The 43,056-nt window shown below is 50.6% G+C and carries 31 protein-coding genes; 9 read left to right on the top strand and 22 right to left on the bottom strand.

Annotated elements, in window-relative coordinates:
• Positions 1 to 36 precede the first annotated feature (36 nt).
• The gene (gene pepN / locus EQY_RS0107050; RefSeq protein ID WP_000193879.1) at positions 37 to 2,649 is read right to left on the bottom strand and encodes an aminopeptidase N; all 2,613 of its coding nucleotides are present in this window, start codon (positions 2,647 to 2,649) and stop codon (positions 37 to 39) included.
• Positions 2,650 to 2,914: 265 nt separating this feature from the next.
• Between pepN and pncB the strand changes: the two genes are divergently transcribed.
• The 4 genes from pncB to aspC all read left to right on the top strand — a co-directional run bounded on the left by pncB (position 2,915) and on the right by aspC (position 8,734).
• Positions 2,915 to 4,117, top strand: a complete 1,203-nt coding sequence (gene pncB, locus EQY_RS0107045; RefSeq protein ID WP_024212450.1) for a nicotinate phosphoribosyltransferase — start codon at positions 2,915 to 2,917, stop codon at positions 4,115 to 4,117.
• Between the two features lie 168 nt (positions 4,118 to 4,285).
• Complete coding sequence (gene asnS, locus EQY_RS0107040; RefSeq protein WP_000117892.1) at positions 4,286 to 5,686, top strand: asparagine--tRNA ligase; 1,401 nt, start codon at positions 4,286 to 4,288, stop codon at positions 5,684 to 5,686.
• A 602-nt stretch (positions 5,687 to 6,288) separates the two neighbouring features.
• Entirely contained in the window at positions 6,289 to 7,359 is a 1,071-nt protein-coding gene (ompF, locus tag EQY_RS0107035; RefSeq protein ID WP_000977930.1) for a porin OmpF, read from the top strand.
• Between the two features lie 184 nt (positions 7,360 to 7,543).
• Entirely contained in the window at positions 7,544 to 8,734 is a 1,191-nt protein-coding gene (gene aspC / locus EQY_RS0107025) for an aspartate transaminase (protein ID WP_000462692.1), read from the top strand.
• Between the two features lie 221 nt (positions 8,735 to 8,955).
• Here the strand turns inward: aspC and gloC are convergent, their stop codons facing one another.
• The 7 genes from gloC to cmoM form a co-directional block, all read right to left on the bottom strand.
• On the bottom strand, positions 8,956 to 9,603 hold the full coding sequence (gene gloC / locus EQY_RS0107020; protein WP_001109462.1) for a hydroxyacylglutathione hydrolase GloC: 648 nt from the start codon (positions 9,601 to 9,603) through the stop codon (positions 8,956 to 8,958).
• Positions 9,604 to 9,629: 26 nt separating this feature from the next.
• Positions 9,630 to 10,178, bottom strand: coding sequence for a peptidoglycan L,D-endopeptidase MepK (gene mepK / locus EQY_RS0107015; protein ID WP_001516120.1), 549 nt, complete (start codon positions 10,176 to 10,178; stop codon positions 9,630 to 9,632).
• 180 nt (positions 10,179 to 10,358) lie between these two features.
• Positions 10,359 to 12,206: a L,D-transpeptidase gene (ldtD, locus tag EQY_RS0107010; protein WP_000926033.1), complete on the bottom strand. Its 1,848-nt coding sequence runs from the start codon at positions 12,204 to 12,206 to the stop codon at positions 10,359 to 10,361.
• Between the two features lie 255 nt (positions 12,207 to 12,461).
• Complete coding sequence (gene mukB, locus EQY_RS0107005) at positions 12,462 to 16,922, bottom strand: chromosome partition protein MukB (protein WP_000572684.1); 4,461 nt, start codon at positions 16,920 to 16,922, stop codon at positions 12,462 to 12,464.
• On the bottom strand, positions 16,922 to 17,626 hold the full coding sequence (gene mukE, locus EQY_RS0107000) for a chromosome partition protein MukE (protein WP_010344468.1): 705 nt from the start codon (positions 17,624 to 17,626) through the stop codon (positions 16,922 to 16,924). Before mukE ends, mukB begins: the two co-directional genes overlap by 1 nt.
• Positions 17,607 to 18,929 (bottom strand): chromosome partition protein MukF, encoded by a 1,323-nt coding sequence (mukF, locus tag EQY_RS0106995; protein ID WP_001288859.1) that lies wholly within the window; start codon positions 18,927 to 18,929, stop codon positions 17,607 to 17,609. The genes mukE and mukF overlap by 20 nt, the downstream gene beginning before the upstream one ends.
• Positions 18,926 to 19,711: a tRNA uridine 5-oxyacetic acid(34) methyltransferase CmoM gene (gene cmoM, locus EQY_RS0106990; RefSeq protein ID WP_010344470.1), complete on the bottom strand. Its 786-nt coding sequence runs from the start codon at positions 19,709 to 19,711 to the stop codon at positions 18,926 to 18,928. The genes mukF and cmoM overlap by 4 nt, the downstream gene beginning before the upstream one ends.
• A 135-nt stretch (positions 19,712 to 19,846) precedes the next feature.
• Between cmoM and elyC the strand changes: the two genes are divergently transcribed.
• Positions 19,847 to 20,626, top strand: a complete 780-nt coding sequence (elyC, locus tag EQY_RS0106985; RefSeq protein WP_000899560.1) for an envelope biogenesis factor ElyC — start codon at positions 19,847 to 19,849, stop codon at positions 20,624 to 20,626.
• On the opposite strand, the gene EQY_RS0106980 is transcribed toward elyC, so the two are convergent.
• The 14 genes from EQY_RS0106980 to EQY_RS0106915 all read right to left on the bottom strand — a co-directional run bounded on the left by EQY_RS0106980 (position 20,603) and on the right by EQY_RS0106915 (position 36,482).
• Complete coding sequence (locus EQY_RS0106980) at positions 20,603 to 21,496, bottom strand: YcbJ family phosphotransferase (RefSeq protein ID WP_000436898.1); 894 nt, start codon at positions 21,494 to 21,496, stop codon at positions 20,603 to 20,605. The genes elyC and EQY_RS0106980 overlap by 24 nt on opposite strands.
• A gap of 152 nt (positions 21,497 to 21,648) precedes the next feature.
• On the bottom strand, positions 21,649 to 22,395 hold the full coding sequence (gene kdsB, locus EQY_RS0106975) for a 3-deoxy-manno-octulosonate cytidylyltransferase (RefSeq protein WP_000011598.1): 747 nt from the start codon (positions 22,393 to 22,395) through the stop codon (positions 21,649 to 21,651).
• Complete coding sequence (ycaR, locus tag EQY_RS0106970) at positions 22,392 to 22,574, bottom strand: protein YcaR (RefSeq protein ID WP_000350069.1); 183 nt, start codon at positions 22,572 to 22,574, stop codon at positions 22,392 to 22,394. Before ycaR ends, kdsB begins: the two co-directional genes overlap by 4 nt.
• Positions 22,575 to 22,625: 51 nt before the next feature.
• Positions 22,626 to 23,858 (bottom strand): crosslink repair DNA glycosylase YcaQ, encoded by a 1,233-nt coding sequence (gene ycaQ / locus EQY_RS0106965; protein WP_000174809.1) that lies wholly within the window; start codon positions 23,856 to 23,858, stop codon positions 22,626 to 22,628.
• Positions 23,859 to 23,893: 35 nt separating this feature from the next.
• Positions 23,894 to 24,880 (bottom strand): tetraacyldisaccharide 4'-kinase, encoded by a 987-nt coding sequence (gene lpxK / locus EQY_RS0106960; protein WP_000570520.1) that lies wholly within the window; start codon positions 24,878 to 24,880, stop codon positions 23,894 to 23,896.
• Positions 24,877 to 26,625 (bottom strand): lipid A ABC transporter ATP-binding protein/permease MsbA, encoded by a 1,749-nt coding sequence (gene msbA, locus EQY_RS0106955; RefSeq protein ID WP_000551251.1) that lies wholly within the window; start codon positions 26,623 to 26,625, stop codon positions 24,877 to 24,879. Before msbA ends, lpxK begins: the two co-directional genes overlap by 4 nt.
• Positions 26,626 to 26,661: 36 nt before the next feature.
• Positions 26,662 to 28,926, bottom strand: coding sequence for a ComEC family protein (locus tag EQY_RS0106950; RefSeq protein WP_000705671.1), 2,265 nt, complete (start codon positions 28,924 to 28,926; stop codon positions 26,662 to 26,664).
• Between the two features lie 206 nt (positions 28,927 to 29,132).
• Complete coding sequence (gene ihfB, locus EQY_RS0106945; protein ID WP_000167328.1) at positions 29,133 to 29,417, bottom strand: integration host factor subunit beta; 285 nt, start codon at positions 29,415 to 29,417, stop codon at positions 29,133 to 29,135.
• 159 nt (positions 29,418 to 29,576) lie between these two features.
• Positions 29,577 to 31,250 (bottom strand): 30S ribosomal protein S1, encoded by a 1,674-nt coding sequence (gene rpsA, locus EQY_RS0106940; protein ID WP_000140327.1) that lies wholly within the window; start codon positions 31,248 to 31,250, stop codon positions 29,577 to 29,579.
• Between the two features lie 110 nt (positions 31,251 to 31,360).
• Positions 31,361 to 32,044: a (d)CMP kinase gene (cmk, locus tag EQY_RS0106935; protein ID WP_000125014.1), complete on the bottom strand. Its 684-nt coding sequence runs from the start codon at positions 32,042 to 32,044 to the stop codon at positions 31,361 to 31,363.
• Positions 32,045 to 32,216: 172 nt separating this feature from the next.
• Positions 32,217 to 32,981, bottom strand: coding sequence for a metallopeptidase YcaL (gene ycaL, locus EQY_RS0106930; protein WP_010344473.1), 765 nt, complete (start codon positions 32,979 to 32,981; stop codon positions 32,217 to 32,219).
• 168 nt (positions 32,982 to 33,149) lie between these two features.
• Positions 33,150 to 34,433, bottom strand: a complete 1,284-nt coding sequence (aroA, locus tag EQY_RS0106925) for a 3-phosphoshikimate 1-carboxyvinyltransferase (protein ID WP_000445177.1) — start codon at positions 34,431 to 34,433, stop codon at positions 33,150 to 33,152.
• A gap of 70 nt (positions 34,434 to 34,503) precedes the next feature.
• Positions 34,504 to 35,592, bottom strand: a complete 1,089-nt coding sequence (serC, locus tag EQY_RS0106920) for a 3-phosphoserine/phosphohydroxythreonine transaminase (RefSeq protein WP_000057144.1) — start codon at positions 35,590 to 35,592, stop codon at positions 34,504 to 34,506.
• 197 nt (positions 35,593 to 35,789) lie between these two features.
• Complete coding sequence (locus tag EQY_RS0106915; protein WP_000642857.1) at positions 35,790 to 36,482, bottom strand: DUF421 domain-containing protein; 693 nt, start codon at positions 36,480 to 36,482, stop codon at positions 35,790 to 35,792.
• A 129-nt stretch (positions 36,483 to 36,611) separates the two neighbouring features.
• Between EQY_RS0106915 and ycaO the strand changes: the two genes are divergently transcribed.
• The 4 genes from ycaO to pflA all read left to right on the top strand — a co-directional run bounded on the left by ycaO (position 36,612) and on the right by pflA (position 42,904).
• Positions 36,612 to 38,372: a 30S ribosomal protein S12 methylthiotransferase accessory factor YcaO gene (gene ycaO, locus EQY_RS0106910; protein WP_024212448.1), complete on the top strand. Its 1,761-nt coding sequence runs from the start codon at positions 36,612 to 36,614 to the stop codon at positions 38,370 to 38,372.
• 405 nt (positions 38,373 to 38,777) lie between these two features.
• Entirely contained in the window at positions 38,778 to 39,635 is an 858-nt protein-coding gene (gene focA / locus EQY_RS0106905; protein ID WP_000642547.1) for a formate transporter FocA, read from the top strand.
• A 54-nt stretch (positions 39,636 to 39,689) separates the two neighbouring features.
• Positions 39,690 to 41,972, top strand: coding sequence for a formate C-acetyltransferase (pflB, locus tag EQY_RS0106900; RefSeq protein ID WP_001292820.1), 2,283 nt, complete (start codon positions 39,690 to 39,692; stop codon positions 41,970 to 41,972).
• Between the two features lie 191 nt (positions 41,973 to 42,163).
• Positions 42,164 to 42,904, top strand: coding sequence for a pyruvate formate lyase 1-activating protein (gene pflA, locus EQY_RS0106895; protein WP_000111043.1), 741 nt, complete (start codon positions 42,164 to 42,166; stop codon positions 42,902 to 42,904).
• The last annotated feature ends 152 nt before the right edge of the window (positions 42,905 to 43,056 follow it).

Here is a 43,056-nt window from a genome sequence, read left to right as displayed (position 1 = left end):
TAAGACGCGGCAAGCGTCGCATCAGGCATGTTTGTATCAAGCCAGAGCTTTGGTGATCTTCTCGTACAGATCACCAGAAAGATTTTCCAGTCCTTTTAACTGCTCCAGCGCCGCACGCATTTTCGCCTGACGTTTAGCATCGTAACGTTTCAGGCGAATCAACGGCTCAATCAGGCGCGAAGCCACCTGCGGGTTACGGCTGTTCAGGTCGGTGAGCATTTCCACCAGGAACTGATAACCGCTGCCATCTTCGGCATGGAACGCAGCCGGGTTGCTGCCCGCAAACGCCCCAATCAACGAACGAATACGGTTCGGGTTGCTCATGGTGAACGAACGATGCTGCAACAGGCTGCGCACCGTCTCCAGTACATTCGCCGCCGGACTGGTGGCTTGCAGGATAAACCATTTATCCATCACCAGACCGTCCTGATGCCATTTGTCGTCGTACTCCTGCATCAGCGCATCACGACATGGTAACTGCGCAGCAACCGCCGCCGAGAGCGCCGCCAACGCATCGGTCATATTGTTGGCCTCGTGGAACTGCTTGCTCACCAGCACGTCAGCCAGATGCGTTTCACCAAAAGCGAGGAAACGCAGGCAGGCATTACGCAGAGTGCGTTTTGCAATATCTTCATGCTCAACGCGGTACTCGCTCTGGTAATTCGCGTTATAAATAGCAAGCAACTCATCCGCCAGTTCAGCCGCCAGAGTACGGGTGAGAGCTTCGCGCACTTCAGCAATGGCAATCGGGTCGATGATATCGAACAGTTCTGCCATTTCATTGACGGAAGGCAGCGTCAGGATTTCTGCCGCCAGCGCCGGATCAATCTTCTCATCGAGCAGTACCGCGCGGAAAGCATCGGCAACATGTGCTGGTAAAGACAATGGTTGACCTTGCTGATGACGGGCGACGTTCAGTTTGATGTAGGTTGCGAGCAGGCTTTGCGCCGCATCCCAGCGAGAGAAATCATTACGCGCATGGCGCATCAGGAAAGTCAGTTGCTGGTCGCTCCACTTATATTCCAGTTTCACCGGCGCAGAAAATTCGCAAAGCAGCGCAGGCACAGGCTGGAAGTAGACGTTATCGAAGACAAAGGTCTGTTCCGCCTGGGTGACATTCAATACCGGATTGACCGGATGGCCACCCTTCTGCAACGGAATCACTTTGCCTTCGTTGTCATACAGTTCGATAGCAAACGGAATATGTAGCGGCTGTTTTTCTGCCTGATCCGGCGTGGCTGGTGTGCGCTGGCTGATGGTCAGGGTGTACTGCTCGGTTTCCGGATTGTAGTCGTCTTTAACAGTCACAATCGGCGTACCGGACTGGCTGTACCAGCGACGGAAATGGGAAAGATCGACATTTGACGCATCTTCCATCGCCTGAACGAAATCGTCGCAGGTCGCAGCACTACCATCGTGACGCTCGAAATAGAGCTGCATCCCTTTCTGGAAGTTTTCTTCACCCAGCAGAGTGTGGATCATACGAATCACTTCCGCGCCCTTCTCGTAAACGGTCAGGGTGTAGAAGTTGTTCATTTCAATGACCATATCCGGACGGATTGGGTGCGCCATCGGACTGGCGTCTTCCGCAAACTGCAATCCGCGCATGGTGCGCACATTATTGATACGGTTTACCGCGCGGGAACCAAGGTCAGAACTGAACTCCTGATCGCGGAAAACAGTCAAGCCTTCCTTCAAACTGAGCTGGAACCAGTCACGGCAGGTAACGCGGTTGCCGGTCCAGTTATGGAAATATTCATGACCGATGACACGCTCAATGTCGAGATAATCTTTATCGGTTGCAGTGTCGGTACGCGCCAGCACATATTTGGAGTTAAAGATGTTGAGACCTTTATTCTCCATTGCGCCCATGTTGAAGAAATCCACTGCAACGATCATATAGATGTCGAGGTCATACTCCAGACCAAAGCGTTCTTCATCCCACTTCATGGAATTTTTCAGCGAGGTCATCGCCCACGGCGCGCGATCAAGATTACCGCGATCGACATACAACTCCAGCGCCACTTCGCGACCGGAGCGGGTAGTGAAAGTGTCGCGAAGTACATCGAAGTCACCAGCTACCAGCGCAAACAGATAGCTCGGTTTCGGGAATGGATCCTGCCACTGTACCCAGTGACGTCCATTTTCCAGTTCGCCTTGCGCAACACGGTTACCGTTGGAAAGCAGGAACGGGTATTTGGTTTTATCCGCAATAATTTTGGTGGTAAAACGCGCCAGCACATCCGGGCGATCGAGATAGTACGTAATATGGCGGAAACCTTCAGCCTCACACTGGGTGCAGAGCGCATCGCCTGACTGGTAAAGCCCTTCCAGCGCGGTGTTGGACGCCGGGCTAATTTCATTAACAATCTTGAGCGTAAAACGTTCCGGTAAATTACTGATGATCAGTGCGCCCTCTTCTTCTTTCCAGGCTGTCCACGGCTCATCATTAATATGAATAGAGACTAGTTTAAGGGCTTCGCCGTCCAGACGAAGCGGAGCATCTGATGCACCATGACGGACAGCCTGGCTGATCGCGGTAACCACCGTCTTTTGCGCGTTCAGGTCAAAGGTCAAGTCAATATCAGTAATCTGGTAATCCGGCGCACGATAGTCGTGACGGTATTTGGCTTGTGGCTGTTGAGTCATAAATAACCTTTAGCATCTTTTATAGAGTCAGGTGTTCAGTCTATTCCTGTTGCATAAATCTCGCTACGCAGAATCTTCATCTTTTCAGGTACAAACGCTTTTATTGCTACATTTTTATAACATAAGGTGCGCAATGCCATCGACCATAAAGGTGGCATATGGTGTGATCGGGGTTCAATAAATTGCGAAACAAGGTATACTCCAGCAGTTCCTGAAGATGTTTATTGTACTAAACGCTCCCGTACGAGGACGCTACTGCGCACCTATGACACAATTCGCTTCTCCTGTTCTGCACTCGTTGCTGGATACAGATGCTTATAAGTTGCATATGCAGCAAGCCGTGTTTCATCACTATTATGATGTGCATGTCGCGGCGGAGTTTCGTTGCCGAGGTGACGATCTGCTGGGTATTTATGCCGATGCTATTCGTGAACAGGTTCAGGCGATGCAGCACCTGCGCCTGCAGGATGATGAATATCAATGGCTCTCTGCCCTGCCTTTTTTTAAGGCCGACTATCTCAACTGGCTGCGCGAGTTCCGCTTTAACCCGGAACAGGTCACCGTCACCAACGATAACGGTAAGCTGGATATTCGTTTAACCGGCCCGTGGCGTGAAGTCATCCTCTGGGAAGTTCCTCTGCTGTCGGTCATCAGTGAAATGGTACATCGCTATCGCTCACCGCAGGCCGACGTTGCGCAAGCCCTCGATACCCTGGAAAGCAAATTAGTCGACTTTTCGGCATTAACCGCCGATCTCGAGATGTCGCGCTTCCATCTGATGGATTTCGGCACTCGTCGCCGTTTTTCCCGCGAAGTACAAGAAACCATCGTTAAACGTTTGCAACAGGAACCCTGGTTCGTTGGCACCAGTAACTACGATCTGGCACGTCGGCTTTCCCTCACCCCGATGGGAACACAGGCGCATGAATGGTTCCAGGCGCATCAACAAATCAGCCCGGATCTTGCCAATAGTCAGCGCGCTGCACTTGCTGCGTGGCTGGAAGAATATCCTGACCAACTTGGCATTGCGTTAACCGACTGCATTACTATGGATGCCTTTCTGCGTGATTTCGGCGTGGAATTTGCCAGTCGTTACCAGGGGCTTCGCCATGATTCCGGCGACCCGGTAGAATGGGGCGAAAAAGCCATTGCACATTATGAGAAGCTGGGAATTGATCCGCAGAGCAAAACGCTGGTTTTCTCTGACAATCTGGATTTACGCAAAGCGGTCGAGCTTTATCGCCACTTCTCTTCCCGTGTGCAATTAAGTTTTGGTATCGGTACACGCCTGACCTGCGATATCCCCCAGGTCAAACCACTGAATATTGTGATTAAGCTGGTGGAGTGTAACGGTAAACCGGTGGCGAAACTTTCTGACAGCCCTGGCAAAACTATCTGCCATGACAAAGCGTTTGTCCGTGCGCTGCGTAAAGCGTTCGACCTTCCGCATATTAAAAAAGCCAGTTAATATCATCAGGGAGCCATAACGGCTCCCTTTTTTGCCTTTTATTCCGAAATCTTTTGTCCCATCTGCGAATTCTGCTTGTCTGATTGCAGATGCCAGGTAACATAGGTATCCCCCCATTGACGGGTGGACAAGTGTTTATTTTTTCCGACTATTAACAGAGAGAATATTATGAGCGTTGTGCCTGTAGCCGACGTACTCCAGGGCCGCGTAGCCGTTGACAGCGAAGTCACCGTGCGCGGATGGGTGCGTACCCGCCGAGATTCAAAAGCTGGCATCTCCTTCCTCGCCGTTTATGACGGTTCCTGCTTTGATCCTGTACAGGCTGTCATCAATAATTCTCTGCCCAATTACAATGAAGACGTCCTGCGTCTGACCACCGGTTGCTCGGTCATTGTGACGGGTAAAGTCGTGGCGTCGCCGGGTCAGGGGCAACAATTTGAAATTCAGGCCAGCAACGTTGAAGTTGCCGGCTGGGTTGAAGATCCAGATACTTACCCGATGGCAGCAAAGCGCCACAGCATTGAGTATCTGCGTGAAGTCGCTCACCTGCGTCCACGTACCAACCTGATTGGCGCTGTTGCGCGCGTTCGCCACACGCTGGCACAGGCGCTGCATCGCTTCTTTAACGAGCAGGGATTCTTCTGGGTTTCAACGCCACTGATTACCGCATCTGATACCGAAGGCGCTGGCGAAATGTTCCGCGTTTCAACGCTGGATCTGGAAAACCTGCCGCGTAACGATCAGGGCAAAGTGGATTTCGACAAAGACTTCTTCGGTAAAGAGTCTTTCCTGACCGTATCTGGTCAGTTGAACGGTGAAACCTACGCTTGCGCATTGTCCAAAATTTATACCTTCGGCCCGACTTTCCGTGCAGAAAACTCCAACACCAGCCGTCACCTTGCGGAATTCTGGATGCTGGAGCCGGAAGTGGCGTTTGCTAACCTGAACGATATCGCCGGTCTGGCTGAAGCCATGCTGAAATATGTCTTCAAAGCAGTTCTCGAAGAACGTGCAGACGACATGAAATTCTTCGCTGAACGCGTAGATAAAGATGCTGTCAGCCGCCTGGAACGCTTCATTGAAGCCGACTTTGCGCAGGTTGATTACACCGATGCGGTAACCATCCTCGAAAATTGCGGTAAGAAATTTGAAAACCCGGTTTACTGGGGCGTGGATCTCTCTTCCGAGCATGAGCGTTACCTGGCAGAAGAACACTTTAAAGCGCCGGTCGTGGTGAAAAACTATCCGAAAGATATTAAGGCGTTCTATATGCGTCTTAACGAAGACGGTAAAACCGTCGCGGCAATGGACGTTCTGGCACCGGGCATCGGTGAGATCATTGGTGGTTCACAGCGCGAAGAGCGTCTGGACGTACTGGACGAGCGTATGCTGGAGATGGGCCTGAACAAAGAAGATTACTGGTGGTATCGCGATCTGCGTCGCTACGGTACTGTTCCGCATTCCGGTTTCGGTCTTGGTTTTGAACGTCTGATCGCCTACGTGACTGGTGTGCAAAACGTGCGTGACGTGATTCCGTTCCCGCGTACTCCGCGTAACGCCAGCTTCTAATTTAGTTTTTCCGAGAGCCAGCGTCCGCTGGCTCTTTTCTATTCCCTTCTGTCAAGTTATCTGTTTGTTAAGTCAATCAATCTATTTGCAACCCTGTCACAACAACCTTCCTGTTACGGAATATTTCCACGTAATATTTATGAACAAAAAATAATCCGCATTCTTATTGCGGATTAGTTATTTCTTAGCTGATAGCACAATTTTTATACTTCTTATTGGCTTTCTGGACGTCTGAACCTGTGTTTTAGCGAAGCCACTGAGAGGAATTATCAGAGCGAAAATTTTCGTTTAGCTAAATTTAATATAAGGAAATCATATATATAGATCAAACTCTCTGCAAATATCATTAAAGTCTAATGGAAATATGACGGCGTTCACAAAGTTCCTTAAAATTTACCTTTGGTTACATATTTTTTCTTTTTGTAACTATATCTTTATATTTGTAGCACTTTCACGGTAGCGAAACGTTAGTTTGAATGGAAAGATGCCTGCAGATACATAAAGACACCAAACTTTCATCAATAGCTCCGTAAATATTTATTGACGAAACTTATTGACGGCAGTGGCAGGTGTCATAAAAAAAACCATGAGGGTAATAAATAATGATGAAGCGCAACATTCTGGCAGTGATCGTCCCTGCTCTGTTAGTAGCAGGTACTGCAAACGCTGCAGAAATCTATAACAAAGATGGCAACAAAGTAGATCTGTACGGTAAAGCTGTCGGTCTGCACTATTTTTCCAAGGGTAACGGTGAAAACAGTTACGGTGGCAATGGCGATATGACCTATGCCCGTCTTGGTTTTAAAGGGGAAACTCAAATCAATTCCGACCTGACCGGTTACGGTCAGTGGGAATACAACTTCCAGGGTAACAACTCTGAGGGTTCCGATGCCCAAAATGGCAATAAAACCCGTCTGGCGTTCGCTGGTCTGAAATTTGCTGATGCTGGCTCAATCGATTACGGTCGTAACTATGGTGTTGTTTATGATGCACTGGGTTACACCGATATGCTGCCAGAGTTTGGTGGTGACACTGCATACAGCGATGACTTCTTCGTTGGCCGTGTTGGCGGCGTTGCAACTTACCGTAACTCCAACTTCTTTGGTCTGGTTGACGGCCTGAATTTCGCTGTTCAGTACCTGGGTAAAAACGAACGTGACACCGCACGTCGTTCTAACGGCGACGGTGTTGGCGGCTCCATCAGCTACGAATTCGAAGGCTTTGGTATCGTTGGTGCTTATGGTGCTGCTGACCGCACCAACTTGCAGGAAGCTCAGCCTCTTGGCCAGGGTAAAAAAGCTGAACAGTGGGCTACTGGCCTGAAGTATGATGCAAACAACATCTACCTGGCGGCAAACTACGGTGAAACCCGTAACGCTACGCCGATCACTGGCGGCTTTGCCAACAAAACACAAGACGTTCTGTTAGTTGCACAATACCAGTTCGATTTCGGTCTGCGTCCGTCCATCGCTTACACCAAATCTAAAGCGAAAGACGTAGAAGGTATCGGTGATGTTGATCTGGTGAACTACTTTGAAGTGGGCGCAACCTACTACTTCAACAAAAACATGTCCACCTACGTTGACTACATCATCAACCAGATCGATTCTGACAACAAACTGGGCGTAGGTTCAGACGACACCGTTGCTGTGGGTATCGTTTACCAGTTCTAATAGCAGACCTCTTTGTTAAATGCCGAAAAAACAGGACTTTGGTCCTGTTTTTTTTATGCCTTCCAGAGCAATCTCACGTCTTGCAAAAACAGTCGGCGTTTTCATCAGTAATAGTTGGAATTTTGTAAATCTCCCGTTACCCTGATAGCGGACTTCCCTTCTGTAACCATAATGGAACCTCGTCATGTTTGAGAACATTACCGCCGCTCCTGCCGACCCAATTCTGGGTCTGGCCGATCTGTTTCGTGCCGATGAACGTCCCGGCAAAATTAACCTTGGGATTGGTGTCTATAAAGATGAGACGGGCAAAACCCCGGTGCTGACCAGCGTTAAAAAGGCTGAACAGTATCTGCTCGAAAATGAAACCACCAAAAACTACCTCGGCATTGACGGCATCCCTGAATTTGGTCGCTGCACTCAGGAACTGCTGTTTGGTAAAGGTAGCGCCCTGATCAATGACAAACGTGCTCGCACAGCACAGACTCCGGGTGGCACTGGCGCACTACGCGTGGCTGCCGATTTCCTGGCAAAAAATACCAGCGTTAAGCGTGTGTGGGTAAGCAACCCAAGCTGGCCGAACCATAAGAGCGTCTTTAACTCTGCAGGTCTGGAAGTTCGTGAATACGCTTATTATGATGCGGAAAATCACACCCTTGACTTCGATGCACTGATTAACAGCCTGAACGAAGCTCAGGCTGGCGACGTAGTGCTGTTCCATGGCTGTTGCCATAACCCAACCGGTATCGATCCTACACTGGAGCAATGGCAAACGCTGGCGCAGCTTTCCGTTGAGAAAGGCTGGTTACCGCTGTTTGACTTCGCTTACCAGGGTTTTGCTCGCGGTCTGGAAGAAGATGCTGAAGGTCTGCGCGTTTTCGCTGGTCTGCATAAAGAACTGATCGTCGCCAGTTCCTACTCTAAAAACTTTGGCCTGTACAACGAGCGCGTTGGCGCTTGTACTCTGGTTGCTGCTGACAGTGAAACCGTTGATCGCGCATTCAGCCAAATGAAAGCGGTGATTCGCGCTAACTACTCTAACCCACCAGCACACGGCGCTTCGGTTGTTGCCACCATCCTGAGCAACGATGCGTTACGTGCGATTTGGGAACAAGAGCTGACCGATATGCGCCAGCGCATTCAGCGTATGCGTCAGTTGTTCGTTAATACGTTGCAGGAGAAAGGTGCAAACCGCGACTTCAGCTTTATCATCAAACAGAATGGCATGTTCTCCTTTAGCGGTCTGACTAAAGAACAGGTACTGCGTCTGCGTGAAGAGTTTGGCGTGTATGCGGTGGCTTCCGGTCGTGTTAACGTAGCCGGGATGACGCCAGACAACATGGCTCCGCTGTGCGAAGCGATTGTGGCAGTGCTGTAAGAGTTAAAACCAATGAAGCCCGCTGAAAGCGGGCTGAGGTTGCTGACAAACGCAGCATTGCCTGATGCGCTACGCTTATCAGGCCTACGCGTCCCCTGCAATATTTTGAATTTGCACGATTTTGTAGGCCGGATAAGGCGCTCGCGCCGCATCCGGCATAAACAAAGCGCACTTTGCCAGAAATCCAGGCCCGCATTGAAAGCGGGCTTTTTTATACGCCTTTACCAGACGGGCATTTCGTCTTGCAGGAAGGGATTATGCAGGCGCTCATAACCAAGAGTGGATAATGGTCCGTGACCCGGAATAAATGTCACGTCATCGCCCAGTGGCAGCAGTTTATCTTTAATCGAAGAGATCAGTTGATTATGGTCACCACGAGGGAAGTCGCTACGCCCTACTCCGCCTTTGAAAATAACGTCGCCAGAAATGAGCAGTTTTGACTGATTATCAAAGAAGACCACATGACCCGGCGTATGCCCAGGGCAATGTAACACCTGTAAAGTCACATTCCCTATGCTGATAGTGTCGCCTTCGTTCAGCCAACGATCCGGCGTTAGTGGCTGACACTCCTCCAGACCGAACATACGGCTTTGCGCAGGCAAGCCTTGCAGCCAGAACTCATCTTCTTTTTCCGGCCCAAGAACCGGCACGCCGTAATGTTGCGCCAGTTCCGCCGCCGCGCCAACATGATCCAGGTGACCATGCGTCAGCAGGATCTGCATTAGCGTCAGGCCGCTGGCATCAACTTCCTGTTTGATTTTTTCCGCATCGCCGCCAGGATCAACCAGTGCAGCCAGGCGAGTTTGTTCACACCAGATCAATGAGCAGTTCTGGGAGAATGCAGTGACCGGAATAATACGATAATTCATACTGCCCCTGTTTTGTTAAGCGATTGTTACCAGTGCCGTGCTGGCCCGGTATCAATATGCACAAAGTTACTACGTGGGTAATATCCTACACCACCTGCACGCATAGATAACGCTGCTTTGCGAATATTGCTTAACGCGACACCTTCAATATGGAAATCCATCGCCTGGCCTTTGGTGTGATAGCTTTTCTTCGCTACCCCACGGCTGTGCGCGCGTAGTTCATTGTTGGTATCAATGGAGCGATAACCGGAAATGAGTTGCACCGGTTTGCGGGTGCCTAACAGCCCTTGCAGGCGATACAACTGGTCGAATAATCCTGGGTCGATGGACTTTATTTTGTTCGCGCGGAAATCGCGGAAAAAATGGTTTAGTTTTGCCAATTCTTCCTGAATATAGCCTCTGCCATCGAAAAACTCCGCTTTAATGGACTCTCCGGTATGGAGATTGTTGAGTGTCAAAATACGCGGACGTGGGGTAGAGAGTGTCGCAAACGCAGGGGTCGGCAAGATGGCGGCACCAAGTGCAACGCCACCAAGCGCCAGCAGTTTACGGCGATTAGCGTCGAATTTGTCCATGATAATCAAGTCTACAGGTCAATGTTATCGTTTATATGCACTTCTGGCGCACAAGAGGCACCTTAACCGCGCATAAAGCTAACGTCAAGATGACTCAATCCCAGCAGTGATGGGGGCTAGCGAGAATAGCCCCCAATTTTGCCAATTATTACGACAACTGATTTACCCGAACTACTTCATTTATCTGATTAATTGTTCCGCTTTCGATACAATTTGCGAGCTGGATCGCGCAGGCAGATCATAATTGTAAATATCTGTACGATATTGAGTACGACCATCTGCACCGACAAAAGCGGTCAGGTAGTAGAGATTAACCGGGATCGACTGACGGATATTGACGTAACGGGTATCTCCCTGCTTCAGGGCGTCGGAAATACGCTTGTCATTCCAGCCTGCATCCTGCAACAGCATATTTGCCAGATCAGATGCCTTATTCACCCGCACACACCCTGAGCTTAACGCGCGTGTATCACGCTTGAACAGATTGTGATTAGGCGTGTCATGCAAGTAGATAGCGTCTGAACTCGGCATATTAAATTTATACCGTCCTAGCGAATTTCGTGGGCCAGGAGCTTGCTGGAAGCGGAACGGTAAATTCGAGGCTGTAATCGTTGACCAGTCAACCTGCCACGGATCAATCGCTTCTTTGCTGTTCCAGCCGCGCATCACCGTATAGCCATGACTTTCCAGATAACCCGGATCGTTACGCACTTTCGGCAGAATATCTTTGCGTGCCAGCGTCGGCGGTACGTTCCACGGCGGATTCACCACCACATTGTTTAAAGCACTGCTCATCATCGGTGTTTTGCGGTCAGGACGGCCGACAATCACCCGCGAGTCCAGCACCTGATTACCGTTCTGGTAATAGACCAAAGAATAGGCGGGTATATTGACCATGATGCCAGTAGAAAGCTCCGCAGGCAGCAAGCGTAAACGCTGGATGTTGAGTGCCAGCACACCTGCACGCTGGGCTGGCGTTACATTTAACCAGTCCCGAGTTGCCGGACCAATAGCGCCATCGGCTCCCAATCCTTGCCATGCCTGAAAACGTTTAACGGCTTCCACCAGCTCATTATCGTAGGCAGCGCGTACGGCTGGCGCAGGTTTACTGCGAGCCGTAGTTTGCCTGTCCATCGGCTTAGTTTCTGCTGTTTCGACGGCAACGGCGGACGGACTCACGACTGCATCTGCGGGTGTTTCATCGCCAGGGAGCGCAATTTTCGGCCCGCCTTCGAGCATTCCCGTTCGCTGCAAAATCTCGCGCAGTGCTGGTACGTCATTACTCCACTGGCCAGGACGCAGCGTTGCTTTACCGGTCAGTTGTGGCCACGGTTTCGTATCGCTGAGTAAGGTCAATAAAGATTCATGCATCGCGGCATATTGCGGATGCTGCGGAGCCAGTCCTGCAACAAACGTTGGCAACTGACCATTATTTAGCGCCACCTGCCATTGGTTAATGACCGAGAGCGGTGGTGTAGATAGCGCATAAGGTTTACTGCTGTACAACCAGTGCGTACCTTTGACCGGAATGTTGGCAACGAAATGGAGATAGCCCAGCATTGCATCCGACAGCACTACGTCGCGTGCCAGACCGTTAACGCCAGGATCAGTCAGTAACTCTACCCATTTATTAAACTGCGGCTGAAAACCGGCAATCGCCACTTCCGCCAGTTGCTGCTGGAAGGCTTTTACCGCATCACGGTTTTCCCACATAGGCTGCATGTCACGTGCGGCATACAGCAGTTGAAGCTGGTTAAGATAAACCGGCTTATAACCTGCGGGTAATTGAGATTCGATTTGTGTGCGAGCGTTTTCCGCCGCACCCTCTGGTAGCGGCTGAAGTCCCGCCATAATTGCCGTAGCTTGCACTTGCGGCAGTGCATCTCCCTGTTCGCTAACAGCCACCGGGCTGTCGCCAGGGATTACTTCAGGCTCATCAGCCTGCACACTGAACAGTGGAGCGAATGTTACGGCCAGACACAAACTTATTGCCGAAAGCCGACGACCACACATCATGTTAAGCAACATCCCTTGCCCCCTGTTTTTATCATACTTTGAATAGCCAGGCTGCTTTTCTCTACTTGCCTGTACAACGCCAATACTCACGAAAGTATGACGAGCAAGCCTGTTACTTATCAGGCTTACCTTCAGTATATAAACACCGATACGTTTTTACACAACCTAATGTAAAGAAGTTTAAAGAAAAGCGCGCCGTAATGCGGCATTTTTTTAGTGCAGAAACGGAGTTTTCTGAAAAAAGGCGACATCGCTGCCGCCTTAATCTTAACTTGCCTGGGAAGACGCTTCGTCAGCCCCTGGAAGCGTTTCTGGAAGCTGCGGCGCAAAGCCACGTAAACCAACCACATGAACGTGCTCGGTATTCTGGAATACCTTACGCACCAGTTTGTAGGTGGTGCCTTTCTCCGGGCTAATATTTTCTGGCGCCGCGATGATGAGCTGCATTTGCAAACGCTCACACAATTCAAACAGCGTGGCGATAGAACGAGCATCCAGTCGCGCTGCTTCATCGAGGAACAGCAGGCGGCAAGGAGAAATGTCTTTACCGCGCAGTCGGCGTGATTCATCTTCCCAGCTCTGTACCACCATCACCAGGATCGACATACCTGTACCAATTGCTTCACCGGTAGATAGTGCGCCCGATTCCGCACGCAACCAGCCATCGGAACCACGGTTAACCTCAACTTCCATCTCCAGGTAGTTGCGGTAATCCAGCAGTTCTTCACCAATGGTCTGCGGTGTGCGCTGGCCCATATCAATCTGCGGGTTAAGACGCTGATACAGTTTCGCCAGGGCTTCCGAGAAGGTCAGACGGTTGCTGTTAAATAGATCCTGATGTTGTTCATGCTGTTCAGAAAGGACATCCAGCAGCATGGCGTGAGTTTCACGCACGTTCACGTTCAGACGCACGCTGTTCACCTGACCGAACGAAACGTTCTGCAATCCCTGGTTGAGCATACGGATGCGGTTCTGCTCGCGCTGAATGGTTTTACGAATGATGTTTGCCACGCTGCGGGAACTGATCGCCAGTTTCTGTTCGCGGGAAGTTAACTCTTCGGTCAGACGGCTAAGTTCGATTTCCATCTGCTCGATAGCTTCAACCGGATCATCGGTACGAATAATATCCTGACGAATACGTTCACGCAGATGCTGGTAAACCGCCACGAAGAACTGAATTTTACGTTCCGGACGTTTTGGATCTTCCGACATACGCAGCACGTCGCGTAGATGTTCGTTATCCGCTACCGCCAGACGCAGCGCACCTAACGCCTTATCCGACATGGAACGCAAATCATCAGCGGAGAGATAAGCCAGCTCGCGACGGTGCAAGCGACGCTCAACACCGTTATCTTTCACCATGCGCATGACTGCACACCAGCCCGCTTTGGCGGTCACCACCTGCTCGCGCATCTCAAAGTAATCACGTTCCAGCTTGCGCAGTTTGCGGGTCAGGTTGTCCATCTCCGCTTCGCAGAAGGTAAGTGCTTTTTCCAGTTGGTTGCGACGAGAACGGTTATTGCTCAGTTGCGCATGTAGTTCGTCACGGCGAATGCGCGCCCGTTCTTCTGCCCCGCTATCGGCACGCACACCGATATCCTGCAATTCGCGTTGCAGATCGTTAAGCAGCTCTTTTTTGGTGTCGTAAGAACTTTTCAGCGAGGCCAGTACCTGGTTGTACTGGCTCAACTGCGCTGCATGACCACGCAACGCTTCACGAGCGCGGGTACGTTCCGCCTCTGCCTGCTCCAGACGTTCACGCAGTTTTTCGTTGAGATCGCTGTTACCGCTGAGCATTTCTGCCGAGTCGGAGTAGCTAAAGTGCGCACGACGCTGCACAACTTCAGTCAGGGCAAATGCCTGCTGACGGGCATCGCGCTGCATCTGCTGGGAGTACGCGTAATCTTCTTTTAACTGTTCGAATTGTTCAGGGTCGCTCTGCAATACTGAAACCATCGGCTCCAGTTTCGCCAGTTGATTACCGAACTGCTGAACAAAACGCGCGGCTTCCTGGGCTTCATCCAGACGTTCGCGGATTTCATCGACGCGATCTGCCAGGCTGTCATCAGCCAGCAGGTTGAGACGCGGCAGAATGCGGTTCAGCGCGGTAACGCCCTCTTTCGCCTGCTCAAACTGAATACGCTGCTGCTGGTTATCATTTTCATGATTACTCAACGCACGCTCCAGCTCGACGCGACGGCTGTTGAGTTGGCGGATTTCGGCTTCCGGATCGGACTCAAACGCCACCGCCAGATGGCTGCCGATAAAGCGGCTAAATGCCTGATGCAAACGCTGGGTTTTCTGTACATCAAAGGAGAGCGTAGCAAAACGTTCAGAGAGCACTTCACGCTCAGCATGAAGGCTTTCAATGCGGCTTTCGCGCGCCGCACGACCAAATAGCGGAACTTCCGGGAAGCGTGAGTAACGCCACTGACGGTCGGCAATTTTCACCACCACCGCTTTTTCCAGCTCATCAACACTGAACACGCTGTCATCGAACGACTGCGGATCACCTTCGATCAGATAGAGATCTTCCGGGCAATCGGTTAAACCTTCCAGTTGTTCGGCAATCTGCGACAGATCCGGCACGACGATCGCGTGACGAGACGGGCCATATAGCGCAGAGAAGTACGGCGCGTCTTCAAGGCTAACGTCGTCATAAATTTCTGACAGCAGCACGCCGCCAAAACGTTCTGCCAGCGCATTCAGGCGCTGATCTTCAGAGCCGCCCGGCTGGCTTAAACGCTCAATCTCTTCGTCAACGGCGTTTTTGCGTGCCCCCACTTCGTCACGTTCAACAATCGCTTCGCGCTCACGCTCCAGCAACTGTTGCATGTATTCAGTGACGTCCTGGCTGGAAGTGAACTCTTCACCGCACTGCTCACTCAACTGATTGAGGCTGTTTTGCGCCGCCAGCCAAACCGGCGCACGCTGCATCAGACTCTGAATGCGTGATTGTAGTTGTTCCTGTTCCTGACGCAGCGCCATGCGCTCTTCACGGGCGTTAGACACGCTGTCAGACAGAGAAGCAATGCGCGCTTCCAGCTCCTGATGCAGGGCTTCCAGTTCGTCGATATCGAAATTCTTGCCCTGACGTTTGCAGAATTCTGCCAGCAGGCGTTCGGCTTCTTGCTGCTCGCGCAGACGCTGTTCCAGTTCGCTTAAGCGCATCCGCAGCGGCTGAACCTGTTCTGCCAGGTGGCGTTGATCGACCCCTTCGCGCAGCAGTTCGCGGGCGACCTCCCACGCTTCGTTACGCGCCAGCGGACCGTTGATTGCTACTACCAATTGATAAGCCTGCTCAAACTGGCTGTGCGCGGTTTGCGCCATGCTCATTTTCTGCTCAAGAGAGAGCATTTTTTCGGTCGCTTCCAGCTCTTTCGCCTGGAAGGTTTCCAGCCATTCGGCGGCGCTGTCGGCGGTTAAGTCCGGCAGATGACACAATTCTTTGGCACGATTAAGCGCAGCAATCGCCTGGTTGTACTGGATCGCGCGCGTTTGCTGGACGTCCAGCGCCTGCTGGTAGTCAGCAAGCTGGCTTTTCAGCTCATCCACTTCCAGTTCGGCGGCTTCCGCACGCGCTTCGTTCTCTTCCTGGCGCTCGATGGCTTCTGCCACCACTTCGTTTTGCTCTTCCAGACGGATCTGCAGCTCATCGAGATCCGCTTCGTAACGTTCGATCTTTTCCTGCTGACGCAGTGCAGTCTGCACCAGGTTCAGGTGATCGCTGGCCGCCTGATAATCCGCTTCCAGATCGCCTTCGGCACCGTTGTGCTCTGCCAGCTCACGCGCCATATCGACGTGTTTGTACTGCTCCGCCGCCAGTTGCTGACGCGAAGTGTGTAGCTCACGACGAAACTCCAGAGCTTTGTCGAGATGGACACGGCGCTCGTTAGCGTGACGCATGTAGTCCGCCGCCACGTAGTTGGTGGCTTCGCTAATCAGATGCTTGAACAAGTCACGGTCAGACTGGGTGACACGAATCGCTTCCAGCGTCATGCGGTTTTCACGCAGCGCCGCTTCCATGTCCTGGAACGCTTTACGCACACCGCTGTTTTCTGGCAGCAGGTAGTCGCGCAGAGAACGGGTAATGGCGCTGGAAATACCGCCGTACAGCGAGGCTTCGATCAGACGATAGAATTTACTACGATCAGAAGCAGAACGCAGACGACGCGCGATGATGCCCAGATCGAACATCAGCGAATGGTAATCAGTGATGGAGTTGAACTGCTTAAACTGCACGCCTTCCATCGCTTCGAGTTTGTCTTTCAGCTCGTTAAGCGGCAGCACGCGCGCCTGACGTTCGTTCAGGGTTTCGGTCACCAGTTGCGTCGGCTGCACCGACATCGGCAGCCCCTGAATGGCAAACGGTTTGATATCAACTTTACGATCGCGCCCGGCAACCTGTTGTAGACGCACACCAACCACCACGCGCTGGTGGCGCGAGTTGATGGTGTCGAGCATTGAATAACAGACACCCGCTTTTAACTTACCGTGCAGGCCTTTATCGCGCGAACCGCTGGTGGCTCCGGCTTCCGTGGTGTTACGAAAGTGCAACAAGGTCAGGTCGGGGATAAGCGCCGTAACGAACGCCGCCATGGTGGTTGATTTACCCGCACCATTACCGCCGGAAAGCGTCGTGACCAGCTCATCAAGGTCAAAGGTACGGGCAAAAAAGCCATTCCAGTTAATCAGCGTCAGTGAGCGAAATTTACCGCGTTCAATCATTATTCTTCCTCTCCGCTATCTGGCTGATTCTCTTCAGTTTCGTCGTTGAGTTGCAGGTGGTTTTCCAGCGACATAGCTTCACCATCGCGAATCAGGCGACGCTGGGCTTCGCGCGGATCGTCGCCCGCACGGACATCCGCACCGAAACGGAACACCGATTCAGTAATGCGGAACTTGCTGCTGTCGTGCCCCATAAACCACACCATGCCTAAGCGGCGCAGACGGTTGAGCGAAGAGCGTACTTTTTCCTGCAACTTCTGGCGATCCACGTCCGAACCGGTAGAACGGTTGTTTACCAGTTTCAGCAGTTTCGCTTCATCAGCCAGGGTGAGCAGTTCATCATACAGTTCCTGCTGAGTAAAAATCCCCTCGTTCGCCAGCCGTTCCGGGCTGAGATAGAGATAACAGAGGATTTTCCCGACCATCATATCCAGTTCCGACAATACGGAGCGCGGGATAATAGTAGTAGAACGTGGGCGCAAATAGAAAAAACCTTCCGGCGCGCGAATAAGCTCCACGTTATAACGTGCGTAAAACTCTTCCAGATATTCCTGAAAATCCATCAGGAATGCATGATTATCCAGTTCGTCGAGGCCAATATGACGGCCTGAACGTAAGGCGCTATCCAGCGCCGGAAATAACGGATTCGCCAGCGCCTGCGCCAGCTTAACCGGCATCACTTGTTCAATATTTGTCGATGACATGCGCCTGTACCTTGGCTCCGTAATCATTAATCGGCTGCCATTTCGCAGGCAGTCCGGTGAAATCTGCTTGCGCTACGCCGAGGCGTACCGCCTGATCAATAACAATACGCGCAACGTCAAAGTGACGCGCACGTGGATACTGCGCCAGATATTCGCGTACCACCAGACCAAGATCCAGCGGTACTTGTCTGGTTTTGTACACGGCGAGCTGTTCTTCGATGATCGCCGCCAGTTGTTCGCGGATCTCGTTGAACTCTTCGTACTCTAAATCTGGCGGAAGCTCCCCGGTCACTTCTTCGTCGCGCAGCGCCATCTCTTCGTCACGCATATCCAACAGACGATCGGCATTAGCGTAAGTCAGCGCCCACGGTTCATCAAAATAGGTTTGTACCGACTGACGTAACCGCTGAGCAAAGACGCGGTTTTTATCCATATCGATAGCAGTACGGATAAATTTGTGTACGTGGCGATCGTAGCCAATCCACAAGTCGATAGATTGCTGTCCCCAGCTGATAATACGATCGAGCTTACTTTGCAGATCGAACACCAGACTATCGACAAAATGCAGATCGTCATGCGTCATGGTCGCATCCTGGATGCGCAACAGGTTAGCCTGCAATTTGTCACCTGCCGCTTCCAGCGTATCCTGCAATTCACGCAGCGTACCGGAGGTTTCTGAAAGCAACAATTCGCAGCTGGAGATCGCCGCGCGCCAGTCTTTATTCAGCAACTGAGCGATGTCATCTTTCACCTGCTGCTGCTGCTCATCCATCAGACGTTGCGTTAGATCGATGCTGTCGAAAATTTCTGCTACCGAATATTTCAGCGGAGCATAGACATTGCGGTGCCAGTGAAACTCATCGCCGCCCTCTTCTGCCGCGTCCGCCGCACGCTTCAGTTCGCCTGCAACGATCGACAACTGCATAGAAAGACGTAGCGTAGAAAACTCACGCTGACGGATGTAGTAGTCAGTAATGCCGATGCCGAGCGGCGTCAGACGATATATAGCATTCCCTTCCGCCTGCTCACTGGTAAAGCGGTTCAGCAGACGTTGACGCACCATATCGTTGATCGCGTTGTTGGCGCGCACGCCGATGGTTTCGCTGGTTTGCTCAAACGCATCACTCACATGGCGGAATGCATCCACCAGCTCGCCTTCACTCATCTCACCATCCAGACGCTCGCCATTCAGCGTGGCAACCGCCAGCAGAAAAGAGAGTCGGTCTACCGGCAGCGAGATGGAGAAGTCATTTTTTCTGGCCCAGGCAACCAGTTCGGGGACTGTCTGGGAAAATTCACTCATACTTTATCCTTGCTCTGCGGTTTGCGCGCGGTGACATGAATATAACGCCCCAGGCTGATATACGGTTCCTGACGGCAATAACGCGTTTCTAATTCAAGTAATGCTTCGTAGCAGTCGCGCTGCTGGTGCTTTTCACGCAGATAATCATGAAACACGCGAACGCCGGTTTTACCCATAATTTGCCAGCCAGCTTCTTCCAGCCACTGATATACCTGCGCCGGGTCGCGTGGATAGTCTGGCGAAAGCGTCCGTTTTTTCTTTTTCGGCATTCCCGCCTGCACGTAATCAAAATTCCCTGCGACCATGTTATGCATCAGCAAGCCATGCGCATTGTAGAACATTAATGACAACACGCCGCCTGGGCGCAACACTGACCACAACGTTTGCAATACGCTGCGGGGATCAGCCACCCATTCCAGCACCGCATGGAACAATATCAGATCAACGGGCGTTTCCAAATGCGAAGCAACGTCCTGAGCGGCGCAATGTATAAATTGCATGTTGTCGCTCACACCTTTAGCGTCTGCCGCCTGCTTTGCGCGGTCGATCATCTGGGCGGAGAGATCGCATAAAATGACCTGATGCCCTCGTTCGGCCATTTTGATCGCGGTCTGTCCTTCTCCACCACCGGCATCCAGCACACGCAGTTTTTGCGGTTCCATATCCACCAGCACACGATCGAGATCCTGCCACAGAATAGCCTGTCGAAGCTGTCCTTTGGTGGTGCCGTAAATGTTACGGGAAAACTTTTCCGCAATGTCATCAAAATTGCGATCCTGCATTGCTTTCTCCACCGGTTGGCTAAGACGTTTTCTGATAAAGGCGCTATTTTGTCACAGCCACGGCGAGAATGAACCCGTCTGGTGTAATATCACTGTCGATCCCTCGCTATATGGTTAAAAAAGGAACCAGAAAGGATGCTTTTTACACTGAAAAAAGTGATTGGCGGTATGCTGCTGCCGCTTCCGCTAATGTTGTTGATTATCGGTGTGGGTCTGGTGCTACTGTGGTTTAGCCGTTTTCAAAAAACTGGAAAGATATTTATTAGCGCAGGATGGTTGGCGCTTTTGTTATTAAGTTTGCAACCGGTAGCCGACCGCCTGCTGCGTCCCATCGAAAGCACTTATCCGACATGGAATAATGCACAAAAAGTGGACTATATCGTGGTGCTCGGAGGTGGTTATACCTGGAACCCGCAGTGGGCACCAAGTTCAAATTTAATCAATAATAGTTTGCCGCGCCTGAATGAAGGTATTCGTTTATGGCGCGAGAATCCGGGATCAAAACTGATCTTCACGGGAGGCGTAGCAAAAACCAATACGGTGAGTACAGCGGAAGTAGGTGCCAGAGTGGCGCAATCGCTGGGCGTGCCGCGTGAACAAATTATTACGCTGGATTTGCCAAAAGATACCGAAGAAGAAGCAGCCGCAGTGAAACAGGCCATTGGTGACGCCCCTTTCCTGCTGGTGACATCTGCGTCTCATTTGCCGCGCGCGATGATCTTTTTCCGGCAGGAAGGCCTGAATCCGCTGCCAGCCCCGGCGAATCAGCTGGCAATCGACTCGCCGCTTAATCCGTGGGAACGGGCGATTCCCTCTCCGGTCTGGTTGATGCATAGCGACCGTGTAGGCTATGAAACGCTTGGTCGCATCTGGCAGTGGCTGAAAGGTTCGTCAGGCGAGCCAGGGAAGGAGTGATTTTGATGCCAGATCGAAGTTGCGCCGACTAAACCGTCCGGTATTGACCAGTTGCGCAACTTCATCCCATAACACATACAGCCAACGCCGCCAGATGAAAGACTCCGCCACTGGCGCGCGTTGCAGGTAACTCCAGAGTAAATCTTCTGCCAGAGTGTTATCCATCAACCGGAACAGCTCATACTCACGTGGCGCCCAAAGCATGAGGCCCGGCCCTACCATCGCCAGTAATTGATCGCTACGAGAATCTTTCAACATGCTGCGCAAACAGAAATTGCCATGAATCAGCACACAATTGTCGTTAAAGCCTTCAAATAAGGCCGGAAGACATTCGCGAGTGCGGAACAGGATACGCTTATCCTGCATCGTTAGTCCGGTGTTATGGAACTGATTGAGCGTGGTCCATAGCACTTCAACATGTTGCCGATACCAAGAGGGCCAGAAATTTTCCTGAGTGTTGTCGACTGCGCCGACGCAACCTCGACTGTCCTGTCGATGCCAGGCCAGCAGAGCTTCAACAATTTGCTCTTTCAGATGCTCCCAGCGTTCCGGTGTACGCGCGGGAGCTTCTACAGAAACACCACGCATCCGCTCCAGTAACAGGACATCGGGGCCAGGATGTTCTTCATGTGTCATCACGCCATAGATGGTTGGCATACGAACAGTCCCGCTGCGCGCCAGCATGGTGGTCTTCCATGCCAACTGGCGGGCTTGGCCTGGCGTACTAAAGCTTCTCGCCATTAACGGCATTGGGTTTCCGTGGCTGTCATACAAAGCCCACAACGCCGTATCCGCTTTTTCATTGACGCACTCAATACGACTGAGTTTTTCGCCCAGTAAATGGCTTAATTCGGCACGCAGCTGTTCCATTCAGATTACCCTCATAAAAGCTACTGCCTTCATAATGAGCGCCAATGTAAAAGATGTCACCTGAATGAGATCAATTGTTGAAAAGAAAAATGAGGAAAATCGTAACGGTACGACACTCCCCCCAAAATCAGGTGGAGTGTCGTGAAATCAGCTTAGAGCATTTCAGCGCGAACGCGCTCGAGATCTTCAGGGGTATCCACTCCTGTACCAGGAACTTCCTGGGCAACAGCAACGTGGATTTTTTCGCCGTACCACAGTACGCGAAGCTGCTCTAACATTTCGATGTGTTCTAACGGACTTGGCTGCCAGGTGACGTAACGACGGATAAAGCCTGCACGGTAGCCATAAATACCAAGATGACGCAGGAAGTTATCACCAACGGTTTCCAGACCTTTTGCAAAACGGTCACGATCCCACGGAATGGTGGCTCGTGAGAAGTAAAGCGCATAACCTTCAGCGTCAAGCACTACTTTAACCGCATTCGGATTAAAGGCTTCTTCCGCACTGTGGATAGGTACAGCCAGAGTAGCCATGCCTACTTCACGCTGGGCGAGATTATCAGCAACCTGACGAATGATTGTCGCAGGGATCATTGGCTCATCGCCCTGCACATTAACAATCACCGTGTCGTCGCTGAACGCGCATTTTTCGACAACTTCCGCCAGGCGTTCGGTGCCTGACTGATGATCGGCGCGCGTCATGCACACTTCCCCTCCTGCCGCTTCAACAGCGCGGGCAACATCTTGATGATCGGTTGCGACAATGATGCGATCGGCTCCTGATTCACGGGCGCGTTCAAGAACATGAACGATCATCGGCTTACCGTTAATATCGACCAACGGTTTACCAGGCAGACGCGTAGAAGCGTAGCGTGCAGGAATAATCACCACAAAACTCATGATTTACTCTCATCAGCAGTCAGCACGCGGGCTTCCGTTTCCAACAGCACAGGGATGCCATCGCGCAGCGGGAAAGCCAGGTTATCCAGTTTGCAAATCAGTTCTTGTTTTTCTTGGTTATACCAAAGTTTGCCGTTGCAAACCGGGCAGGCAACGATTTCAAGCAGACGATGATCCATAGTTCCTCCAGATGGATCGGGTTATGAATGCATAAATCTTATCATAATCATTTATGCCCAGGGGGCTATTTCCCAGCCTGTGCGGCAATCACTAAAGAGACCGTGTGGGCAGCGCCCTAATGTCACTCGCGTTGCCTGCTGCCAGCCAGCAAAATCGGTAATCGCCTGGCGTAATCCTTTTTGAAGAGAAGCAGTCAGTTTGATGCCATCCTGTAACCAAAGGGCGATAACTTCAAGGACGCCCGTCTGGCGATGCATTTTAGCATCCATTCGCCCGACTAATTGTCCACGATGCAGTAACGGCAGAACGAAATAGCCATACTGGCGTTTCGGTGCCGGCGTGTAGCATTCCAGCCGGTAGCTAAAATCAAAAAGCTGCTCTGCGCGTTTGCGATCCCAGACGACAGGGTCAAAGGGTGACAGTACAGTGCTATGCGTCGCGGTGAGTTTCCCCGCGAGAGCTGTTTCGAGAAGAGGCAACAAATCAATATGCAGCCAGAGTTGTCCTAACCTCTCCACATTTACGGGGATAATTTTCTGCTGTTCAGCACGCACATCACGCCAGGCAGCCAGCGCCGGGCGTTTAAGGCGATAGTAATCCGCCAGCCACTGTTCGCGGAATATTCCCAGGCTACGCGCACTGTTATCCAGCATAGTGATTTCTGCTTCTGTTTGCGAAACGAGGTCACACTTATCATCCCAGTGCGGCATGACGCGATGGGTTAAATCATAAATGCGCTGGAAATTACGCCTTTCAATCACCATAACCTTTCCAGCAGTAAACAGCCCTTCCAGATGGCGTTTATGCGGCTTCCACTCCCACCAACCGCTTACCCCTTTGCGGGGATGAGCAAAATCGGCTGAACGTACGGGTCCGTTATCCTGAATGTACTGAAGTAACTGTTCAATTTCTTCCGCATGTTCCCGCATCCAGGCGTCTTGATATTTCCAGCCCATTTTTTCTGGCGCCAGCATCCGGTGGCGAATGAGATGAAAATCACTACGCGGCATAAAGCAGGCTTCATGCGCCCAGTATTCCATTAATTCGCCATGCGCCAGCGACTCGTCCAGCCACTGCGGAGGATAATTACCCAGACGACTAAAAAGCACCAAATAAGGGCTGCGAGCAACGATATTGATAGTGTCGATTTGCAGCAAGGACATGCGGGAGATAGCTGCCAGAATATCTTGCGGCAACGCGCGACGACGAGATTTTTTTAACAGACCTTGCGCAGCGAGATGAAGATTACGTGCATCAGCAAGAGAGATATACGGCAGCGTCATTCATGGCTCCATCAATTGAACGCTGCTGCTGCGAATTAGTTGCCAGAAGCCAGCGAGGAAAGTTGCGCGAGCAGTTTCTCTGGCTCAGCGCCCGAAAACTGTGCGTCAACGGGCAAATACCACCAATTTTCTTCTGCAAAGCCCCGGCATTTCACCGCATCTTTTTCAGTCATAACCAGTGTTTGCCCGGCACTTAACAATGCGCTGACATCTGCATGATTCAAAGACTGATGATCGGACAACGGCACACATTTTTCCGGTTGCACACCACACATCTTCAGCGTGGCAAAAAAGCGCGGCGGATGACCAATCCCCGCCATTGCCACCACATGTTCAAGCTGAGCAACGTCACAACGCGTACCGGTACGTAAATTCACCGCCTGACCCGGCAGCAGATGCATGGGGATTTCACCGCTGCGGGGGACACCGCCGTTGACGATTACCGCATCAACCGACTTTAAGCGCCCCGCTCGCTCACGCATTGGCCCCGCCGGCAACCACCAGCCATTGCCAAAGCGACGCACACCATCAATAACGACGATTTCCACATCACGCGCCAGACGATAATGCTGTAAACCGTCGTCGGTTACGATGAGCTGCACATCAGGATGTTGCGCCAGAATGGCTTTTACCGCATCAGAACGCACGGGAGAAACTGCAACAGGCGCGCCAGTACGTTGATAAATCAGCACCGGTTCATCACCCGCCTGTGCTGTGGTGGTCTCTGCCGACAATAACATCGGATACGACTCGGCCTTACCGCCATAGCCCCGGGATACAACACCAACACGAATACCACGTTTTTGCAGTTGTTCTACCAGCCAGACAACGACCGGGGTTTTCCCGTTGCCACCTGCGGTGAGATTACCGACCACCACAACTGGCACCGGGGCACGCCATGCGCGCTTCAGTTTTAGTTTATAGCAAAGACGGATAGCGCCACTCACCAGGCCATACAACCAGGAGAGTGGCAGCAACAGCCGCCACAAAGGAGATTCACCAGACCAGATTTTTTCGATCATTGACCAAATTGCATTTTGTGAAGTTGCGCGTAGACACCACGGTGCTCAAGCAAATCGTTATGCGTGCCGCGTTCCACAATGACACCATCCTCAACGACCACAATTTCGTCTGCCTTTTCAATGGTAGACAAACGGTGAGCAATCACCAGTGAGGTACGGTTTTTCTGTAGCTCGTCAAGCGCCGCCTGAATCGCACGTTCGGATTCTGTATCCAGCGCCGAGGTGGCTTCATCAAGGATCAGAATCGGGCTGTCACGCAACAAAGCTCGAGCGATAGCGATACGCTGGCGCTGACCGCCAGAGAGCAACACGCCGTTTTCACCAATCACCGTATCAAGACCGTTATCCATCTTATTGATAAAGTCCATGGCATAAGCCATACGCGCCGCTTCTTCAATTTGCTCACGGCTGTACTGGTCTGTACGTGCGTAAGCAATGTTGTTGGCAACCGTATCGTTAAACAAATGGACATTCTGCGATACCAGTGCAACCTGGTTACGCAATGACGCCAGGGTATACTCGCGCAGATCGTGACCATCCATCAGGATTTCGCCTTCATCAATATCGTAGAAACGCGTGATCAAGCTGGCGATTGTTGATTTACCTGAACCAGAACGTCCGACCAGAGCGACCGTTTTCCCTGCCGGAATTTTTAGGTTGATGTTACGCAGAGCGGGAACTTCACGCCCCGGATAGGTAAAAGTGACATTGCGAAATTCGACGTCGCCGATTGCTCGTTCAATCTCGCGTTTACCTTCGTCTTTCTCCTGTTCACTATCCAGAATGGTAAACAGCGTCTGACAGGCCGCCATACCACGCTGGAATTGGGCGTTAACGTTGGTCAGCGATTTCAGCGGACGCATCAGTGCAATCATCGAAGAGAAGACAACGGTAATCGTACCTGCTGTCAGGCTATCCATTACACTTGGGAAGCTCGCTGCATACAGAACAAACGCCAGCGCCAAAGAGGCAATCAGCTGAATGATTGGGTCAGAGATAGAAGAGGCTGATACCATCTTCATTCCCTGCAAACGCATCTTGTTGCTGACCTTATCAAAACGCTTCGTTTCCACTTCCTGGCCGCCAAAAATCAGCACCTCTTTGTGGCCTTTCAGCATCTGTTCTGCACTGGTGGTCACCTGCCCCATGGTGTTCTGCATGTTTTTACTGATGCTGCGAAAACGCTTCGATACGATACGAATCGCAATCGAGACGATCGGCGCCAGCACAATCAAAATGATCGACAACTGCCAGCTGTAATAGAACATCATGGCGAACAGACCGATAATGGAAGCACCTTCACGCACCACCGTAATCAGCGCGCCGGAAGACGACGAAGCAACCTGTTCAGAATCGTAAGTAATACGTGAAAGCAGTGTCCCAGTTGACTGTTTGTCAAAAAATGACACCGGCATTCCCATCATGTGACCAAACAGGCGGCGACGCATAGTCATTACCACTTTTCCTGATACCCAGGAGATGCAGTAACTGGAAATATAACTGGTGATACCACGTAAAATCATCAGCCCAATAACCACCAGCGGCATCCACATCAGCACGGAGCGATCGGTTTTACCAAAGCCATCATCGAGAAGTGGCTTAAGGAGCGATAACATGAAGGTATCGCTGGCTGCGTTGAGAATTAACGCTATGCCCGCCACGATCAGACCCGCTTTAAAAGGCGCAATGGTTGGCCACAGTCGGCGGAATGTCTGCCACGTAGAGAGATCTTTGTCGTTATGCATTCAAAAAACCAGCATTTGTTGAAATAGCCGCATATTCTACCCGTTATCCACTGGCACGCCAAACCACTGATGATACCAACGAGGTAAAATTTGCTCTCTTAGGCTGCGTACCTGCCAGCCTTGCGCTGAAAAATCGACGGTTATTTGCCCCTGATGCGGGGTGTCAACCCATTGATATCCCTGAAGTTGATAGCGTCTTTTAACTTTACTGGAGGGTAGTCGCCATGCGTTATAGCGCGATGCCGATGCCAGTGCCACTTTTCCATTCACACGCTGAATTAATGGCAATGATGATGAGGTATTACTGCCATGATGGGGCACCTGAAGTAATGTTGCCTGCACGTGTTGCCAGTAACGACTTAGCATTTTTTGTTCAGCGAATGCTTCAATATCACCGGTTAAAAGAATGCTATACGTTCCGTCATCAATCTTAACCACACAGGAATGGTTATTTCCTTTATCGTTGCTACCTTGTAAAGGCCAGTGTGCGCTAAAACGTAATCCTTGCCACTGCCACGCTTCACCACGCATACAGGGCTGATGATGTTCCCAGTTTAAAGGACTTCTGACCCATAACGTCGGCCAGACACGTAATATCGAGTCCAGCCCTCCCCGATGATCCAGATGCTCATGACTCAGAATGACGCCTTCCGGTTCAAGGTTATGCCAGCGTAGCCAGGGGACAATCAGTTGTTGCCCGCTGTCACCTTCTGGCCAGGCGAGCCCCGTATCATAGAGAATCGCTTTGCCGTTTCGCGCAATTACCATTGCCAGCCCTTGCCCGACATCAAGCATATACACCTGCCACTCGTCAGACCGTGGTTTTTGCCACAATGGACAACACATCATTATGCCTCCAGCCACGCACAGCGCAGGCAACGTTCGCCATGCGTTTAGTCGCCATCCTACCAGTAATAACCAGGGAAAAAATGATATCCATTGCCAACGTTCAGCAATGTTGACCCATCCTTCCGGCAAGCTCTTTAACAACCAGAAAAGTAAAGCCAAAGATCTGTCGACCAGAAACCATAATCCTTGTTCCACGATTAATGGTCCGCTTAAATGCACTATCATCGCGGCGAGAATCAACGGAACCGTGATAAATGTCACTAAGGGAATAGCGAACAGATTTGCTATAAACGAGGTCAGGCTAATGCCATGAAATATGACTATTTGCACTGGCATGAGCAGGAGCGTTATTCCCAGTTGCAGATGGATGAAGGAAACAATAGCACGCAATACTGGCGGCAGCGACCAGACCGGACAGGGAAACCACTGATACCAAAAAATCAGCGCCGCCACCGCTGCAGCAGAGAGCCACAAACTTTGTGAAAGGATGGCAACAGGATCCATTAGCAATATTGCCGCAAGGCAGCATAACCAGACATCCCAGCCACGCCATTGTCGCCCACTTAACTTAAGCATTCCCCACGTTGCAAGCGCCACGATAGTACGCAGTGCCGGAGGTTGCATACCAGTCAACCAGGCATAAAAAGCGGCACAGCAAATTCCGCCAATTAATGGCATCTGCCAGTGGATCCAATGACCAGGGAGGAAAATTTGCCCAACGCGAATGAGCCCGGCTGCCAGCAACGCCGCAAAAGCGATGTGCAATCCCGATATAGCCATTAAATGCGCTGTACCAGTATTGCGCATAATATCTTTGATTTCTTTAGGCACAGATAACCGTTCACCCATACCTAAGCCAAGAATCACCGCTTTCCACAGATAAGGTTGCAGGGTCGTTTGCAAAGAGGCCAGATATTGCGCCCGCAGACTACACCCCGGTTCAATGATTCTTGCCTGAAGAAAACGCCCGGTTAGAGTCTGGTGCTGGGCAATAGCATAACGCTGGCTGTCAAAGCCGCCATCATTAAGCTGACCGTGAACCGCACGAACTCTGAGTTTCATTGACCATTGTTGTCCGGCACAAACCGCTTGTGGCAGATACTCGCCATACAGCACGATGCCTGGCGCAGGGAAAAGACGTCGACCTTGTAGATGGGTAATTTGAGCGTAATGAGTGGTCATGCCGTCAGTAGCAGTAATTTCGACAATTGCATCCTGCGTCGCGCCAGTTAAGGTTTCTCCTGCCCACAAAATTTGCTTTGCCGCCAATACGCCCCAAAGGAAAAACAGCAATGTTAGCGTGAAATAACGAACGGCTTTTACAGGAATAAATGCCAGTACGCAGGCAAAGACAGTCAGACACGCAAGGGGTAATGTTCCAGGCAATTGCGGCAAAATCAGCAGCGGAAAAATTCCGCAAATAATGCATACACCGACTGTCGTTATTTTCATGCACCCCTCCCTGTTTTTGGAAAGTGTGCAACTTTGTTGAACGGTTGTCTGGCGGGAGTTTTGCGTTCCCCGAGACGGGTTCAGAAGAATTTAACGGAAAGGTGAAAACTACACAAAACTCTGCGAGGCAGCTTCCAGTTCCAGATTACAGAAATGAAAAAAGCACCCGACAGGTGCTTTTCTCGCGTTCAAGTTTGAGTGAAAACTTAACCGTAAATATTGGCGCGATCGCGCAGTTCTTTTCCTGGTTTAAAGTGAGGAACGTATTTTCCTTCCAGTTCTACTTTATCGCCAGTCTTCGGATTACGTCCGGTACGTGGTGCGCGGTAGTGCAAAGAGAAACTGCCGAAACCGCGGATTTCAATACGCTCGCCCTGCGCAAGAGTCGAGGCCATATGCTCCAGCATCTCTTTTACTGCATCTTCAACCGTCTTAGCGGGAATGTGCGATTGCTGGTTGGCAAGTCTTTCTATCAATTCTGACTTGGTCATGATTCCTCCGGTTCCTTAAAGGCAAATTAAGCGGCTGCTGTTGCTGCATTGATTAAGGGCGGCCGTAGCCGCCCTTAGTGCTTGATTACAGGACGAAACCTGCAATCTGTCAAGTAAACTCAACAAACTTCGGAATAAAAATCCCGAAGAGTCAGAGAATTACTCGCCTTTAGCTGCTTTGAAAGCTTCAGCCATTGCGTTGTTGGAGAAGTTTGCATCTTCCTGTTTGTTAACAGTTGCGATTGCATCTTTCTCGTCAGCTTCGTCTTTCGCACGAACAGACAGGCTGATTGCGCGGTTTTTACGATCAACGCCGGTGAATTTAGCTTCAACTTCGTCGCCAACGCTCAGAACCAGGGTAGCGTCTTCAACGCGGTCACGGGATGCTTCAGAAGCACGCAGGTAACCTTCAACGCCGTCAGCCAGTTCTACGGTTGCGCCTTTAGCGTCAACTGCAGTTACTTTACCAGTTACGATAGCGCCTTTCTTGTTCAGAGCAACCCAGTTGTTGAACGGATCTTCTGCGAGCTGTTTAACGCCCAGGGAGATACGTTCACGTTCTGCGTCAACTTGCAGAACAACTGCAGCGATTTCGTCGCCTTTTTTGTATTCACGAACTGCTTCTTCGCCTGCAACGTTCCAGGAGATGTCAGACAGGTGAACCAGGCCGTCGATGCCGCCGTCCAGGCCGATGAAGATACCGAAGTCAGTGATAGACTTGATTTTACCTTCAACACGGTCGCCCTTGTTGTGGGTTTCCGCGAACTGCTGCCACGGGTTAGCTTTGCACTGTTTCAGACCCAGGGAGATACGACGACGTTCTTCGTCGATATCCAGAACCATAACTTCCACTACATCGCCAACGTTAACAACTTTGGACGGGTGGATGTTTTTGTTGGTCCAATCCATTTCGGAAACGTGTACCAGGCCTTCAACGCCTTCTTCGATTTCAACGAAGCAGCCGTAGTCGGTCAGGTTGGTCACGCGACCAGTCAGTTTAGTACCTTCCGGATAACGTTTAGCGATAGCTACCCACGGATCTTCGCCCAGCTGTTTCAGGCCCAGGGATACACGGGTACGTTCGCGGTCGAACTTCAGCACTTTAACAGTGATTTCGTCGCCCACGTTGACGATTTCGCTCGGATGCTTAACGCGTTTCCAGGCCATGTCAGTGATGTGCAGCAGGCCGTCAACGCCGCCCAGATCAACGAATGCACCGTAGTCAGTGAGGTTCTTAACGATACCTTTAACTTCCATGCCTTCCTGCAGGTTTTCCAGCAGCTGATCGCGCTCTGCGCTGTTTTCGGATTCGATAACGGCACGACGAGAAACAACAACGTTGTTGCGCTTCTGATCCAGCTTGATTACTTTGAATTCAAGCTCTTTGCCTTCCAGGTGCAGAGTGTCACGCACCGGACGAACGTCTACCAGAGAACCAGGCAGGAACGCACGAATACCGTTCAGCTCAACAGTGAAGCCGCCCTTAACTTTGCCGTTGATAACACCGGTAACAGTTTCAGCATCTTCGTAAGCTTTTTCCAGCGTGATCCAGGCTTCGTGACGTTTAGCTTTCTCACGGGACAGCAGAGTTTCACCGAAGCCGTCTTCTACTGCGTCCAGAGCAACGTCAACTTCGTCACCTACCTGGATTTCCAGCTCGCCCTGGGCGTTTTTGAACTGCTCAGCCGGGATGGCAGACTCAGATTTCAGACCAGCGTCAACCAGTACTACGTCTTTGTCGATAGCAACAACAACGCCACGAACGATAGAACCCGGGCGGGTTTCGATTTCTTTTAAGGACTCTTCAAAGAGTTGAGCAAAAGATTCAGTCATGTTTAATCTTCAGGTTTATATTTAACGTCCACCTGGCTCCGTGCCGGATGGGGTTGTTTAACATACCCGCTGTCATTCCATTGCAACGGGGGTACTGCAAATTCGGTCGCTTATGCGAGAGCCAATTTTTGGCGCGCGTAGTGTAACGCTTTTTCAATTACTTGCTCAATGCTTAAGGTGGTGGAATCCAACACTAAAGCATCGGCTGCCGGAACCAGTGGCGCTACCGCTCGGTTACGATCGCGGTCATCGCGTTCTTTGATCTCGGCCAAAAGGCGTTCAAAGTTAACACTAAAGCCCTTCTCCTGCAACTGTAGCATTCGGCGATGCGCACGTTCTTCCGAAGAGGCGTCAAGGAATATTTTCACTGGCGCATCAGGGAATACCACTGTTCCCATGTCGCGGCCATCGGCAATCAGGCCCGGCAATTCGCGAAACGCACGTTGGCGACGCAATAATGCTTCACGAACACGAGGAAATGCGGCGACTTGTGAAGCGGCATTCGCCACTTCCTGAGTACGAATTTCACCGCTGACATCTTCCCCTTCGAGGATCACTTCCAGATTGCCATTGGTTGACACAAAACGTACATCCAGGTGGGATGCCAGCGGCACCAGAGCGTCTTCTGACGCCACATCAACATGGTGATGTAATGCCGCCAGCGCCAGTACGCGATAAATTGCACCCGAGTCCAGCAGATGCCATTGCAACGCTTCCGCCATAGCCTTACACAAGGTGCCTTTCCCTGCACCGCTTGGGCCATCAATGGTAATAACCGGGGCAATTGCCGTCATCTTTATCTCCTTAAAACAGGCGTACCGTTAACATAACCGCGTGCATTATACGCGTCGGCGCCACAAATCGTTAACGTTGTGTGCAAAAACCAGTTTTGTCTGTATTCAGATGGGGATTTATTGCGCAATTATAGCGGGCTGGCGAAGGACCAGCCCGAAAGATGACAATGATTTACTTACCAGAGGCGATACGATCACGGATGTGTTGCGCACGCTCTGTTGATGGTGGGTGAGAGTCAAACATGGACTGGGTACGACCGCCATCCAGGCTGGCCAGTTTTTCAAAGCTACCGACCAGTCCCTGGGTGCTGATGCCACGTTTCTTCAGCAGATCAAAGGAGAAATCATCTGCTTCAGACTCTTTATCGCGGGAGTATTTAGCATTGATAGCGCCTTCTGCGATATCACCTAATTGTGAACGGGAAAGCTGGGAAGCAACACCGCTGGTGGCGGAAATAGCATCACGTGCGGCAACGATCGCATAAGAAGCTTTCATTTCAGCCAACGAGTGACCCAACGCGACGTGACCCAGTTCATGGCCCAGAACGCCTTCAATTTCGTTGTCGTTCATCATGTCCATCAGGCCACTGTAGACACGAACACAGCCGTTCGCCATCGCCCATGCGTTGACGTCGCTGGTCATATAAACCTTATAGTTGACCGGCGTGCCATTAATATTGTTACCCAATGCTTTGGCGATTTTTGCCAGACGTTTACCGTACTTGCTGGATTTACTTGCGACTTGATTGCCGCTGTCCATTTCGGCACAGCCCTGATTGGCAATCGCTTTTGCATCGGCATCGCTTAACGTTACAGCTTTATAGGCATTTAAACCGGAGCTGATGGCCAGATCGGTATTAATACCATGCGTATTCTGACACCCCGTCAACAATGCTGCAGAGGTCGCAATCGCCAGCAGTAATTTAGTATTCTTCATGTGAATCATCCGTTGATTAATCATATATAAATATTATGTATCAACAACTTACATTGACAGTTAACGCTACCATCAATAAAAATGGTTCACAATGTCCGAAAAAAAACGCCGACAATGTGTCGACGTTTTGATAAAGAAAGATTTGGCTATTTATTGCCCATCGTTTATTCAGGCAGCCTGGCTAATCCGCGCCAGTTGCTCGAAATAATCCGGAAATGTTTTGGCCGTACATTTTGGGTCAAGAATCGTCACCGGCGTATCTGACAAGGCCACCAGCGAAAAACACATCGCCATCCGGTGATCGTTATAAGTGGCTATCTCGGCAAAATTCAGTTTTTCCGGCGGCGTAATGCGAATAAAATCATGCCCCTCTTCTACTTCCGCACCAACTTTACGCAACTCTGTTGCCATCGCAAACAGGCGATCCGTCTCTTTTACGCGCCAGTTATAAATATTGCGCAGCGTGGTGGTGCCTTTCGCAAAAAGCGCCGTTGTAGCAATGGTCATCGCCGCATCGGGAATATGGTTCATATCCATATCGATGGCGTTCAGTTCACCATGCGTGCAGGAAATATAATCATCGCCCCAGCAAATGGTCGCGCCCATTTTTCCCAGCACATCAGCAAAGCGAATATCACCCTGCATACTGTTGCGTCCAATGCCGGTCACTTTTACGGTGCCACCTTTGATCGCTGCTGCTGCCAGGAAGTAAGACGCAGAAGAGGCATCGCCTTCTACCAAATAAGTCCCCGGTGACTGATAAGACTGCCCGCCTTTTACGACAAATTGTTGATAGTGCTGATTTTCAATTTCAACACCAAACGTCTTCATCAGGTTGAGCGTGATGTCGATATAAGGTTTAGAAACCAGATCACCTTTAATACGAATAACCGTATCTTCCGACGCAAGCGGCACGGTCATTAACAGTGCGGTGAGGAACTGGCTGGAAACGGAGCCATCAACTTCTACGTTGCCCCCCACAAAACCCCCCTGTAAACGCAGCGGTGGGTAATTCTCTTGTTCCAGGTAAGTAATTTTCGCCCCGCCCTGGAGCAGCGCATCCACCAGATGGCCAATCGGGCGCTCTTTCATGCGAGGCTCACCCGTCAGAACAATATCATTACTTCCCAGACAAAGTGCCGCCGCCAGCGGGCGCATCGCAGTCCCTGCATTACCCAGGAACAACTCCAGCGCATTTTCCGCGTGTAATGGGCCGCCGTTACCGATGATTTCGCAGCGCGTACGCTCGGCAGAAAGCGTATAGCTCACTCCCAATGCCTGCAACGCATTCAGCATATGACGAACATCATCGCTATCCAGCAGATTGGTTAATACTGTTTTGCCGTGTGCTAATGCCGCCAGCAATAAAGCGCGGTTAGAAACGCTCTTGGAACCAGGCAGATTAATAGTGCCATCGACACGGGCGATGGGGTGTAACGTCAGGGATTCCATGAACTCAACTCTCTACAACCGAAATAAAAACCCCACAGTCTGGCTGTGGGGATTAAGCAAATTTTAGGCATTAGCCGTGACGACGTTCGAACTCAACCATGAAATCTGTCAAAGCTTTAACGCCTTCCAGCGGCATCGCGTTATAAATAGAAGCGCGCATTCCGCCGACTACACGGTGACCTTTCAGAGCATGAAGACCAGCGGCAAAAGACTCTTCGAGGAACAGCTTGTCAAGCGCACTATCTGCTAACTGGAACGGCACATTCATCCGCGAACGGTTAGCTTTCGCCACATCATTACGGTAGAAATCGCTGTTATCAATCACGCCATACAGCAGTTCTGCTTTTTGCTGATTGATATTATCCATTGCAGCCACACCACCGTTCGCTTTTAGCCATTTGAAGACCAGGCCAGATAAATACCAGGCAAATGTTGGCGGCGTATTAAACATGGAGTCGTTATCGTTGAGGATGGAATAATCCAGAATCGACGGGCAGGCGATATTTGCTTTACCCAGCAAATCTTCGCGAACAATAACGATCGTCAGGCCAGCCGGGCCGATATTTTTCTGCGCGCCAGCGTAAATCACGCCATAACGGCTGACATCAATCGGGCGGGAAAGAATCGTTGAAGAAAAGTCGGCAGCGACCACCACATCTTTGCCGAAGTCTGGCGTTTCGTCGATGGCGATACCGTCGATGGTTTCATTCGGGCAGTAATGCATATAAGCAGCATTATCTGAGAGTTGCCATTCACGCATTGGCTTAACCGCGCGCAGGCCATCAACAGTCACTTTGGCGTCAAACACATTTGGCGTGCAGTATTTTTTCGCTTCTTTGATGGCGCTTGCCGCCCAGTAGCCGGCATCAACATAATCTGCGGTGGTTTTATCACCAAGAATATTCAGAGGTACAGCAGCAAACTGACCGCGACCGCCGCCGTGACAGAATAATACTTTGTAATTGGAGGGGACGTTAAGAAGATCGCGAAAATCCTTCTCGGCTTCCTCTGCAACCTGAATGAATTCTTTGCCACGGTGGCTCACTTCCATCACCGACGTGCCAAGACCGTTCCAGTCGCGCAGTTCCTGTTGAGCCTGTTTAAGCACCTCTGCCGGTAGCATTGCCGGACCAGAACTAAAATTGAAGATTTGAGCCATTTCCCCTCACCACGTTGCGTTGCTATTAACCCCGGTCAATCGATTGCGACCGCAGGTAATATGTTATTCCTGTGGCTATCGGTTTTATCATTCAGTGACACGCATCGCAATGGGTAAAACCGTTGAGAGCAAAAATGCGGTACGCGTCACACAATAGAAAATCTCGGATTATTGGAAAAAAACCGATATTTTTGCTGTCAGGTCACTCGTTTTGCCCGACTTGCCTTCGTCCATTCTGGATTTGCACAGCGCGGACATAATTGTTTTTCACCCGCCTTCATGTGAATGATTTCACTGCAACGGATGCAGGCATAGTCCGCCGACTCCGGCACCACTTTATAACGCTGGGTACAATCACTGGGTAAAATAAGTAACCCCGGCTTCACCTTGTCATCTTCAAAGAAATAGACGCTGATTTCACCGTTGGTTTCAAGAATAGCCAGGCGTACCTGTCCCAGTTGTTCTACACCACGCAGTCGCAGCTCCATAAAAAACTCAAATTCCGTCATGTTGGAGTTATTGAGTTTCGACCAGGCCAGTTCGCCATCTTCAATAATGACAACCGGCTTGCCCTCCAGCAGATCTTCCAGTTTCTCACTGTGCGCCATCAGCCACATCACAAGGCGGTATAACAACGCCAGGGTAATGAAGACGATAAGCACCGGGATCATCGGCACATCGTCGTAAAACGCCACATCCCCTGCTGCCGACCCCAGTGTCAGAATGATTAACACTTCAAACAGCGACATTTGCCGCACTCCACGCCTACCTGTCATTTTAAGAAACAGAAAGACCAGTACAAAGGTATAGAGACTGCGTAGAGCGACTTCGCCAAGAAAATCCAGCGGCACTTTATCGAATGCCATACGGTGGAGATCGAACGCCTTCATTTTTATGCTCTTATCGTAATTTATCCGCTAAAAGCATAGTCAACAGTTCACCGGCGTGGCGGCGGTGATAGCGCCTTTGAGATAAAACCCGTATTATTGCGCGCTTTCCGTACGACTAAAGTGATTTTCATGACACAAACATTTATCCCCGGCAAAGATGCCGCCCTGGAAGATTCCATCGCTCGCTTCCAGCAAAAACTCTCCGACCTCGGTTTTCAGATTGAAGAAGCTTCCTGGCTGAATCCGGTGCCTAACGTCTGGTCTGTACATATTCGCGACAAAGAGTGCGCGCTGTGTTTTACCAACGGTAAAGGCGCAACCAAAAAAGCGGCGCTGGCTTCTGCTCTGGGTGAATATTTCGAGCGTCTCTCAACCAACTACTTTTTTGCTGATTTCTGGCTGGGCGAAACTATCGCCAACGGTCCGTTCGTCCATTATCCCAACGAAAAATGGTTTCCACTAACCGAAAACGACGATGTGCCGGAAGGCCTGCTTGATGACCGTCTGCGCGCATTTTACGACCCGGAAAATGAATTGACCGGCAGTATGCTGATTGATCTGCAATCAGGTAATGAAGATCGCGGTATATGTGGCCTGCCGTTTACGCGCCAGTCTGACAATCAGACCGTTTATATTCCGATGAATATTATCGGTAACCTGTACGTTTCCAATGGTATGTCCGCTGGCAATACCCGCAACGAGGCGCGCGTTCAGGGGTTGTCCGAAGTTTTCGAACGCTACGTGAAAAACCGCATTATTGCTGAAAGCATCAGCTTGCCGGAGATCCCGGCAGAGGTGCTTGCGCGTTATCCGGCTGTAGTTGAAGCGATCGAAACACTGGAAGCGGAAGGTTTCCCAATCTTTGCTTATGACGGCTCGCTTGGCGGTCAGTATCCAGTGATCTGCGTTGTACTGTTCAACCCGACCAATGGCACTTGTTTTGCCTCCTTCGGCGCGCATCCTGATTTTGGCGTTGCACTGGAACGTACCGTGACCGAGCTGCTGCAGGGTCGTGGCCTGAAAGATCTGGATGTGTTTACTCCGCCGACCTTCGATGATGAAGAAGTCGCCGAACATACTAACCTCGAAACGCACTTTATCGATTCCAGCGGTTTGATCTCCTGGGATCTTTTCAAACAAGATGCCGATTATCCGTTTGTGGACTGGAATTTCTCTGGCACCACTGAAGAAGAGTTTGCCACGCTGATGGCTATCTTCAACAAAGAGGATAAAGAAGTTTATATTGCCGATTACGAGCATCTGGGCGTTTATGCTTGCCGCATTATCGTGCCGGGTATGTCCGATATTTATCCGGCAGAAGATCTGTGGCTGGCAAATAACAGTATGGGCAGCCATTTACGTGAAACAATTCTTTCGTTGCCAGGCAGTGAGTGGGAAAAAGAAGATTACCTGAACCTCATCGAACAACTGGATGAAGAAGGTTTTGATGACTTTACCCGCGTGCGTGAGCTGCTGGGTCTGGCGACCGGCTCAGATAACGGTTGGTATACCCTGCGTATCGGTGAATTAAAAGCAATGCTGGCACTGGCTGGCGGCGATCTGGAACAAGCTCTGGTCTGGACTGAATGGACGATGGAATTTAACTCATCGGTGTTCAGTCCGGAACGCGCCAACTATTATCGCTGCCTGCAAACATTGTTATTGCTGGCGCAGGAAGAAGATCGCCAGCCGCTGCAATATCTGAATGCCTTCGTTCGTATGTACGGCGCAGACGCGGTAGAAGCAGCCAGTGCGGCAATGAGTGGCGAAGCGGCGTTTTATGGCCTGCAACCGGTAGATAGCGATCTGCACGCGTTTGCGGCGCATCAGTCGCTGTTAAAAGCCTACGAAAAGCTGCAGCGCGCCAAAGCAGCATTCTGGGCAAAATAAAATCAAATAGCCTACGCAATGTAGGCTTAATGATTCGTCTGAGTTATATTACGGGGCGTTTTTTTAATGCCCCGCTTTACATATATTTGCATTAATAAAATAATTGTAATTATAAAGTTAAATATCGGTAATTTGTATTTAATAAATACGATCGATATTGTTGCTTTATTTGTCTGATGCTCCCTTTTAATTAACTGTTTTAGCGGAGGATGCGGAAAAAATTCAACTCATTTGTTAATTTTTAAAATTTATTTTTATTTGGATAATCAAATATTTACTCCGTATTTGCATAAAAACCATGCGAGTTACGGGCCTATAAGCCAGGCGAGATATGATCTATATCAATTTCTCATCTATAATGCTTTGTTAGTATCTCGTCGCCGACTTAATAAAGAGAGAGTTAGTGTGAAAGCTGACAACCCTTTTGATCTTTTACTTCCTGCAGCAATGGCCAAAGTGGCCGAAGAGGCAGGTGTCTATAAAGCAACGAAACATCCGCTTAAGACTTTCTATCTGGCGATTACCGCCGGTGTTTTCATCTCAATCGCATTCGTCTTCTATATCACAGCAACTACTGGCACAGGCACAATGCCCTTTGGCATGGCTAAACTGGTTGGCGGCATTTGCTTCTCTCTGGGGCTGATTCTTTGTGTTGTCTGCGGAGCCGATCTCTTTACTTCTACAGTGTTGATTGTTGTTGCCAAGGCGAGTGGGCGCATCACCTGGGGTCAGTTAGCGAAAAACTGGCTGAACGTCTATTTTGGCAATCTGGTCGGCGCGTTGTTATTTGTGCTTTTAATGTGGCTTTCCGGCGAGTATATGACCGCCAATGGTCAATGGGGACTTAACGTCCTACAAACCGCCGACCACAAAGTACACCATACTTTTATTGAGGCTGTCTGCCTCGGTATCCTGGCTAACCTGATGGTATGCCTGGCGGTATGGATGAGCTATTCTGGCCGCAGCCTGATGGACAAAGCGTTTATCATGGTGCTGCCGGTCGCGATGTTTGTTGCCAGCGGTTTTGAGCACAGTATCGCAAACATGTTTATGATCCCGATGGGTATTGTAATCCGCGACTTCGCATCTCCGGAATTCTGGACCGCTGTCGGTTCTGCACCGGAAAATTTTTCTCACCTGACCGTGATGAACTTCATCACTGATAACCTGATTCCGGTTACGATCGGTAATATTATCGGCGGTGGTTTGTTGGTTGGGTTGACATACTGGGTCATTTACCTGCGTGAAAACGACAACCATTAATGGTTGTCGAAGTACGCAGTAAATAAAAAATCCACTTAAGAAGGTAGGTGTTACATGTCCGAGCTTAATGAAAAGTTAGCCACAGCCTGGGAAGGTTTTACCAAAGGTGACTGGCAGAATGAAGTAAACGTCCGTGACTTCATTCAGAAAAACTACACTCCGTACGAGGGTGACGAGTCCTTCCTGGCTGGCGCTACTGAAGCGACCACCACCCTGTGGGACAAAGTAATGGAAGGCGTTAAACTGGAAAACCGCACTCACGCGCCAGTTGACTTTGACACCGCTGTTGCTTCCACCATCACTTCTCACGACGCTGGCTACATCAACAAGCAGCTTGAGAAAATCGTTGGTCTGCAGACTGAAGCTCCGCTGAAACGTGCTCTTATCCCGTTCGGTGGTATCAAAATGATCGAAGGTTCCTGCAAAGCGTACAACCGCGAACTGGATCCGATGATCAAAAAAATCTTCACTGAATACCGTAAAACTCACAACCAGGGCGTGTTCGACGTTTACACTCCGGACATCCTGCGTTGCCGTAAATCCGGTGTTCTGACCGGCCTGCCAGATGCTTATGGCCGTGGTCGTATCATCGGTGACTACCGTCGCGTTGCGCTGTACGGTATCGACTACCTGATGAAAGACAAACTGGCACAGTTCACCTCTCTGCAGGCTGATCTGGAAAACGGCGTAAACCTGGAACAGACCATCCGTCTGCGCGAAGAAATCGCTGAACAGCACCGCGCTCTGGGTCAGATGAAAGAAATGGCTGCTAAATACGGCTACGACATCTCTGGTCCGGCTACCAACGCTCAGGAAGCTATCCAGTGGACTTACTTCGGCTACCTGGCTGCTGTTAAGTCTCAGAACGGTGCTGCAATGTCCTTCGGTCGTACCTCCACCTTCCTGGATGTGTACATCGAACGTGACCTGAAAGCTGGCAAGATCACCGAACAAGAAGCGCAGGAAATGGTTGACCACCTGGTCATGAAACTGCGTATGGTTCGCTTCCTGCGTACTCCGGAGTATGATGAACTGTTCTCTGGCGACCCGATCTGGGCAACCGAGTCTATCGGTGGTATGGGCCTCGACGGTCGTACCCTGGTTACCAAAAACAGCTTCCGTTTCCTGAACACCCTGTACACCATGGGTCCGTCTCCGGAACCGAACATGACCATTCTGTGGTCTGAAAAACTGCCGCTGAACTTCAAGAAATTCGCCGCTAAAGTGTCCATCGACACCTCTTCTCTGCAGTATGAGAACGATGACCTGATGCGTCCGGACTTCAACAACGATGACTACGCTATCGCTTGCTGCGTAAGCCCGATGATCGTTGGTAAACAAATGCAGTTCTTCGGTGCGCGTGCAAACCTGGCGAAAACCATGCTGTACGCAATCAACGGCGGCGTTGACGAAAAACTGAAAATGCAGGTTGGTCCGAAGTCTGAACCGATCAAAGGCGATCTCCTGAACTACGATGAAGTGATGGAGCGCATGGATCACTTCATGGACTGGCTGGCTAAACAGTACATCACTGCACTGAACATCATCCACTACATGCACGACAAGTACAGCTACGAAGCCTCTCTGATGGCGCTGCACGACCGTGACGTTATCCGCACCATGGCGTGTGGTATCGCTGGTCTGTCCGTTGCTGCTGACTCCCTGTCTGCAATCAAATATGCGAAAGTTAAACCGATTCGTGACGAAGACGGTCTGGCTATCGACTTCGAAATCGAAGGCGAATACCCGCAGTTTGGTAACAACGATCCGCGTGTAGATGACCTGGCTGTTGACCTGGTAGAACGTTTCATGAAGAAAATTCAGAAACTGCACACCTACCGTGACGCTATCCCGACTCAGTCTGTTCTGACCATCACTTCTAACGTTGTGTATGGTAAGAAAACGGGTAACACCCCAGACGGTCGTCGTGCTGGCGCGCCGTTCGGACCGGGTGCTAACCCGATGCACGGTCGTGACCAGAAAGGTGCTGTAGCGTCTCTGACTTCCGTTGCTAAACTGCCGTTTGCTTACGCTAAAGATGGTATCTCCTACACCTTCTCTATCGTTCCGAACGCACTGGGTAAAGACGACGAAGTTCGTAAGACCAACCTGGCAGGTCTGATGGATGGTTACTTCCACCACGAAGCATCCATCGAAGGTGGTCAGCACCTGAACGTTAACGTGATGAACCGTGAAATGCTGCTCGACGCGATGGAAAACCCGGAAAAATATCCGCAGCTGACCATCCGTGTATCTGGCTACGCAGTACGTTTCAACTCGCTGACTAAAGAACAGCAGCAGGACGTTATTACTCGTACCTTCACTCAATCTATGTAATTAGATTTGACTGAAATCGTACAGTAAAAAGCGTACAATAAAGGCTCCACGAAAGTGGGGCCTTTTTTAGCAAGAGAGCCTTTTTTGTCAGCTATCTATACTTTAAGGTAACTGCCAAAACAGACTCGACGTAGCCTTCGAGCTGCGCACCAACACGGCCTCAGATGGGCCACATCTGGAGAAACACCGCAATGTCAGTTATTGGTCGCATTCACTCCTTTGAATCCTGTGGAACCGTAGACGGTCCAGGTATTCGCTTTATCACCTTTTTCCAGGGCTGCCTGATGCGCTGCCTGTATTGTCATAACCGCGACACCTGGGACACGCATGGCGGTAAAGAAGTTACCGTTGAAGATTTAATGAAGGAAGTGGTGACCTATCGCCACTTTATGAACGCTTCCGGCGGCGGCGTTACCGCATCCGGTGGTGAAGCAATCCTGCAAGCCGAGTTCGTTCGCGACTGGTTCCGCGCCTGCAAAAAAGAAGGCATTCATACCTGTCTCGACACTAACGGTTTTGTTCGTCGTTACGATCCAGTAATTGATGAACTGCTGGAAGTGACCGACCTGGTAATGCTTGATCTCAAACAGATGAACGACGAAATCCACCAGAATCTGGTGGGCGTTTCCAACCATCGTACACTCGAGTTTGCTAAATATCTGGCGAACAAAAATGTGAAAGTCTGGATACGTTATGTCGTAGTACCTGGCTGGTCTGACGATGACGATTCAGCTCATCGCCTCGGTGAATTTACTCGCGATATGGGTAACGTCGAAAAAATCGAGCTCCTCCCCTACCATGAGTTAGGCAAACATAAGTGGGTGGCGATGGGCGAAGAGTACAAACTCGACGGTGTGAAACCACCGAAAAAAGAAACCATGGAGCGCGTAAAAGGGATTCTTGAGCAATATGGTCATAAGGTGATGTTCTAAAACATCATATTTCGACCTGGGCCCCTTCCTTTAGTAGTAATGAGTAAATCAGCGTTGAGAACATGCTCGACGCTGATTTACTAGACTTAATTTCCGAGATTTAACCTTCTGATTCTACCTCGTTACCAGTCGGCGTAAGGTATCAGCGGCTG

Origin of the sequence: Escherichia sp. TW14182 (assembly GCF_000208525.1) — a bacterium.
Classification (GTDB): Bacteria; Pseudomonadota; Gammaproteobacteria; order Enterobacterales; family Enterobacteriaceae; genus Escherichia; species Escherichia ruysiae.
The sequence above is the reverse complement of the archived record's forward strand: the minus strand, read 5'-3'. Positions and strand labels throughout refer to the sequence as shown.

What these genes read in the sequence shown, in the direction of transcription:
- mukB (WP_000572684.1), bottom strand. Translation starts at nt 16,922, where the DNA reads ATGATTGAACGCGGTAAATTTCGCTCACTGACGCTGATTAACTGGAAT.
- EQY_RS0106915 (WP_000642857.1), bottom strand. Translation starts at nt 36,482, where the DNA reads ATGAAGGCGTTCGATCTCCACCGTATGGCATTCGATAAAGTGCCGCTG.
- asnS (WP_000117892.1), top strand. Translation starts at nt 4,286, where the DNA reads ATGAGCGTTGTGCCTGTAGCCGACGTACTCCAGGGCCGCGTAGCCGTT.
- aroA (WP_000445177.1), bottom strand. Translation starts at nt 34,433, where the DNA reads ATGGAATCCCTGACGTTACACCCCATCGCCCGTGTCGATGGCACTATT.
- ldtD (WP_000926033.1), bottom strand. Translation starts at nt 12,206, where the DNA reads ATGTTGCTTAACATGATGTGTGGTCGTCGGCTTTCGGCAATAAGTTTG.
- mukF (WP_001288859.1), bottom strand. Translation starts at nt 18,929, where the DNA reads ATGAGTGAATTTTCCCAGACAGTCCCCGAACTGGTTGCCTGGGCCAGA.
- kdsB (WP_000011598.1), bottom strand. Translation starts at nt 22,395, where the DNA reads ATGAGTTTTGTGGTGATTATTCCTGCACGCTACGCTTCTACGCGTCTG.
- gloC (WP_001109462.1), bottom strand. Translation starts at nt 9,603, where the DNA reads ATGAATTATCGTATTATTCCGGTCACTGCATTCTCCCAGAACTGCTCA.
- mukE (WP_010344468.1), bottom strand. Translation starts at nt 17,626, where the DNA reads ATGTCATCGACAAATATTGAACAAGTGATGCCGGTTAAGCTGGCGCAG.
- ycaO (WP_024212448.1), top strand. Translation starts at nt 36,612, where the DNA reads ATGACACAAACATTTATCCCCGGCAAAGATGCCGCCCTGGAAGATTCC.
- ompF (WP_000977930.1), top strand. Translation starts at nt 6,289, where the DNA reads ATGATGAAGCGCAACATTCTGGCAGTGATCGTCCCTGCTCTGTTAGTA.
- rpsA (WP_000140327.1), bottom strand. Translation starts at nt 31,250, where the DNA reads ATGACTGAATCTTTTGCTCAACTCTTTGAAGAGTCCTTAAAAGAAATC.
- pepN (WP_000193879.1), bottom strand. Translation starts at nt 2,649, where the DNA reads ATGACTCAACAGCCACAAGCCAAATACCGTCACGACTATCGTGCGCCG.
- aspC (WP_000462692.1), top strand. Translation starts at nt 7,544, where the DNA reads ATGTTTGAGAACATTACCGCCGCTCCTGCCGACCCAATTCTGGGTCTG.
- cmoM (WP_010344470.1), bottom strand. Translation starts at nt 19,711, where the DNA reads ATGCAGGATCGCAATTTTGATGACATTGCGGAAAAGTTTTCCCGTAAC.
- EQY_RS0106950 (WP_000705671.1), bottom strand. Translation starts at nt 28,926, where the DNA reads ATGAAAATAACGACAGTCGGTGTATGCATTATTTGCGGAATTTTTCCG.
- elyC (WP_000899560.1), top strand. Translation starts at nt 19,847, where the DNA reads ATGCTTTTTACACTGAAAAAAGTGATTGGCGGTATGCTGCTGCCGCTT.
- ycaR (WP_000350069.1), bottom strand. Translation starts at nt 22,574, where the DNA reads ATGGATCATCGTCTGCTTGAAATCGTTGCCTGCCCGGTTTGCAACGGC.
- EQY_RS0106980 (WP_000436898.1), bottom strand. Translation starts at nt 21,496, where the DNA reads ATGGAACAGCTGCGTGCCGAATTAAGCCATTTACTGGGCGAAAAACTC.
- msbA (WP_000551251.1), bottom strand. Translation starts at nt 26,625, where the DNA reads ATGCATAACGACAAAGATCTCTCTACGTGGCAGACATTCCGCCGACTG.
- pflA (WP_000111043.1), top strand. Translation starts at nt 42,164, where the DNA reads ATGTCAGTTATTGGTCGCATTCACTCCTTTGAATCCTGTGGAACCGTA.
- pflB (WP_001292820.1), top strand. Translation starts at nt 39,690, where the DNA reads ATGTCCGAGCTTAATGAAAAGTTAGCCACAGCCTGGGAAGGTTTTACC.
- lpxK (WP_000570520.1), bottom strand. Translation starts at nt 24,880, where the DNA reads ATGATCGAAAAAATCTGGTCTGGTGAATCTCCTTTGTGGCGGCTGTTG.
- ihfB (WP_000167328.1), bottom strand. Translation starts at nt 29,417, where the DNA reads ATGACCAAGTCAGAATTGATAGAAAGACTTGCCAACCAGCAATCGCAC.
- ycaL (WP_010344473.1), bottom strand. Translation starts at nt 32,981, where the DNA reads ATGAAGAATACTAAATTACTGCTGGCGATTGCGACCTCTGCAGCATTG.
- mepK (WP_001516120.1), bottom strand. Translation starts at nt 10,178, where the DNA reads ATGGACAAATTCGACGCTAATCGCCGTAAACTGCTGGCGCTTGGTGGC.
- cmk (WP_000125014.1), bottom strand. Translation starts at nt 32,044, where the DNA reads ATGACGGCAATTGCCCCGGTTATTACCATTGATGGCCCAAGCGGTGCA.
- pncB (WP_024212450.1), top strand. Translation starts at nt 2,915, where the DNA reads ATGACACAATTCGCTTCTCCTGTTCTGCACTCGTTGCTGGATACAGAT.
- serC (WP_000057144.1), bottom strand. Translation starts at nt 35,592, where the DNA reads ATGGCTCAAATCTTCAATTTTAGTTCTGGTCCGGCAATGCTACCGGCA.
- ycaQ (WP_000174809.1), bottom strand. Translation starts at nt 23,858, where the DNA reads ATGACGCTGCCGTATATCTCTCTTGCTGATGCACGTAATCTTCATCTC.